Origin of the sequence: Microscilla marina ATCC 23134 (genome assembly GCF_000169175.1) — a bacterium.
Classification (GTDB): domain Bacteria; phylum Bacteroidota; class Bacteroidia; order Cytophagales; family Microscillaceae; genus Microscilla; species Microscilla marina.
Genome location: NZ_AAWS01000001.1, coordinates 230,687 through 288,357, shown reverse-complemented (window position 1 = coordinate 288,357; position 57,671 = coordinate 230,687). Strand labels below are relative to the sequence as shown.

Here is a 57,671-nt window from a genome sequence, read left to right as displayed (position 1 = left end):
GAATAATTGCTCTAAAATTATACACTTTAAGAATCACATATTACTTTTGTGTAACATTAAAGTAAAAACACTTTTTATAACACATATTTTAATCACGTTTAAAACATAATATAATTTATTTATGAGAAAAGGTTTATTAATTATCGCGTTAATCTGTATGACTGCTGGAGTTGTTTTTTCACAAAATAACAACGAAGGTAATGAAAAAGGCATCAGCATTGGATTGCGTGGTGGTATAACATTGACTGGAGGTAACACTACCTTTCCTGCTAACACTTCACAAGGCCGCCCTGTAGAGTTTAAAAATGACCAAGATGGCATGGGCTTAGGATATGTATTTGGGGGTACTGCTCGTATTAACTTTGGAGGCTTATTCTTACAAAGTGAACTTAACTACGGTCAGTTTAAACTAAAACAAAAAAATGCTCAAACTTTTTCAGCAGGTGGTGCTTCTGTTACAAATAACATCAACAGCGTATCTACAATGGACGCTTTTAACATTCCCATCTTACTTGGTACAAAGTTAGGTCCTTTGAGAGCTTATGTAGGTCCTTCTTTCATATTTGTAACCAGAGCTGAACAAAAAACTACTGGTACAGTTAATTCACAATTAGGTGGTGTTGATCTACCTTCTATTAGTAGTGAAGGTACACAAGATTTATTATCTTCTGATGCTGGAGACTTTGAGGTAAGACCCTTCATCATTGCAGTTGAAGCTGGTATTGGTATGACCCTACCAATGGGCTTAGAAGCTGACTTGCGTTATTCTGTTCCTGCCATTACTGGTGTTTACAAAAACAACGACGTAAAAGGTTTCTTAGGAATCCTTTCTTTGAGTGTAGGTTTCCGTTTGGCAAAACTCGGAATGTAGTCACAAGTGTATAGTCTTTTTTAAAAAAGACAACCAAAAAATATGTAAATAAAAAAGCAAAAGACCTGGTCTTTTGCTTTTTTTGCTTTAGTAAATGGCTTAGATCTACTCATACTCAACCACCTCGCCATCTGCCCAAAAACTCTCATCATCGCCGCAACTAATAGTGCTGGTTTCTTCAAACAAATCGTTTGATATGATCTCAAAACCCAAACGCCCAGTATAATTTTTTTTACACTGCGTATTATACTCAGGCTGGTAAAGATGAATCATCAGACATTTGGCATCAGCCACAATTTGCTTACTAATCCGCTCATAGGTCATGCCGTTGATATACCCTATAAATATCCCGGTAGTTTCAGTATTCAGATCGAAATCTCGCATATTGCGCTCAATACCATCCTGAATCTCTTGTTCATAAACACTCCCTATATACACAAGCTCATCTTCTTCGTCGAGAAGGGCATAAAAGTAGGCGTCTTCTTCATAGTCCATGTCGTCGTAATTGGTTTCTAACCAATTAATTACAATGCGTTCCATAATTATAATTTTTAGATGATTATCTCCCAATGATCGTGAATTTATTTCATATTTTATACAGGAAAAATAGAAATATTGTTGGGTAAATCAGATTTTGGGTAATAGTCTCGCAAAAGACGTTTTTCACTAAAAGTATTGGGTTAGTTCTGGGTAACATCACACCTATAGCCTTGAAGCAAACAAGCGCTCTAATTTATGAGTAAATAACCACCTTGTACCCTATCGCTTCATAAATCACTCTGAATTTGTTTAAACTTAACCAAGGGCATAGCCAAGCGCTTGTTTTAAGGATAAGATTTATGTGTTCTTTCTGGTGCAACAATGTTGGATAGGATGTCGCAAAATTTACTTAAACTTACTGTGAAATATACCAAACAAATGCACCTAGAAAATTTATTTATAAAAAATATTCATTATGCAGAGTACAAAGTTAACTCTTCATGCTTGTTATACGCATTCTGTTAATTTCATTTAATGAATTAACCCTGCTAATAATTATAGTAAATCTTAACCCATATTTATGCAAACTCAATCTAACAACAAAGAAAGAAATGCGGAAAATAGTCAGGACAGGTCTGTCGTACAAGCCAAGGCGCAACAAGACCTTGCTGCTCAAACCAAACAAGGACAACTCTCTGCTATACAAACAAAACATCAACCCGTACAACGCTCACAAGGTTATAAACCTCACCGGGCACACCAACAACCTATACAACGCAAAACTCGAAGTAAGGCAGAATCTATCTCTCAATCTATGGGGGAGCAATACGGAGCAGACACTTCAAAACTTCAATTTAATCATAACTCTTCGTTTCCAAAATCGGTAGGTGCCGAAGCCACCATACAGGGCAATAAGATAGATTTTGCCCCTGGCAAAGATACCGAAACGAACATTAAGCATGAAGTAGGACACGCCATAGACAATGCCAAAAACGGCACCCCAAAAGGCGATAGGGTTGTCAATGGGCAGGTAGTAGATACTACCCGCGAAGCTACTGCCGACAAAATGATGAACACTCCGCTGCAAAGGAAAGCAAGTGATGCTACATCAGGTTTGTCGCAACACAATGGTACTACCAACCAGATATTACAGCTCAAAACTGCTGATGGCTTATTTACAGGGTCAAACATCCCTCATAAAAAAATAAACGCTGACATACGTTTAGTGAAAGGTATCTTTAAAGGCTATGGCTACATGGTGCCATTACAAAGAGTAGCTAAAGATAAAGCCGAAGCAATAAAAGCTGCCGCACAGTTTGTAGGCACTACCAAGGTAAATGCGGGTGGTAGCTCTAATTTTATGTCTATGAAAAACGTGTGGAGGCTGGCAGGCGACAGTAAAAAAGGAATAGACAGAAATGGGGTAACTGAAAACAATGTAGGTGGAGGAGATCGCAATATTGTTAAAAAACAGTTTGAGCCTTATACGGTTTCGTTGCAAAGCAAATACCGCAGTATACAAGGAGTGCAAAGTTTGGTCATACGCTATAATTTTGCCCAAGAAAGCTATGGATATGTCACCGCGATTATAGATGAGGGGGTGTATAGCGAAATGGTGCCAGGAGGCATTACACGAGGCGGTGACCGCAGCCTCGACTATGGTGCTATGCGCAACTCCAGAGGACACAATGAAGATTCTCTTAGCAGAAATAATAGGGCTGATTATGGAAACAAAGGCATGGATGATGCGCATATTTACAATGCTTTTGACCAAAACCATGAGAAAACTGGTGGGCGAAACTTGATGGATATCATCAAGCAACACCCTAGCGATCAAGGTAAACATTCGTCTAAAGAAAAGCTGACCGAACACCGCGAACATTTTGATAGTATAGCCAAGCTTGCTGGTGAAGGTCCTCGTTTTCAGTGTGTGCGAAACAACGTAAAAAAACTTAGCAGTAACACCCGGTTTATCACTCCTCACGATGGCGGTTTTATTACCATTACCTTTGAAGATCTTGCAGCTCATTGGCGTGAACTAAAAAATGCTTACAATATTCCAGACAAGGATGTTATTGTGATGATGAAAATGTACTATGACAAGTACAAAAGCACAAGCCTTGATTTAGTCCCCAAAAAACAGAAGAAGTATAAAAGAAGCATCACATTTAGTCCAAACCAGGGAGGACACGACATCCTGCTAAGACCATAAGTTTACTCTTTTTAGAGGACAATTTAGACAACACAAAACTCTCTGCTTCCTTTATATGCTATCGGTAGTAGGGAGTTTTTATTTTATATCACCCCACCAGCCAAATAGTCGGTTTAGCTTATAAACCTATACTACGTCATTTTTTTTAACTTCTGCTGTAATAAACACTTGCCTTGAGACACTAAACAGTTAAACAACCGAAAGTTTATAGTGAGCAGCGACTTTTATACCTCCTCTATTTTACCTTTTGCCCCTATCATTATCAAAATATGCAGGGCATATACCAATACGCAAGAAGATTTTGAAGACTACTATCAGGAAGTATGTCTTCAGATTTGGCGAAGCCGTGACAACTTCCGGCAAGACGCCAAATGGTCTACTTGGATATACAGACTATCGCTGAATGTATGCTTGACTTTGCTTAAAAAGAAAAAGAACAGCCACCAGCAATTTGCTTCAGACTACTTGCCCACAGAGTTTACTGAGGAAAACCGTGCTTTTGAGCATGAGTCGCTTAACCAACTATATGATGCCATCAGGCAGCTTTCAGAGGTTGACCGGGCAGTGATTTTACTTTACCTGGAAGAAAAATCGTACAAAGAAATTGCTGAAATTATAGGCTCCAATGCCAACAGCATTGGGGTGCGCATTAAACGGATCAAAGAACGATTAAAAAAAATATTAGATGGCAAAATCAATTGAATCAATCTGGAAAGAGGGTTTTCTGGACGATCAGGCATTGGTCGCTCCAAGGGTGAATGACTTGTACAATAAAAAATCGCAACACATAGTAACTAAGTTTCGCCGGGCATTTAAACTCAACCTTTTGTTCATTATGGGCTCGTCGGTAGTAGCCTTTGTAGGCTATGCCATATCGGGAGCTTTTTATGTCGGGTTATCGGCTTTTTTGCTGCTAAACTGGTTAGTAATTACAAGTTATCGAGAGGCCAAAAAGCTCCAGCAAATTGATCAGGGCACAAGCAGTTACGAATACCTCAAAACGTTTGACCAGCAGCTTAAGCAGGTCATCGCGTCTTATACCCGAATGTATCGTTTTATTTACCCTGTATTTTTTCTGTTAATGGTTGCCGGAACCTGGTTTTCCAGTTTTAGTGCAAGAGAACTGGAGAGGCTTACTGCCAAATTTCCTGCCCTATTTTATAGCATCAATGGTGTGCCTATATACCCACTCACCTTCGTTATAATTGTTACATTGGTACTTACTTATTTTGGCAAGCGAATTTATATGTTTGATGTAAAACTAATGTATGGGCGGGTTTTGTGTAAGTTGGAAAAGCTCCTTCAAGATATGGAAGAGTTGAGACAATAGTATTATTTTTTGTAACAAAAAAAGCAGTTTTTTAGCAGTAAGCAAAAATATTTTTCTTTTTTGCTCACTGCTATTCATTTGTTAGTTATAGTGTTTGCACAAATTTCAAGGCTTTGTCTATTTCAGTATACATTACCTTATCATCTTCTACAAATGGCACTTCTGCTCTAAAATCATCCATCAATTTTTCCAATTTTTTGGAGGTACGCATTGGACGACGAAACTCTATTGCCTGGGCAGCAGTCATAAGCTCTATGGCAAGTACTCGTTCTACATTTTGTACTACCTTTAGGGCTTTGGTAGCCGCGTTAGCCCCCATACTTACGTGGTCTTCTTGCCCGTTTGACGACACAATAGAGTCGATAGAAGCTGGCGTACACAGCTGCTTATTTTGACTTACAATAGAAGCGGCAGTATATTGAGGAATCATAAAACCAGAGTTAAGTCCTTGGCTGGCAATCAGAAAGGCAGGCAAATCGCGTTTGCCTGAAATAAGCGTATAAGTACGGCGTTCCGAAATATTGGCAAGCTCAGCCACAGCAATGCTCAAAAAATCAAGTGCCAAGGCAAGCGGCTGTCCATGAAAGTTACCTCCTGATAAAATTTTATCTTCGTCAGGGAAAATATTTGGGTTATCAGTCACCGAATTGATTTCACGCAAAATCACCTCACGACAATAATTAAGTGCATCATAAGTAGCGCCGTGTACTTGAGGCACACACCTAAACGAGTAAGGGTCTTGGATATAAGGCTTTTTCTGCTGAGCAATTTCGCTGCCTTCTAACAACTCTCTGATATTTTTGGCTACCTGTATTTGCCCAGGGTGAGGACGTGCCTGATGAATAAGGTCATTGTAAGGAGAAAGCAAACAATCGTACCCATCAAACGACAAGGCTGTAATTACTTCAGAAGCTTTCAGTAATTGGTCTATACGCAGCAAACAAATCGTACCAAACGCACTCATAAACTGAGTACCATTCAGCAGAGCCAGCCCCTCTTTTGACTGCAGTTCTATGGGCTCCCAACCAAAATGAGCCAATATTTGGGCAGCAGGTTGTACTTTGCCCTCAAAGTATGCCTCACCCAAACCCAACAAAGGCAAGGCTATATGCGCCAAAGGAGCCAAGTCGCCAGAAGCCCCCAAAGAGCCCAGCTGATAAACTACTGGAATAACATCGTGGTTATAGAAATCAATCAAGCGTTGTATGGTTTCCAGCGCTATGCCAGAGTGCCCATAAGACAAAGACTGTACTTTGAGTAAAAGCATCGTTTTTACTACATCCTGAGGAACCTCATCGCCTGTACCACAAGCGTGCGATTTCACGAGGTTTGCCTGCAACTGAGCAAGGTCTTTTTTGTCTATTTCCTGGTCACACAAAGAACCAAATCCTGTGTTGATGCCATAAATAGGGGTATCTTCCTTGGCAAGCTTATTATCTAAGTAGCTTCTACATTGCACAACTCGTTCACGGGCGTTGTCAGAAAGGGCAATTTGTTGATTCAAAACCTGTTTTACCTGGTCTAGCGAAAGCCATTCGCTGGAAATATAATGCGTGCTTTTATCCATTTAAATCGTGTGTTATGTGTATTTTCCGATAGTTTATATATCAATTCCTGTCCGTCTCACATGTCAATTGAGTAATTTATGCAATGGGTAGGGTGCTCACAATGAAGTTGTTACATTGCTTTAAACAGTAATGTAGCTCCATTATAGCGACTCAAAAATAGTGAAAAATGAAGTAAAAAAACGGCTCGTTTAAATTTAGTTTTCCAACAAAACAAAGGACATATCAAAGCAAAAAAACTGATGTTGGATCAGTTTTTTTGCTTCATCAAGCCCAGCTATGCTCAATGAGGCTTCGGTGGTCATCCCTTATATTGCTTATTTCTTAGGCAAACCGGGTATAAACGCAGGTGTTTTTCTAATGTATTCGGCATATTGAGGTTTGGTTTTTTTAAGTTTGGTTTCCAACAAAGCTACTCCTGATACTTTGAGTAAAAACAAGGTCATGATCAATGGGCAAAAAATAAAATATAGCCCTTGCCATTGGCTTAAGCCAAACATAAAGAAGCCCCACCACACCATCGCATCACCAAAATAGTTGGGGTGTCGGGTATAGTGCCACAAACCTTTGTCCATAACTTTGCCGTAGTTGGCAGGATTTTGCTTAAATCTGCGCAATTGTGCATCGCCTACTGCCTCAAAAAACAAGCCTATGCTCCAAAACAAAATCCCAAGATAATCGAGCAATAATAAACTTCCAGAAACGGACAGTGCAGGTAAGTATACTGCCGAAATCATCCAGAGAAGGAAGCCTTGCAACACAAATACCCGGAAGTACGAAATCCACCAAAAATGTTTCCCGTTCTGTTTACGCATAGCCACATAACGATAATCTTCGCCTTTGCCCAAGTTACGAATGGCCAGGTATATAGTAAGCCGCAAACCCCAGACAGTAACCATCATAAGCAATACCCAGTTGCGCGTACTTAAGAGCTCAAAACCAACTTGGGAACCGTATAGCCAGGCAATGATAAAAAAACCTAACCCCCAAAATACATCAATGATAGAAGCATCTTTAATTGTGAGACTCACCAACCACAAAACTGTTAAGCTCAATAGAATAACTCCCAAGCCAACGGCATAAGTAGTAGCAGCAGCATGTGTAAATAAAAAGGTAGAAATAGCTGTTACCAGTGTTAAGAGGATTACATAAAATATTTTTTTTCGTTTCATGATATAATGCGTGGTTGTAGTATATTAAGTAGCAGCAAGTATTGGATACCAATGCATATTGGTGCAATAAGCTATAAGTAGAGCTGACGCATAGTAAACCAATTATACTTGCTTGTTAGATATAGTACTTAGTTAATTCAAGTTGTTAGTTACCCACTGTAAGCTATAAGTAAATACAAAAGAATGGGCAAGGTTTGGTGTCCCAAAACAGCTTGCTTGCCACTTGTTATATTGCTATATATGAGCAGGTAATTGGGCAAATTAACGCAAATCATGTGGTAAACTCAAGAAGAGATAAGTGATAAACTAAACGAAGGGTGGCTCGCCGTTAGGCCAAAAGCATTGTAAATAAGGTCAAGTAACAGCATCCCACAAAACATCAAACCCTGCCTGGATAATGGCTTCATCTAATGTAAGCATGTTTTTGTAATGATAATCTACCAATTTATCAATGATGCCATCTAAAGCAGCAATAAGTACCATATCGGGAGTTTCGGCTTTTATAATCATTTGCTCTTTGCCAAACTCCATCAACTGCCGGGCAGCAGTCTCAAGGGCTCTTTTTGTTTCAGGAGTTGCTTTGTCAAAGTAAGGAGAGACAATAAACATTTTAAAAAAAATATCTTCTTTATGATGCTTAAGCTTATAATCAATGGCTTGCTCAAACAGGTTCCAGAGCAACTTACGAAAAGGCTGGACGGGCTCAAAGAGCAGGTGAAGCTCTTCAGTCATTTGTTGTGCTATGTAGGTAAAGGTAGATACAATGAGGGTTTCTTTGTTTTTGTAGTAAGTATACAAAGTAGAGGGTACTACCTCGGCACGTTTTGCTACCGAAGCCATTTTTACTCCTGCAATGCCTTGTTCAGATACAATATCTATAGTTACTTGTCTTATTCGTGCCTGTTTTTCCTGATCTTTTAGTTTCATTATTTTTACATTTATGAAGGGAAGGATAACCCAAATAAACAAAATATAATAACGTTTGTTATCACCACAAGTTCATTTTACATAGCACAGCACAAGCCACCAAGTCCTACTTTAGCATTTAATATGGGGGAGTTCGCTCGATCTCAAGAAGCCTACCCCTCCCCTTCGTCTATTCTTTGTCTATCTTTGCCTTCAGCACACCTATATTTGGCTCATCATAATTGATCCAGTAACGTTTTTTAAACATCTTGGTAGTACGCTTTTCAACCCAATCTTTTTTAGGCATTTTAAATTTACGCCCATACAGTATATTATCAATCATCTGATAAATAGGATACATTTGATACCCTAACCCTCGATTGGTCAAAATTACAATAAAACTTTTGTCTTTGGTATCGTGTTGCAGGTAGCTTCTAAACCCTCGATAAAGCCCATGGTGAAAAACTACATGCGGTTTTTTTCTATATATCTTAAAACCATAACCATAGCCGTACTTTCTTTTGTTAGTAACAGCTGCCATTGTAAATGCTTTTCTTTGGGTAAGGTCACTCACTAAAGTTCTTTTATGCAATGCTTCATCCCATTTGGCAAGATCTTCTACTGTAGTACACACACTTTTTTCGCCCACTATGCCATCATAAGGATGATAGTCAAGCAATTGCCAACCATATTTTTGGTCAATATAATACCCATAAGCTCTTTGTTTCTTTTTGCTCACAATCACCTCTTGGGTTTGCAAAATACTTTTTACAATACGAGTATCTGCGTTTTTCTGAATAGTATCTCTTTTTACTACTAAAGTATCGTAGGTTTTGGTATTGTACACATTGGTATGGTTACGTTTGGGGTGATAAATATAGGTGTGGTTCATTTTCAAAGGCTTGAAAATGTTTTCATACAAAAACTTGTCAAAAGGCACTTTGCTTACCTTTTCTACAATGCTTGCCAGCAAAATATACCCTGTATTGCAGTAGCTGGCTTTTTTGCCAGGTTTAAATTTCACCTTGGGACGTACTGCACTCAAATAAGCTATGATATCATCATTACTAATGAGTTTGGTACTACCAAACATTCGGGTCACCCCCCTTAATTCTCCAAAAGAGTCGGGTAGACCTGAGTTATGATGCAATAAGTTCTCTATAGTCACGCTTTTGTAGGGCAATGCTGGAATGTAATGGTGCACCAAATCAGAAAAATCAAGTAAACCCCTTTCCTTTAAAATCATAATAGCCATGGCTGTAAACTGCTTGGATACTGAGGCAACCCGCATGGATGTAGTCAGTTTTAAGGTATCTCTTTTATCTAAATTGCTCCAACCCAGGGCTTTCTTATAAATTACCTTGCCCTTATCCTTGACCAACACCGCACCATTAAACTGATTATTGGCATAAAGCAAGTTCATGACTGAGTCTATCACTTCTGCCTTAGAGTTTTGCTGGGCTTGCGCCAAGTGAGTAAATAATAGACTCAATATAACAACGCAAGTTTTTTTGAGCGAAGCTAAAAATTGGGGTGTAGGGTAAGCATATTTTTTCATAAATATAATGGGGGTTGAAAATAGCGTATAACAAAACAAAAATGTTACTGCATACACAACGGTTAATCATCAAGAACAAATACAACGAAACATCTCTAATATAACGAAAAACACCCTATAAGCCAAAGAACAATTGGTGTTTTAACGAAAGATTAGCAAAGTTATCAAGCAGTTGCATCAGTCCGTTTAGGATTCAATGCTACAAGTCAATTTTTAGTAAAAAATAACTTATCAAAAGCTAAATTAGTATTTTTATACTAATTTATTTTGTTGCTTCCCCATAGTATTATAATTTGCGTGAATATAGCTTTTACAAGAGATTGTTTTGTAATTAACCTATAGCTCATAAAAAACAATCACCTCAAATAACACAATCAGAAAAACACAAAATGAAGTTTCAAGACAAAGTAGTAATCATTACTGGAGCAGGGTCAGGCATTGGTCGGGCTACTTCTCTGCTCTACGCTCAAGGTGGGGCGCAAGTCATCGTATCAGATATTGCCCCTAAAGGAGGAGAAGAAACGGTGAGACTTATCACCGAAGCAGGAGGAAAAGCAAGCTTTATAACGGCCAATGTTGCCAAACTCGACGAAGTAGAAAATCTAATCAATGAAACTGTTGCTCAATTTGGCAAAATAGACATTGCCGTTAATAACGCTGGAATTGGAGATTTCAACCAAAAAAAAACCGCTGAGCACCCAGTAGATAGTTGGGACAAGGTAATTGCGGTAAACCAAACTGGGGTGTTTTATTGCATGAAAATGGAGCTTCAACAAATGATGAAACAAGGCAGTGGCAATATAGTCAATGTATCGTCAGTAGCAGGTTTGCGTGGTTTACCCAATAACCTGGCATATGTGGCAAGCAAACACGCTGTAGTAGGCATGACCAAAACTGCAGCCATGGAATATGCTAAACACAATATCAGGGTAAATGCAGTGTGCCCGGTATTTACACTTACTAATTTATTTCAGCCTCAGTTTTTTGGCGATAAAGCAGAAAAACTCAAGGCAAATATTCCGATGAAACGCTACGGCAAAGTAGAAGAGATAGCCGAAGCAATCACTTGGCTGAGTGCCAGAAACTCAAGCTTTGTAACAGGGCATATAATGCCAGTAGACGGTGGCACAACTGCCTGATAGTTGCTATCACCTTAGCTATTTTAAGCATTATTCAATACATTTAATCAATAGATGTAACGAGGGTTATACCTATTTGTAGCTTATCACTCATTGCATCGACATCTAAGACTTGTTACTTTTAACCACGTTTTTTGTAAGTTACTGAAAATCAACATTATACATAAGTATAGTTACCTGTGAACCGAATCTACAGCAGTTTGCTGTGATGAGCTCAACGCAGTTAAACAGGGGTCTAGCTTGCGACATATCGCTTAAAGCTTGCCCCTGTCGGGGCTTCTATCTACCGATTTTATAAACCGATAAAAATCAGTACTCTATAAAATCGGTAATAGGCTTGCAAACCAGCCTCAAGCTATTGGCTAATAGCACCGATATGCATCGGCACCTAAGGACTTGAGGCTGTAGAAGCTACTTACTTACTACCAAAAACATCAATCATGAGCCAAAACAATCTATTCAAAGATCAATTATCGCTCCCGGTAATTGCTGCCCCTATGTTTTTAATTTCAGGTACCCAATTAGTCACTGCCTGCTGCAAAAACGGCATCATAGGCACTTTTCCTGCCTTAAACCAACGCAGTACTGAGGGTTTTGACCAATGGCTAACCGAGATAGAAAATGAATTGGAGCAAGCCAAACAAGATGGGCAAACAGTCGCTCCTTATGGGGTAAACCTTATTGTACACCATACCAACCCTCGCCTTAAGGCAGATTTAGAAGTTTGTGTCAAGCACAAAGTACCTATTATCATTACCTCGTTGGGGGCAGTAGCAGAGGTGGTCGAAGCGGTACACAGTTATGGTGGTTTGGTATTTCATGACATTACCAACCGACGCCACGCTGAAAAGGCTATAGAAGCTGGAGTAGATGGGCTTATTTTAGTGAGCGCGGGGGCGGGTGGACACGCAGGTACTGTAAACCCTATGGCATTGGTGGCTGAAATTAAAAGCTTTTTTGACAAAACTATCATTCTGTCGGGGTGCATAAGCAACGGGCGCGATATAGCCACTGCCCTGCAAATGGGTGCCGACTTTGCCTACATGGGTACGCGGTTTATCAATGTGAGCGAAAGCAAAGCAGACAAAGCTTATCAAGATATGATTATCCAGAGCAACACTGCCGATATTGTATATACTGCAGCTATTTCAGGGGTGCCAGCCAATTTCTTACGCCTAAGCCTTGAGGCGATGGGCATTACCAAAGAAATGTGGCATCATCAGAAAAAAATCAACTTTGGAGAGGAACTGGATGCTGCACAGGCCGAAGCCAAGGCTTGGAAAACAATTTGGTCAGCGGGGCAAGGTGTGGCGTCTGTTCAAGATGTGGTACCAGTAAAAACATTGGTACAAAGGCTCAAAAAAGAAATGAGAGAAGCGATCATGGAGCAACAACAATGGTTATAATTACGAATGGTTCAATTACAAATTAGAATTTAGGAGTGCACGAAGTCCCGTAGTTGCTTGATAATAAGCATTTTATAAGGTTAAAACGAGTGCAAATAAGGTTCTAGCAACTAGGTGCAAGGTACTAGGCACACCTTGTTCCATAGGTAGTTATCAAGTTTGTAAAGTTTTTATTTTCAGTTGTTTACAAACTTGATAGTTAGAAACCCTGTTCCTGACATACAGATAGTTAACTACTTGTTAAGTACATAAATGTAGGGGTAAATCTTTGTGGTAGACCTTTCAAAGAGCAAACATAAATACATAAAACGCCTTTTAAAGGAATAAATGCCCTTGTCAGGGCTACTGACCATGGCCCCCAACTAAGCTTGCAAATATGATAAACATTGCAAAGGTTATTACGCAGAATGAAACTGAAAAAATGACGATAAAAAAGAACTTATGAATTTTGACTATACCGAAAAAATGAAATCCCTTCAGGAAAAGCTCACTCACTTTATGAAGGAACACGTCTATCCAATAGAAAATGATTATTTCCACTGGACACACTCTCCCGAAAACTTTTGGAAAGTGTGGCCAGGGTTAGAAGACTTAAAAGCCAAAGCCCATGAAAAGGGTCTTTGGAATTTGTTTTTACCTGCCAACTATGGCGAAGTAAGCCCTGGGCTGTCTAATTTAGAGTATGCTCCACTTGCCGAGATTATGGGTAAGGTGATTTGGTCATCTGAAATTTTCAACTGTAGTGCCCCTGATACAGGCAACATGGAAGTATTGGCAAAGTATGGCAATCATGAACAACAGGAACGTTGGCTCAAGCCACTGCTGGCGGGTAAAATACGCTCAGCCTTTTTGATGACTGAGCCAGAAGTGGCTTCTTCAGACGCTACTAATATTCAATGTTCTATCAAAGCCGAAGGAGATGAGTACGTCATCAATGGGCGTAAATGGTGGTCTTCGGGCGCAATGGACCCTCGTTGTGAGATTTTTATTGTGATGGGTAAAACCGACCCAGAAGCAGCCCGCCACAGTCAGCAAAGTATGATTTTAGTACCTAAAAATACACCTGGCGTTACTGTAGTACGCCCATTGTCTGTATTTGGCGAGTATGATTCACCCGCTGGACACGCTGAGGTATTGCTCGAAAACGTAAGGGTGCCTAAAAGTCATTTGATTTTGGGCGAAGGACGCGGCTTTGAAATAGCCCAGGGGCGTTTGGGTCCAGGGCGTATTCATCACTGTATGCGCTTGATTGGTATGGCACAGCGTGCACTAGAGCTCATGAGCCAACGTGTGGCAACACGCGAAGCATTTGGTCGTCCGATTGCCGCGTTTAGCAGCATCCGGCAAGATGTTTCAAAATCTTTATGCGAAATACAGCAAGCCCGTTTACTTACGCTTCAGGCTGCCGACATGATGGACAAGGCAGGTACTAAAGGGGCTAAAGAGTTGATTTCTATGATTAAGATTGTAGCGCCTCGTATGACACAGACTGTGGTAGACCGAGCCATGCAATCGTTTGGAGGCATGGGTTTGAGCGCAGATACTCCTCTTGCCGGATTTTTTGGTGCAGCCAGGGTCATTCGCCTTGCCGATGGTCCCGATGAGGTACACATGCACCAACTGGGTAAAAATACCATTATGAAATATGCCACCGAAGCAACAAAATAAGCTATATTGTTGTAAATTACTGGCAGGTTTTCCTAAAAAACGCAAAACCTTGTGAGGTTTTGCGTTTTTTGTTTTTCAAATGCATTCACAACAATGAAGAATATATTGTTTATATGTGGGATGTTTTTGTGCATGACTTGCAAAAAAAAACATCAAAACGTAAGAGTTATTCCTGTCAAAGAAAGTTGGATAAAAGGTGAGCTATATAAAAACACGTTACCTACAGGTGCCAAAACAACTCCTGTGCTCAAAAAAACAGTGCTCATTACTTTGTCAGGTTTTGAGGGTGGTCATTTGCCTAAAGCATCGTTGCTGGCGCTGGCAGGCAAAGGTTACGACGTGTTTTCTCTTGCCTATGTCGCGCCTCCTTCTGTGCTTCCTGATAAAATATCTAAAATACCTATAGAGTACCTGGCCAAAGCAGTAAACTGGCTTAAAACAAATACCGCTTACAAAGACCATTCGATAGTATTGTTGGGAGTTTCTAAAGGGGCAGAACTAGCTTTATTGTATGGCAGTTATTATCAAAACATTGATGGCATTATTGCCTATTCGCCTTCTTGTTTGTTGTTACCAGGCATTACCTCTTCCAGTGACCCCCAACCTACCCAGGCACCATGGAGCTACCAATACAAACCCCTGCCATTTGCTCCAGTAAAAAAGCTAGATAAAAGTGCTAAAATTGTCACTTATCAAAAATATATTGAGCCATTACTGAAAAATGTAGAGGTACTAAAAAACGCCATGATTAAGGTAGAAAACATTCGTTGCCCATTGCTATTGCTCACTGGCACGGATGACAAAATGTGGGGATCGGAAAAAATGGCGCGCTTAATTTTATATAAATTAGAGGCCAACTTTAAACCCAAGCAAGCCAAAAGTGTAGCATACGAGCAAGCAGGGCATCTTTTTTTTTGGTTTGGAGACTCCCCACCTTCCACCCACTCAAACAGTTGGCGTAAATCTATTTTAAACACACAGTACCAATTTTTATTGGGGGGCACTTCTGACGGAAACCAACAAGCGATGCAAAAATCTCAACAAGAAGTGCTGAACTTTTTGCATACGCTTGACAGTAGACCAATTAAAACTCTAAGTCAATAACAGTTACATTATCTAAATATCTTGATGGCTGGTGGGTCATCATTACTTTTTGTTCGGCAGTCATGCCTATAGTTTCACCATCTTTCAATTCAGGGCTATGCGCCAGCAAATAGTGAGAAATATTATACAAAAAACCGTAAATATTGGTCAGGGTTTGCGCTGAGTAACTAACTTCTAACTCCATTTTGCCAAACTCGCTCAAACCATAAGTATATCCCGATATTTTGCCTTCGTCTTCGGCGTACAAACCAAAGTAAACCCACAACGAAATAGGTAAAGCATTGGTCTTTATTAGTTCACTTTCTTCCAAGTACCGTTCAGTTGACATCACCAGGTTTTGAGTGCCCATATATACCCCTAAAGCAGGCGAAAGTTTAAGCAACGATGCATTTACTTTGGTAAGCAAGTTGTACTTGGTCACACTATCTTCATCTGACATTACACTGACAACAATGTGTGCCTGATGTGGCTTGAGAGTTTCAGCAGCTTCAGACCAGTAATAGGCTAGTTTACACACTTGCTCCAGGTCTACCCAAGGCACAGGTTTATCTATAAACATTAAAGCTACTATTTGATTACCTACTTGTAATACTGTAGCATTATTTTCACTGCTATTCAAGTCTGACAAGTCTAACGAGATGCCCCAATCTTCTTCAAATACTTCAATAAACTTTTCTGGTTTGGGAAAAATGGCACTTTCCAAGGCTATCATCCCCAATACTGTTTTTGATTCTTGTGATTCCTCCATTACGATAAATATTCTCTGCTTTGCTTAATTTTACAATGAAGATAACTGCTTACCCATCCAATACTGAAAGGCTACAGTAGACTTTTGATTTTTCTTTTCTTTATTCCACTTTCTCACCTCTTTGGTAATTACTTTTTGATGAATAAAATAGCAATATGGAGTGATATGACGAGAACGCCCCAAGCGATAAAATAAAGGTGCGTACATATCGCCCCATACCGATGGATAAGGTGTTTTTCTGTTGACACTCCCTAAAGTTTTAAAGAAGAACTTGGTTTTATTCACAAACTCATCCATATTACTTTCGTTCCGCTTACGGCTAAGGTCTACTTGTGCCAAGCGGTGCTTGGTCATTAAAAAAGGATCAGAAGAAGGGATTGATCCTCCTTCGTTGTTCATAATTATTTTTAACAAGCCTTTTAACTCTACCAGGGCTTTTACCGAACGCGGAGAACCGGGCTCTAACAATAAAAAGAAATAATAAGACATTGCCGCTTTTATTCTACTGCCTTTTATTTCGTTAAGGGCTGCCAATAATAAGTGGCTACTCGCATGCATTGGTTTGATAAAGGCTGATTTTTGGGCATACTTTAAAGCCTTGTCATAGTTTTTAAGCGTATAATGATTAATGCCCAGGTTATATTGAATAAGGTAATGATGCGTATATTTTTGGGCAGCTTTTTCAAAAACTTCGTTGGCTTCAGGCAACTTACCCATATCTGTCAGGCAACTTCCTGTAAGCAGGTACGCAGCTAAAAGGTATCTCTTATTTTTTTCAATTACCTTTTGGCTGAACTTAAGGGCTTTTTCATACTCTTTGTTAGAGTAGTAACTGTTGGCAAGTTCATAGGTGGCAATCGTGTGCTGACTATCAATTTTTAAAGCTTGTTGAAATATAGCAATTGCTTCGTTGAAGTTTCCTTTGCTGTTCTCTACCCTCCCCTGCTTTAGCAGGTCATTTATCTTGTCTGTTTGAGCATAAGCACTGGAACATATAAGCACAACCCAAAGGCTAAAAAATATAGATTTATTCAAAGTCATTTGTTTGTAATGAGTTGGTCATCTCACCCGTAATCAAGGTAAAATGAGTTTTTATATATAAAAAAGATGATCAATTAAATTCTAAAGTATTTATGCACTGGAAGATATAACAAACTACCTCCCTACTCTAAAGCGGTATAGGTCAGGTTTGTACTTACGCGAGCGGGTAAGTTCGTATTCATAAATGAGCTGCCCAAAGTTTACCATAAATGGCATTCCTGTTTCTTTGTACTGATATTTACTATCATTAAGCACTTGATTGTTGTTTACATAGATTACCACTGAAAGCATAAACTCTATATTATTCTTAAAATCCACAACATACGCATTGTCTACTAAAAAACCATAGGAAAGTCCCACCTTATTGAAGATACGTATATGAGCAGGTATTTTTGATTTATAGTCCTTTTTTTTAAACAAATCGCCGTACATCAAAAACTTCATAAAACCATCTGTATGCTCAGGCTTGTTGTATACAGGGTAAGTACTTTCACGTGGGAGCATTGCCATACATTTATACAAAAACTGATAATCAGCCTCGGTCAAATCAAACCGTTGTTGAGGGCTCACTGATGCAGGAAACATGACCGCTTTTAACATTTGGTGCATGGTTTCAAGTGAAAAATAGTTTTTTGTCGAAAAGTTAAAGGGCTTATTCACTTTTTCACCTTCTTTGTTGATGTGAGCAATTCCTTTAAACGGCTGTTTTACTTTCGGTAGATATTCTATGTCGTTATAAGCTTCTTTTTGCTCATAAATCACTTTTCCTTTTTTATAAAACTTAAAAGGGTTTGTGTAGCGATTCGATACTTCGTCAAAGTCTGAGTTAGCCAGTCGGTGTTGTACCATTATATCATAATAACCTTTTTGCCAAAGAGATTCATTGATGTACTTTTGCCCCAAAAACTCATACAAACGATTAAACGCTTTATTATCACTTACGACAAACGCTCTTTTAATCATTTGGGCAAGAAAAGGTTTGCCATGAACAGTAGTGGTATCTTTTTTCAAAGGTGTTTGGGGTGCACGTACAGAATCAACCTCAAATACTGTATATTTGTTTAAGCCTTTTATTTTTAACTTATTTAGCTTTTCTAATGTAAGGCAAGCCACTGGAAGCTTGACCAGGCTTGCCGGATAAAAATAGCGATTTTTATCTACGTTATATTGGTAGGTTTTAAAGCTGGGGGTGTTGTTTGTATCACGGTTTATCTGGGTATACATTACCTGTAATTCATACACTTTGGAATTTTGCAATACTTGCCTAAAAGCATCTGACTGGCTTTTCATCAAGCTATCAATCAGGTTACTCTTCACACTCTTGTTGCTTTGTGCACTACAGCCTACACAGCATAATAACACAATACCCTGCACAAATAGGATCAATATCTTCATTTGGTTAGTTGTATTCTAAGTTTTATCAAATACAAAAGTAATGGTTTATATTTTTGCAGCAAGGCATCTACCTACAGATAATCGTACAAATATTTTTTTAATAAAACATCGGTTACATTTTATAGCATTCTCTCATGTATAGGTAAAATACCCATCTACATAGTAATTATTATTAAAATATCAATACGTATTATCAAATTATTCCTATCAAACAACTGTTAAATGGAATATAATTTGTTTAACTCCGTTTTGTTTTAACTAAAAGTAATTGCTTTCCGTAAAGCAGTACTAATTCAACATCACATAGAAAATAATGGGATCAACCTATATTACATTTTTATAACTCCTGACTTCAGATATTAGAAATACGTTCCTGACAAAGTATATTATTTTACATAAAACTAACACAGCTTATTAATTAATATATTGTATGAATTTCTGCACATCTATCAAAGTAAAAAATAACTTTACTGCACTTAATGCAGCCACTTGTGTAAAAAAACACCACACAAAAACGTTTTTTTGGCAATATTACATGCGGCAAAAAACACGGAAAAACACTTGTTATTCCTTTCAAAACTGGGGATTAAGTGCTATTACTTACATACCCAAGCCTTTTCGTTTTTCCCATAAAGGGGCTTCCCTACATTATACACATTTAAATTGTTTAGATTTGCAAACATAAGAGGTCAACCCTTTCCTTATGCTTGCATTAAAAAACAATGAGAATATTTGTTTTTTAGTTGCCTTCCCCAGCAGCCAAACAAACCTTGTTTTGTAACAACTAACAAATGCTTATATAAATAACTATTGCTTCTATGAATTTCCAACGCTTTATTAAAGTCCTTAAAGTCTTTGCCATTACCTTCCTTTTTATTCCTCAAATCAAGGCACAAGTAGTTGCCACGTGGAACCCAGGAGCAGGTGCAATGGCTGGAGGTTTTTATACAGACCTCAAAGAAAAAAACTGGTACAACCCTGCTAACTGGAGCTGGACGGTAAGTGGTGGCGCAGCCGACCCTACCCACGCCAGTGTACCCGACAATGGTATACCAGATATTAACACAGAGGTAGTGATACCTGGCGGTACAGCTGTTTGCTGGATCCCCCCAAACAATGCCAATTACTGTATAGATGCTATAACTAATGCCAACGCCCCTGCTGTGGGTAACGCCCCCTGTAGCGGCAATTTTGTACAAGCTACTGACCCATTGGCTGCTTCTATCACTATTAACGGAGGTGCCCTGTACAATGAAGCAGGCTCAGGTGTTGGCTCGCCTTCATCGCTTCAGGTGGCTGGCAATGTCACTATCAACAATGGAGGGGGTACAGAGGGGGTACTCATGTTGGAAACACCCGTTACCAAAATTGATGGTGACCTGGATATCACCAATAATGGGCATTTTGTTATAGTAAACGGACAAGTACAGGTAGAACTTCAGAAAAATATTAACATAGACGGAACCATTACCAAATTACAGACTAGTTCTACCGGAATCTTCACTATCAACTTTGTGGGTGCTTCTGACTCTTATATTACAGGAAACAACAATAGCAATGTAAGTAGTGCATCTGCTGCTCTTGCCCCCTACCTTAATTTTAATCGTTTTACTTCTGGTGCATTCGACAATATCTTGGTAAATAAATCAGTATCGAAAGGCAACGATTTTTTTGTAAGAAATACTGATGGTGGAATGCCTATATTATCTGGAGTAGTAGATGGGAGCGGTAATTTAATTTTAGCAAGTACTGGAAACTTTACTATTAACAAAGGAACTGTAGAAGTAAAGAATGCCACTACTTCCCACCAAACTTTTAATGGTTCAGACGGGTGGTCTTGGCGAATCAATGATCCAGACATTAACATTCGTGGCAAACTATTTATTGCCAATGCAGATGTAGGAACTGTTAGTTACAAAGGGGCAAGTTTAGACTTGTGGCACGGAGGTTTAGCCAACAAAGAAGATCTTACAATGCACCTGGGAGGTAGCCTTGAAGACTTGAATGTATATTACCCATCGGAAACAAATGATGGAGAAAGCAGAGGAGGCTTGTATATTGGTTCAATATCACCATCGGCCTACACCAACCAATCTCGTCCTATCATTGTATTTAACGGACAAATTAGTCAAGATATCAGAGGACTCAACGGAAATGGAACAAGCGACCAATTACAAAACTTTGCCAATAACGCTTCGGAAGGGGTAGGACTGGCGATGCCAAACGTAATTTATAACCCCGCCAATGCTACCAGTCGCCTTACCATTAATGTAAGTAATAACCTGCGAATTCTAGGACACTTACTCATAACCCAAGGAACATTTAGCCTTAATAGCCGCAAGTTGTTATTCGGAGACAAAGTAAGCGTTGCTCAAAGTAACACCAATATTACTTCTTATAACTACGGAGATGAAATTAATGTATATGGCAAATTCGAACTAAGCCCAAATTCTATTTTGAAAATGAGTACTGGAGGTACATCTTATGGTACTATTTTAAGGGTAAGAAAAGGCGGAAGCATTGAATCTTTAGGAACTGCCAATCAAAATGTAAACATTACCCGTGATGGTACTCCTGGTAAATACTACCGTATTGCAGCTTATTCTGGCTCTACAGTACGTATTGTATACACTTTATTTGAGTTAATCACTGGTAGTAATACAGGGTATGCCCTCCCTGGTACTGGCGTAGGTACCGACAACAACACAGGGGGCACCCATAGTAATGGAGGCTTCAAATGTTATACTGGTTCAGTGCTTGCCACTGACATAGACCACGACAATGATGCTACTACCAACCCTGTAACTTCTTTTAGTTATTGCACGATGAACACTGGCGGTTTTTACCTTAGTTTTATCACCATCAACACAGGGCAAACTATACAAATAGAAAAAATATCATTTGGTGATACTGGTGGACAATCTATATGTACTAATGCTGGTTGTACACCTAACTTCAGAAATGTCGTCGCGAACGGTAGTGGTGCTTACACCATTACTATGTACAAAACCAGTGGTTCAACTGGTGGTACACTTACAGGTGAACTTCATGACGGAGGGGCTGGCGATGGCAATATCATCTGGACAGGCCCTACTCCTATTTATTGGTTAGGTCCACAAGGAACTCCTATGGCAAGCAGCCATGACAAAGTAAATAAAAATAATACCTCCATATTTAGAAAGTGGTCAGATTCAAACGCTGACGGAAACCCTGACAACCTTGGATGGTCGCTTAGCCCCACCTCTTATGTGGCAATTGACCCTGACCCTAGTAAAATTCCAGGTAGTGCAGGTTTTACCAATTTTGATGTGTATGTACCTAGTACGTGCAGCAGAAACTTATTAATAGATGATGATTATACCTTAGACGGAGGCTATTTTTTCTTAGAGTATTTTGCATCTACCAATTTTTATGATGGCTCAGTATGGCACGGAAGAAAATACCGCCGCTCGGCTTACCTTGAAGATGGAAAAACACTGACACTTGGAGGTGACTTCATCAATGGGGGGGCATCATCTTACAAAGACCTTGGTGGTGTATTTTACGCAGGAACCAATAGTAACTTAAATGTTGCAGGTAGCTTTTTTACTAACTTCGGACGCTCTAACCAGGGCGAAGTAGCTTCTTCTATATTTGAGGCACTTACCGGGTCTACTGTTTTATTAAATGGTACTGAAAACCAAGAACTTCGTTTAAGAACCAACGCTTTGTATAACCTTACTATTGACAAAGCAAGTGGTACAGTGGTTACCCAAGGGCTTTCTGGTGCTACCTATTATAGTCAAATCGTTCAAAATAAGTTTTTGATGTTGAACGGTGGCTTTGTGATTCGCTCTACCTGTCCTTTAGTTATTCAAGGAGACTATGAGCAGCAAGGTGGGTCGGTAGACTTTGACTTAAGCCCTATCACTGTACAAGGAAATTTTAAAGTAACTGGTGGTAGCTTGATACCTACTTCGAGTACCACTTATTTTATACCTAATACTACAGCAGAGCGGGTTATCCAACTCGATGCCACCAATATCAAGTTTAACAAAGTAGTGTTTACCAGAAATGCTTACCTGCCTACCGCAGGGCATAACAACTCCAATAACTTTACTACCTCCCAAACTTCCCAACCTTCAAGCCCAGTGACTACCGTTACTCCAGGCATTGTAAGGTATTCCATAGTAAGTGCTATCACTACCGATCCAGCTAATTTTGAGGTGTTAAATGATGTCATCATTGAAAACAATCGTCATATCACGCTTGATGAAGATTTGAAAACTACTACCGGAAATATTACTATCAAAGACAAGGGAGAGTTAAGCACTTCTGCGGGTACACAGCTCCAAATTAGAAATGCTCAGACTCTACTGGTAGAAGATGGGGGCACCTTGAATGTAATAGGTTCGGTATCAAAGTACGCCAAGGTAAGTAGAAAAGGAACAGGGAATGATGCTTATAGTTTCAAAGTAAATGGAACCCTCAAAGCACGTTATTACCTGATCGAATTTACTGACGCAGACGGAGTAAACTTAAGCTCTACAGCAAAAACACTCAGCCCTGGGGTTATTATTATAGGTGGTGGTGGTGAAAACTACAGCGCCAAAACTGGGGTGAGCGTAGTAGGTGGTGGTGGAATTGGTGCCACAGCTAAAGCCGAAGTAACCGCAAGTATTACCAAAGTAAATGTGAGTAATCAAGGGGGAGGCTATACAGCAGCCCCAAATGTAACCATTGCCCCTCCAGGTAGTGGAACCCAGGCTACTGCTACAGCTATCATCAAAGGGCCAGTAACAGGTATGTATATGAACAACGGTGGGGAGTATAGTATACTGCCCAACCTGATAAACTTTACTGGTGGTGGCGGAAGCGGAGCTTCAGGGATAATAAAAGCTGGTATTAAAAATATTAACCTCACTAATGCCGGAGCCAAATACTCTTCTGCACCTACAATTGCCATTACTGGCGGAGGAGGAAGTGGTGCCATTGCCTCTACCAAACTGGATGCTGAAGTAGTAGGCTATGCTGTTACTGACGGTGGAAGCGGTTATGTAACGGTGCCCTCTATTGCAAGCATTGACATTGACCATTCTGCCACCAACAATAGTGCAAACGCTACCATTACCGGGGTAAGTTGCACAGTTACAGGAGCCAAAGATTTTGTAGGAGGTAGTGGTTATGATAACACCACCACCGTAACCATAGTAGGTGGTATATTCACTGTTCAGGCTACTGCTGTCCCAGTTATTTCAGGTGGGCAGTTGGTAGGTATTTCTATTACCAACCCAGGTTCTGGGTACACTTCTGCCCCAACCGGTATTACTATCAGTGGACCAGGTACTGGTGCCAGCTGTACCCCAACCCTTAGTATTGAATCACTCACCTTAGGTGCAGGAGGTGCAGGGTATGAAACAGCCCCAGCCATTAACTTTCCGGCCCCTCCAACAGCAACAGATGCCCCTACCAGCGTTGCCAATGCGGTTGCCAACCTCTCTGGTGCTATCAAAGTAATTACAGTAGACAACCCTGGGCAAGGGTATACTTCTACCCCTAACATCAGCATTCAGTCTCCCGGAGCTACTGCCTCGGCTAATGTATCTTCAGGACAAGTAACCTCGGTAAATGTAAATCAAGGGGGTGCCTATTATACCAGTGCTCCTACAGTAACCTTCGATTCAGGTACTGCAAGCGCTTATGCTGTAGTTGAAAATGGAGTAGTTACCCAAATAGTGGTAACCAATGGCGGAACTGGCTATGCCATTCCACCCAAGGTGACTTTAAGCTTGCCAACCGGGGCAGTTCAGGCAACAGCATCGCTTACAATGGCTATTAATGAAGTTGTACTAAACTCTGGCGGATTAAACTATGATACCCCTCCCACCGTGGCCCTTTCGGGGGGTACGGCAGTTGGTGGAGATAATGCCAGTTTAGAAGCTACGATGAGTGTACAAAGTATTTCTATTACCAACCCAGGTTCTGGCTATACCAATACCAGCTTACCAAACATCACTATTCAGACACCTGAGCCTGGCATAGGCATTGGGGTGGCCAATGGTGCCATAGCAGCCAAAGCTACGGCTGAAACAGTAGGTGAAATTACAGCCATCAATGTTATAACCAATGGAGCTGATTATACAAGTACTCCTTATATAATTATTACTGATACAACTGGTACTGGACGAGGTGCTGCGGCTACTCCAATCTTAGCCCATACTACGGTATCCAACATTCCAGTGATAGATGGTGGGTACTACACCTCTGTACCTACAGTAACAATTAATGGTGGGATTGACGGAGGTGGTACAAACGCCACTGCCACGGCAGTAATGGTTAGACCAACTTTTGATGAAATAGCCAAAGCAAGTATTAATGCCAAAGGTAGTACATGTAGTGATGGTACACACGAAATAGATGTGCCTGGTGGTACTACTACTGCCAAGGTTTTGGTAACAGTGGTAGGCGGGGTAGTTGCAGGGGTAAACATCAAAGCATTTGGTACTGGCTATAGTGGAGATGTAGACATTAGTAGCTTAGTAAACGCTGCGCCCTGTAACTGTAGTGGAGCAAGTGTAACGGCACTAAAAGGCTCACGGATTGGTCAAATTAATGTAGTAACTCCTGGGAGTTTATATACTGGTACTCCAACAGTTACTATTACTCCTACGGGTGGAAACCCTAACCAGGGAGATGGTGCAGCCATTGCTTACCTCACTGGCGCTCAAATTAGCTCCATTGTATTGACGCCCAAAAACGTATACCCTGCGGCTACTTTTAGCGATGGTATATTTACCAATGGGTACAACAGAGACAATGCAGGTGGCTCAGTAAATGGGGTCTTTATTACTTTTCCAGAAAACTACAGTGTGCACCGTAATAACGTAAATGCTTATAGTACAGAAGAGTCTTTGCCTGCAAGTGTAACCCACGATTACCAGGCAAACCCGGTAGTAGACACTATTTACAATGTGATTTTCCCACAAAATCCTACACGCATCACAAACCCATTTAACTCTAATAATATTAGAAGAACAGGAACCAGTTCAAATATTGAGAACCACATCGTGTTTAAAGATGCCTTGGGTACATTCTCAGGGGAAGATTATGACGCTGAAGAAAGTCCTAATAATACAGGAGATGGTTTGGTAATTTGGGTAGAGCCAAACATTGTTCGTTGGGATGGAGGACCTTCAAGCTCTGGAACCTCCTGGAAAAACCCTAACAACTGGCGACCCAACGGAGTACCAACTCCAGATAAACACGTAATTATTGATTACCAATTGATGGCATTGCAATACAGCAATCCAGCAGGACCAGGAGCAGTGATTGCCCCTACCAACTATTTGGTAGAAATGAACCTTGATCCTGTGGCTCACCCTATCACCTGTAGAAGCTTGACCATTGAAACTTTAATCCCGGGGCTTAATCCGGCTAGTTCTCGTGCTCCCATTTTATTGGAACTTGCACGACCAATGACCATACTTGAGAGTTTTTCAGCAAGCGCTAAAACTACCATTGCAGTAAAAAACCCAAACGCTACGATGTCTATTGGGGGCAGTTGGAGTAATGAAGGTAAATTTATTCATGGAGGAGGTACTGTTGAGTTTAATCAACCACTTACCCGTACGATCAACGCTACTTCTGGTATTACAGAGACTTACTCTGAACCATCAACTCATAGTACTACTGCTACAGTAGGAGAAGCAGATGAAGATGCCAACGCATTTTACAATTTGGTAATTTCAGATGGTACTACCGAACTCAACTCTTACATAAGGGTTGAGAACGACTTAACAATTAAAAATGCTGCCACCAGGCTCAACCCTTCTAACGATAACAACACTATAGAGCTATGGGGCAAGTGGCAAAATGAAGGGACTTTTGAGCCTAAAACGGGTAAGGTAATATTTGCCAGTAACCTTGAGCAAACAGTGTCTAAAGGCTTTAGAACTATAGCCACTGCTACTACTGTCATTACTGGTGATAAAGTGACAAGTATAACAAGAGTAGACGACGGTGAAAAATACGCCATAGCACCCCAAGTCATTTTAGAAGGCGGTGGCGGATATGGAGCCAAAGCTACTGCAAGCATTGATACAGATGGTAAAATAAACGGATTAACAGTAACTGACCAAGGTAACAACTATGCCTCGGCACCCACTGTAGTATTCGTTCCCATTGATAAAGAAAGCTTCTACAACGTAGACGTATACAAATCTGCCAATCACGTAACTTTATTGACAAGAACTGAGATTACTAACAGCCTCGATTTTAAAGCCAACAATATTGTCTCTGATACCCTTAGAGAATGTATCGTGGCAGGAAATGTTACTACTCAGGCTTTGTTGACAGGGAATGGGTACGTAGATGGACCAATGGGTCGTCTTTATAACACTAACAACTATTACGATTACTATATAGGAAAAGAAACAAGTTACCCAGGTCCAGTTAGACTTGACCTTACCTTAGATGGTATCGCATCAAGCAATGATGCAGGTAAAGCCCTATATATTATAGAGAGGTTTAACGCACTTCCAGTGGATGGTAGAATCATTCCAGCGTCGGCAGATGTAAACGTATTGCTTGATGCCCACTACAGGGTATACCAGGCACCTTATCCTTTTATCAATTCTTCGTACGCTAAAGATAAAGACAATAACGACTTGAACTTTGCTGCTGGAAAAATCGGGTTACCATTGACCTTGGATGTGGAAAGTATTACTACCCAAGCATTAACAGGAACCACGATAGGCTTAGGTACTATAGCCACTGTCAACCTTGACAACTACCGTATATTACAAGATCCAGGAGACGCTACATCGCCTCTAGAGAGCACCAAAAAAGGTTTAGATTCAGAGATGCCTTATCACACTACAACTCCATCAGCTCCTGCCTGGGTAAACCTGGGTGGTGAAAACACAGTCAACGCCGATATTGGAGAAACAACCATTATTAATAATGTAACCAGTTTTTCTCAACTGGGTAGCGGTACATTTGCTATGGGTATCAAATACTCGGCTTTACCAGTTGATTATATTACCCTAAAAGCCACCCCACAAGGTAAAAAGGTATTGTTGAAATGGACAAGCTTTAGTGAGGCTGATCTAAGTCATTATGAAATTGAAAAAAGTGTGGATGGACAGTCATTTGTAAAAATAGGTGACCAAGTAGCATTGGGTAAGCAAGGCTTGACACAAAGCTATAATGCAATAGATACCCAACCAGTCAATGGCTTTAACTATTACCGTATCAAGGTATACGATAAAGATGGTAAATTTCAACACTCAAAAATGGTAAGTGCTGAGGTTTCATTTACTGCGGGATTCACCATATTTCCGAACCCTAACAACGGAGATTATGTAAAAATAAGTTCAGAGGTAAGTCTGCCAGACGAGGAAATTCAACTGACAATTACTGATATTTCGGGTAAAACAGTATATACTCAAACCATTGGTACAGGCTCAAGAAGTAATGCAAATACAATTGAGCTAAACTCACTAAACCTGAGCAGTGGTTTACATTTTATCAATCTAAGTAGCACAAGTTTATCTACCCGTTTAAAACTGATCATTAGCAAATAATACTACTCACTGTATTTTTGCTTAGTAAAACTACCTGACATTCTTTGTTGGGTAGTTTTTATGCTTTAGCCCCTACTCAAACAAATCCGTATGTCAAAAACACTGTTAATCCTTGATCTTGATGAAACACTTATCTACACTTCCAAGACACCCCTCATCAACATTGAGCCAGCATTTACGCTGTCGGCATACCATTATGTATACAAGCGTCCTTATCTGGAAGAGTTTCTTTATGCTTGTCAGCAATATTTTGAGCTGGCAGTGTGGTCGTCTGCCCAACGCAACTACGTCAACCCGGTGGTCAAGAGAGTTTTCCCTCAAAGCATCCCTTTAAGTTTTGTATGGAGTAGAAAAAGATGCACTTTTGGCAACTTGCCTTTGCATTATTCACTGGACAATCATCAGGCATTGGGTAGCAGCCAAAAACCTAGCTGCTGGTTTAAAAAACTAGAAAAAGTACGAAAGCGAGGGTACTCGCTACGCAAAATATTGATCGTAGATAACTCTCCCGAAAAAGTATTTTTTAATAGCGCCAATGCCATTTATATCAATGACTTTCAAGGCGATGTAAACGACGTTGAATTGATGCTTTTGAAAAAATATTTATATACCTTGCATCACGTAGAAAATGTGCAGATGATAGAAAAGAAGGACTGGAGAAATAGTATTTCTACATAAGTGTAAATCAAATAAACATGTCGAACCTATTAGAGAATCTAAAAAAATTGAATTTAAGTTTACCCAAACCATCTACTCCGGGGGGAGCTTACCAATCAGTAAATATTCGTGGCAAAATAGCCTACCTCGCTATTCAGTTTCCAATTGAAAATGAAGCATTTAAGTTTCAAGGACGGCTAGGGGCAGAAATATCTACCGAAGAAGGGCTTAGGGCTATGGAGCTTTGCACACTCAATGTGTTGGCACAAATAAATGCTAAAGTTGGATTGGATAATATAGAGGGGCTCAACCATATAGATGCTTACTTTCAAGCTGCACCTGAATGGGATGATTCGCCAAAAATAGTTGATGGTGCCTCAAAACTATTTTTGGCTGTTTTAGGTAAAAAAGGGCTACATTCACGGGCTATTTTTGGAGTAGAGCGACTTCCCCGAAACTTTTGTGTAGGTTTGACATGTTCTTTCACTTTAAAGTAAGAAATAGCCATAAGTAATTAGCTACAAGTAAAGGTAACTCACTCATAGTATAATAGTTACACCTACTCATTAGATATATTTAATTCTACCTTGGTACTTACTAAGTCTAAAACTATACTAAAATTTGCGCTTAATCAAAGTACAATAACAAGACTAAATATGAGCCATCAAAATACCCAAACACCCAACCGACTGGCAAAAGCTACCAGCCCCTATTTATTACAACACGCCTACAACCCTGTAGACTGGTACCCCTGGGGAGAGGAAGCGCTCCAGAAAGCCAAAGACGAAGACAAACCCATCATTGTAAGTATTGGCTACTCGGCTTGTCACTGGTGCCATGTAATGGAGCGAGAGTCGTTTGAAGATGACGAAGTAGCGGCTATTATGAACCGTTATTTTATTTGTATAAAAGTAGATAGAGAAGAACGTCCTGATGTAGATGCCATTTACATGGATGCTGTTCAGGCTATGGGGCAACGAGGAGGATGGCCGCTCAATGCATTGCTCACGCCTGAGGCTAAGCCTTTTTATGCCCTTACCTACCTACCCAAAGAATCGTGGGTGCAACTGCTGCAAAATGTGGCAGAAGTATACCAAACCAAACGTGATGAGCTAGAACAATCGGCAGAAGCCTACCGGGAAGCCATTGCAACCAGCGAAGCAAAAAAATATGACCTGAAGCCAAACGATATTCGTTATGCACGCGAAGATCTCGATAAAATGTTTCAAAGTGTTTATAATGATGTAGATCATACCCGTGGAGGCACCAACCGTGCCCCTAAATTTCCTATGCCTTCTATTTGGCAGTTTTTATTGCACTATTATCAAATCACCAAAAAAGAAGAGGCCTTAAGGACAGTTGAGGTTACGCTAAATGAGATGGCAAAAGGGGGCATTTATGATCAAATTGGCGGAGGGTTTGCCCGTTACTCAGTAGACGCTGACTGGTTTGCTCCTCATTTTGAAAAAATGCTTTACGATAACGGTCAGTTACTGAGCCTGTACGCTGATGCTTATAATGTTACTCAAAACCCGCTTTACCAACAGGTAGTGATGCAAACAGTTGATTTTGTGGCGAGGGAACTCACCAGTGAAGAAGGTGGTTTTTTCTCAGCACTTGATGCTGACAGTGAAGGAGTAGAAGGTAAATTTTATGTATGGGAAAAAACAGCATTTGATGAAGTAATTGGGGTTGAAGATGCTGCTATAGCAGCCGACTATTATCAGGTAACTAGTCAAGCTAATTGGGAAGAAGGCAACATACTGCATAGAAGTATAGGAGACCTGGCTTTTGCCGAAAAGCACCAAATAGACGTAGAAAGCCTCAAACAAAAAGTAACACAGTGGAACGAGCGATTATTGACAGCCCGTAGTAAAAGAATACGCCCAGGGCTGGATGACAAGATATTAACCTCGTGGAATGGACTAATGCTCAAAGGATTGGTAGATGCTTACCGGGTATTTGACTCTCCTAAACTATTGAATCTGGCATTGGCAAACGCCCAGTTTATTGCCGAAAAACTAACCACAGAAAACTACCAGCTTTACCATAGTTACAAAAATGGAAAAGCCTCTATTAACGCTTATTTAGAAGACTACGCTGCTGTAGTAGATGCTTATATAGCCCTTTACCAGGCAACATTTGACGAACAGTGGCTTACAAAGGCAAAATCTCTGACTGATTATGCCCTGGCAAATTTTTATGATAAAGAAGAGGGGTTGTTCTTTTTTACTGATGTCAACGCTGAAAAACTCATTGCCCGCAAAAAAGAACTATTTGATAATGTGATTCCTGCATCTAACTCTATGATGGCCAAAAATCTATATTGGCTGGGACTTTACTATGAGCAAAGTGATTATCAACAAAAGGCGTCACAAATGTTGGGGCAAATGCAGAAAATAATAGTAGAAAACCCCGAAAGTGCCGCGAACTGGGCTACCTTGTATACTTATTTTGCCCAACCTACAGCCGAAGTCGCAATTGTAGGCGAACAAGCTCAAGAGTATCGCGCGTCTCTTGACAAATATTATTATCCTAACAAAATACTGGCTGGCACACTGCAACCTCAAGACTCACTCGGACTTTTACAAAACCGAGGCACTATAAATGGGCAAACGACTGTGTACGTTTGCTATAACAAAACCTGCCAACTGCCTGTAAACTCAGTAGAAAGTGCCTGGAAGCAAATGTCTCAGGCTTAACCTTTCTTATTGCTAAACACTTACTCCCTGCTTAGCCCCAAAAACAGGGAGTTTTTTTTCTTACCTCTTCTCTACCTACCTTACAGTAAAGAAATTTGAAAAAAATCTAATAAAAACATCCGTTTGCCTCAGGTAATGCTGGTATTATAATTTTGTATATCAAACCTATTCAGATGATAAAATTAATATCAGATTCAATAATGAGAAATCTTACGCTATTGTTTATGGCAATATTTGTATTTGTAATCAATACAAATGCACAACAAAAAGTAAAAGCTCCCAAAGTAAGGCTGGGCAAAATAGACAAGAAATGGCTGGAAATGAAAGTCTACCCTAAAGACAGTAATGCTACAGCAGTAATTCTGTATGATAAGGGAGAAACCAGTATCGATACCGATGACCTGTCGGTAATACACACTAGACATGTAAGAGTAAAAATAATCAATAAAGCAGGTTATAAATGGTCAAATGTTCAAATACCTTACTACATAAGTGGTATTAGAGGAGAGTCTGTGCGCTATATTCGTGGATATACTTACAACTTAGTAAATGACAAGATTGTCAAACAAAAGTTTGACCCTAAAACTGTTTTAACTCAAAAGTTAAGCAAGTACTGGAAACAAAAAACAATGGCTTTTTCTAAGGTAAAAGAAGGTTCTGTAATAGAGTATACCTACACCATAAAATCAAAAGACTTCAGAAACCTAAAAAGCTGGTATTTTCAAAAGAGTATTCCTGTTGCCTGGAGTGAGTATAAAGTGGAAGTACCTAATTTCGTCAAGTACAACGTTGCTAGCCGAGGGTATTTAATCAATTATAGTATTCGACGAATCACCGAAACAAAGGCTTCTGGCATGAACAGTCAAATACCTGTTAAAACCACCCACTACCACTGGGCAGTAAAAGACCTGCCTGCTATTAAGAAAGAGAGTTATATTACTATTTTAAAAGACTACACTCCAGGCATTGAGTTTCGTTTAAACCAAGTCAACATTCCTAATGGTGCCTCCACAAATTATTATACCAATTGGGCTACTGCCAACAATCAATTATTGACTCACGAGAACTTTGGAGCCCACCTTAAGTTCAACACTTTTCTGGATGAGGTAGCAAACAGTATCCGCAGCAAATACTCAGACACTACACAAAGGGTTGTGGCGGCTTACCAGCATATACAGTCTTATATGACCTGGAACAAGAAAAAAAGAATATTTGTTTATGAACCTTTAGATGTTGTTTACCGCAAAAAAACTGGTAATGCTACTGCCATTAATTTCTTACTAGTTTCGTTGCTCCGAAAACTAGGCATCAAGACAGATCCAGTAGTACTAAGTACGCGCTCACATGGAAAAATAAAGCCTAGTAGTTCTCCCATGATCAATCGTTTAAACTATATGATTGCTCAAATAAAACTTAATTCCAATACAACTATATTGGCTGATGCTACTGACCCTTTGTTAGATTTAGGCACGTTGCCTTACCGTTGCTTGAATGGTTTGGGCAGATCAGTCAATAACCAAGGAGGCAGCTGGATATTTTTGGGCAACACCCCAAGCAGTACCCAAGTAGGTGTAGAGGTTACACTTGCCGAAGATGGCACCTCTAAAGCGGTAGCTTCAGTCACTCAAAAAGGGTTTAATGCTTATGATGAGCGTAAAAAGTTACACCAACAAAAGCCTCAAAAATATGCTGAAAAATTCTGGAAAGGTTCAGAGTATGCTGTAACTTCTCATAAATTTCAAAATAGCACAAACATTTACAAGCCACTTACGGCAAAGTACACCTTGGATTTGAAAGAAGATGCCAATATCAAAAAGGCAGGCAATATGTTTTACATTACACCTATAGTGGCCCCTGACCTTCACGAAAATCCCTTCAAGCCAAAAACAAGGCAACTACCAATTGATTTTGGCTATACCTTCAAGCAAAACTATCTTTTTACCCTAAAAATACCTAAAGGTTATGAAGTGGAGTCTATGCCTAAACAAAAGGTGGTGTCTTTGCCCAAAAGAGCAGGAAGACTGATTTATATTGCTCAAAAACAAAAAGATAAGGTACAAGTGATTATAAGGTTTGCTATCAACAAACCAGTTTTTTTAGCCTCTGAGTACCTGGGGCTCCGTGAACTATATAACCAGATGATAGACAAAGTACAGGAACAAATTGTATTGAAAAAAATATAAGCCCAAACATTTAAATGAAACAATTGAAAAGTGTTTTTTTGGCTTGTATGCTAGGGCTTGCTGTTCACCAAAGCAGCATAGCCCAGCTTACCCGAGCTGATCAGCCTCGATATGCTGCTGCCAAAATCTCTCCTAACCTATTGAAAGGAGCCAGCATAGTAGTAAGAAAAGATTCAAGCCACCTGCATATACAAAGCATTGGCGAGGGTGTTTTTACAACATCGTATGTATATACCATCTTGAATGAGACAGGAGACGATTTTGCCAACTTCACCGTATTTTATGACAAACTTAGCCGCATTGATTACATGCGAGCAGCGGTGTATGATGCCAATGGAAAGTTTGTACGTAGGCTTAAACAGCGTGACATTCAAGACTATAGCTCAGCCGATGGATTTTCTTTGTATACCGACAACCGCATAAAATACGCCAAGTTGAGGCACAATACTTACCCTTATACAATCAAGTGTGAGTATGCCAAAACTTATAATGGCTTGCTGTTTTTTCCGGGTTGGCACCCACAAACCAGCCAAAAAATATCCGTAGAAAAGTCGTCTTTTACCGTTTTTTCACTGCTCAAGCGCCCCTTTCGTTACAAGGCAATCAACCTTGAGAAAGCCACCAAAACACCTGAAAAAAACGGGTTACAAACCTGGCGCATTGCTCAATTGCCTGCTACCCAGCCAATCCCTTATAAAAAACAAACTTCTTTTCCTCGACTTTTGCTGGCACCCAACTCTTTTGAGATAGAGGGCTATAAGGGCAATATGCAAAGCTGGAATAGTTTTGGGCAATGGATAAACCAGCTCAACGCCAACCGAGACGAAGTGAGCCCCGAAACAACACAGAAACTGAAGGCGATGACTGCAAAACTGAGCAGTATTGAAGATAAGATCAAAGTTGTGTACAACTACCTCCAACAAAATACTCGTTATGTGAGCATTCAATTAGGCATTGGTGGTTGGCAACCTTTCAAAGCACTGACAGTAGACCAAAAGGGTTACGGAGATTGTAAAGCGTTGAGCAACTACACGTATGCTTTGCTTAAGCAGTTAGGTATTGCTTCATTTTATACCTTGGTAAAGGCTGGAAAAAATGAAAGATCCATCCAAACAGATTTCCCGTCGCCACAGTTCAACCACGTGATTTTATGTGTGCCTACGGCTAAAGATACTATCTGGCTTGAGTGTACCAGTCAAAGTGGATCTTTTGGTTATATGGGTAGTTTTACCGGAGATAGAGAGGCATTACTGGTTACCCCTCAAGGGGGAAAAATAGTCCGTACCCCTGTGTATGACCAAAGCGTAAACACCCTGCACCGTCAAGCCCAGGTAACCATTGCTCCTGATGGTAATGCTACGGCAAAAATACAAACAAAGTACCAGGCCATTCAAAGTGAAGCCATTGCATGGCTAACTACCCAAGCACCTGAAATACAAAAAAAGTGGCTGTATGAGCATCTCCAACTCACTGGTTTTGAAATAGGTCAGTATCAATTGGCACTCAAGAAAGGTAGCTTGCCAGTAGGTACCGAAACTTTGCAATTAAAGATAAGAAAGCTGGCATCTAAAAGTGGTAAGCGTTTATTTCTAAAGCCTAACCTGATGAATCGTTACCGGACAGTCCCCCCAACAATGAAAGACCGTTCAAGCGATATTTATATTTCGTCAGTGTATGCTTTTACCGATGTAGACAGTATTAATTATCAAGTGCCTGAAAAGTATCACGCAGAATACAAACCTGCCCCAATAAAGTTCAGCAATGAGTTTGGATCTTATGAAATGAAAGTGTTCATGGACGGCAGAAAAATCACCTATACTCGTAAAATGGTAGTCAATGCTGGTACATTCCCTAAAGAAAAGTACCCGGAAATGGTAAAGTTTTATAAGCAAGTAACCAAAGCCGACAAGGAGATGGTGGTGTTGGTAAGTGGCACATAGGAACGCCACTTACCACTTGAAGCTCTGCTTATATTTGTGTATATTGAGGCTTTAACAAACCAAAATAACAATATGATGAACACTAAGAACCACTTGGGAAAGTTTAGCAAGGTATACCGCCACGGCGATGTTATTATTTTTAGGCTTGACCAGGCTAACCTGGAAGCGTTTACTATGACACCTGTCAACAAATTGGTATTGGCGTATGGCGAAGTAACGGGGCACGCCCACCGTTTGGCTGGTGAGGTAAACATTGCAGCAAATGCTCCGGAGGCAGGCATAGAACCTGTACTGTTTGAAGTAATCAATAAAGCGGTACTCACTCACGAAGAACATGACACTATTGTACTTAATAAGGGGGTATACCTTAAAGTAAATCAGGTAGAGTATGACCCATTCAAAGATTTGGTAGTAGCTATTCGAGATTAGGCTTTAAAGCGCCCAACTTGAAAATCCATCACTGTATTTTGTCTAAACCTACTACAGTACGCTGAACCGAAACTAAAGCAAATAGTAGTTTCGGTTTTATGGCTTTACTTCACAGGTTTCAGGGTAAACACTACTCTACCCTACTATTTTTCACCCTGATTTATGTCTCTACAACCGAGTTTACGAGCTCTGCGCAGCTAAATCAAACCATCCACAAGCCTAAAAAACGACTTATTTTAGAGTTTCGATCGCCCCCGAATGGCGGGATTTATCAATTGGTGAAAACACACAACCGAGGCGAGGACGGTACTTTTTTAAAAAAAGCTGGGTAGAGCAGGTAAACACCAGCATTTTTAACTACTCCTTTTCAACATTCCTTAACAACCACAAACTTAAGGCTGAGTACAGCTGGTACACCCTTCACATACTACTGTTTTTTGTTCTACAACACAATCAGTGTTGCGAAAAGATCAATAAATATGTGAAGAAATTCTTGTATTTGCTCTTCAAACAATTGCCTTACACTTTCTACTCATTTGGTGGCTATAAACCTTGTAAAATTGCCTGAACATAGTTAAAACAATCACTAATCGCTTGACAAAATACAGGTTTTCAGTAATTTTATAAAAAACACCTCATTTATAAATAGAGATTTATCGGAACTATATTAATTTTGCAGCCTGTGAAATCAAGGATTGGGCAGTTAACCATATTTTGGCAAAGGTTAAACAAGTGCTGAGCCTTCGTCCTGATAAATTCCACAGACAAACAACATCTTTTTGCACAAAAAAATCCGTTTATTATAATAAACGTATACTAATATGTCTACCAAAATTAATTTGATTTATGAATAACGGGGAATTCAGCTACAACCAAGCCGTATTTGGGCTCATGTTGATGGGTGCCAAAGCTGATGGCGTGTTACAGTCAGAAGAAAAACGTTTGCTTGTAGACCTGACCAGTGAAGAGCATCATTTGACCGCTGAGGAATACAAATTTGTAATTACACAAGCCAAAGAACTATCTGATGAGGCTTTTGTAGAGAAAGTGTATGCTACACTTAATAATTTTGACTATAAAGATAGGGTAAAAGCTTTGTACTGGTTACTTAAACTATTAAAATCGGACGATAGCTCAGACGACGATGATCAGGAAGGTAACTCTAACGAGCAAGAGATATACAATAAAGCAATTGTTTCGCTGGGTATTTCAGAAGAAGACGTAGAGCGCTATGAAAGAGAAAAAGATGGGGTAGCTTAAGGCTTACTTAATACTATTGCTTCTTTTAGTCAAACCAGCTTCTCAAGAGGCTAAATACCGATTAACGAATACTGGTCAAGGTCATTTGTTCAACGATTGATAGTACCTCTCAAATCTCTATTCGTTAATCGTCGTTTTATATTATTTTGTCGCAGCCATTAACTCCTGATAGCGATGTTGGCTTACCCGACTAATAATAAGGGTACCAAAAACTTTTTTCTCGTTTTTGTAATAACCATATACTCGGATAGTGGCCACGCCACGATCATCAAAAAAGTGATTGTTAGTATCTTGAGGCAAGGTAATGATCAGTAGCTCTCTTTGTTTATCTTTGGTTCTAAAGTTAGGCGTATTTTGGGTAACATAGCCACTTAGATAGATTGATGGCAAGGCATCAGTTTTCACTGCAAAGCAAAAGGTTTCACCAGCTTTGGCAGCAATAGGTTTAGACAAATCCAAACCATTTCTATATTTTTTCTTTGTACCTCTGGCGCTCCCCCACTCTGGCGAGCGTTCGGGCTTTATCATCTCTTTGCGCATGGCATTGACTACATCTTGTATGTGCAAAAAACCTCTGTTTTGGTATTTATATAACTTTGCCTTGTTTGGGTGGGTGTGTTGGTCAAACGACAACAAGAAATAATTTGTTGATGAGCGGTCATTGTTGGTTTGGGCATAGCCAACATAATTGATTGTGCTTATTGCTATAAGTATAAACAATACTCCTGATTTTTTCATAAGTGTATTTAAAGTAGTTCGTATGCGTTCGTTTACTTTAAACGTAGATACCAATACAAAAAGTTACAAACCAGTGGCACGCGAAGCAACTCCTCTTTTCTCAATCAACGCTGCCCGTATACGTTGAGCTCTAAAAAATGTAAGTGGATCGATACAAGCCTTGTTTCTGAAGCGGGCTTCTGCTACCAATGGGCGCACATCAACTCTAAAAGCTGCTTGCAATATTTCTTGTGCCTGCACCACCTCATTTTCTTCCTGCATATATTCAAGCATTTTTTGGTCAATTAACAAAGCATGGGCATACTCTATTAATATCCCTTCGGTTGCCTGCATTAAGTCTTCTATTGGGTCTTTGGTATTATGGCTGGCGTCAATCATCCAGGCAATGTCCGACGCATTGGTGGGAGCATCACTCCACATAGCATTGACAAGTTCCTGAAAAATTAAAAATAAACGGTAAGGCTTTAAAGCTCCAGTGGTGAGGTCATCGTCGCCATAAGAAGACCCGTTGAAATGAAAACCACCCAAACGCCCTATGCCCGCCAATCTTGCAATAATTTGCTCAATGTTGGTATTGGGTAAATGATGCCCCAGATCAACCAATACCTGCGCCTGATCACCCAATTGTTGCGCCAATAGCAGGGCTGTCCCCCAATCAGGAATCACCATTGAATAAAAATTAGGTTCGTAGGGCTTATACTCTATCAACATTTGCCAATGGGTAGGCAAGTATCGATATATTTCTTGTAAACTTTCGGCAGTGCGTTCATAGGCTTTTCTAAAATTATTTTGCCCTGGAAAGTTGGCTCCATCGCCTAACCAAGTAGTCAAAGCTTTAGAACCCAACTGCTGCCCTATATTTATCACTTCGCAATTATGCTCAATGGCTTGCCGCCTTACCTCAGCCTTGGTATGACTCAGTGAACCATATTTATATGAGTAGACTTGTTGGGGATGATCTTGAAAAGTATTAGAGTTGATAGCATCAAACTTGATTCCTCGGCTGTGGGCAAACTGTCGAACTGCGCTATAATCTAACGAAGTGTCCCAGGGAATATGCAAAGAAATAGCATTGTTACTCCCTGTAAGTTGGTGCAAAAGACTTGTGTCTGCTATTTTTTCTTCAATACTACGTGGCTCTCCCCCTATAGGAAAGCGTCCAAAACGTGTGCCACCCGTACCCAAAGCCCAGCTGGGCACGCTCACTTGAAAAGCCTGCAGTTTTTGAATAACAGGCTCTATGTCGATCTGCTTTTTTGCTAATATTTCTTGCAAATGGTATAGCTGGTGTTGATGATCTGCCAGTAGACTTTGGTTGGTTTGTGCAATTAATTCAGGGGTCGTCATCATTTCTGAAGGCTGTTTAGTTTTAGGTGTAAACATATCAAACCAAGAGTTGGTGCTTTATAACTTATCGAAAAACCCTGTATAATACTACATTTATTTTATTAAAAAAAGCGGACACTCAAAGCTATTTAAAAGGTACTATAGCAAAACAGAGCACTGCCTTCAGACAGTACTCTGTTTTATTACAAGCCTTGCTTGAGCATTCCTATGACGAAGAGTTTGCTTAAAAAAAGGTGTCTGTAGAGACATAATTTAAACAAATACTAATCTTCAGCTTCAAAAGAATACATGTTAATCTTTAGCCCAGTACTTACCATATAGTCCTCGGCTTCTTCTGCAATGCTATCGTCATCATCGGGGTAATACCAGTTTATTTCTACTTCGGCTCCACTATCTTCATAATCTTTGAGGGTGCGCAGTACATTGAGAATACCACGCGAAGAGCTTGTGTTAAAATAAGTCAAGCGAAAGTTAAATTTAATGGCTTTTTTTACTTCAGCCCGGTACTGTTCTATCCATTTGATAATGGTGTTGTAAAACTCGTCGGTGTCTTCTAGGTAAGACTCCCCCGAAATTTCACAAGTTCCGGTACTTACTTCCATTTTGACATTTGGGATATAAAAAACCCCGCTTTCTCCCTTGATTTCTAAATCTTCCATATCACTAACAAAAATCTTTGAACAACAACTAAAAATCTGAAATTTACATAAGTTAAAATAAGTTTATACTTTGGTGCTTTTCGTAAATGCCTGAAAGTACCCGCACATAAGAAGTTAACATTGCAAGACTTAACAAAGCTGTAGGTACAATAGCTACAGATTTTTGGATAAAAACCGTAGTTTTCATTAAGCATTTGACCAAAATTAACTGTGTTGAGCTTGGACTTCGCTCTTCAGCTCTTTGCAAATACAGTCCCCTCTTTTGTTTTAGGATTGTTCAAGCAAAGTAGCTATAAACTTAATTAACAGTGTAACAAGTAATCATACCAAAATAACTTGGGTTTATTGAACTCTATCTCTGGCAGTTGTAGTGTTTTAGATAGCTTTGCAGCTATCACCATACAAAGACTTTACCGTCTCATAAGTTCGTTCAATACCTCTAATTGCCAGCTATATCAGTAAAGCGTTTTACTTTTATTGATATCTATCCTGTTTTGAATGATCAACGGGCAATTGTTGCAAAACATGTGCAATCAAATCATTTGGCAGACATTAAGGTTTTAGGAACCAACAGATCCTTCCTTTAATATTTTTTAAACCCTAATTCTGGTTTTTTCATTTGAGGATCTAAGTACTGATTGATCAGTAATGCTGCACCTGTAGCTGCACCTTCAGGCATATTGGGTACCAAAACCTCTACTGATGGATAAACTTTACTTAATGTGTGAAGAAAAATCTCATCATCGGTAAACTCTCCGTCTACAATCAGGTATTTGGGCAATCCTTTTCTGGCAGCAATGGCAATGGCCGGTTCAAAAAACGATATCAGGTCACGCATTAGTTGGTGATAGGCATCTTCGAAACTTTCAAATATGGACAAATCCCATTCTTTTTCGCCTCCTGTGTCCGACTTATGGGCTCCACTGGCATCAAAAGAATGAGGCACCAGGCTTCGAGCGTCTCCTTTAGAGGTAGCCTGAGCTTTGTTAAATAGACTTTCGTCAAATTTTACATTTTTATGATAATCAAGGGGCTTGCCAAAGTGTTTTGCCATGCGATTAAATTGGTAGCCATGTTCGTTTCCAATGAAAAAACGTGATGCTTTTACCCTACGTCCTTGTACGGTTAAGTACTGTAAACAATCTTGTGATACATCTTCGGGGCGCAAAGGAGAGTGATCAAATGGATTGAGTGTAATACACCAGGTATCGGTCATACCTAGCAATAAAAACTTTTCGTCGAACAAGTGTAAATAAGTTCTCAAAGCTGACGAGCTATCGTGTAAGCCAGTCCCTACTGGTATTTGTTTGCCTTGTCCTTCCCAGTGCCCTACAACAGGACTAGTGCTAAATTCAGGAATGATTTTATCAATGCCTTCATCTTTTACCCACTGGTGATAATCACGACGACGGAAGTTCCAAATACCAGTATGGCAACCAATACTGGTATACTCGGTAGTGGCTTCTTTGGTAAAAAGATATGCCATGTATTGGGGCAAGTGTAGACTATATTTAATACGGTTGTATACCTCAGGTTTTTTGTACTTCAACCAATAAATTTGCAAGCCTGAATTAAGCATACCTAAAGGAGGAGAGCAGGTTTCAAGTGCAAATTTCACTTTTTCGCCATATTTGCCATAAAATTGTGCTTCGAGATCTTCATCAAACGGCTTCAAATATGAATAAAGGGGAGTAAGTGTATTGCCACTTTCATCTATGTGCATGAAGGTTGCCCCATACGTCGAAAAGTTGAGCGCTTTTACATCATACTGATCACTGCTTACAAGCTTGTTCCAGGTTTCGGTAGCCCACTGGTTCAGCAACTGTATATCGTCTCCTTCAAAACCATCATCATCTTTGGTTTTTGCCAGCTTCTCAGAAGCTATATCAACCACTTCAAAGTTCTCATCAAAGAGAATTAATTTCTTTTGGATAATACCTACATCCAATACTGCGGTCACAGTTTTTTTCATATCTATGGAATTTTGCAATACACAAATTTTCAATTGTCAATATAGAGATAATCCCTTAAGCTTAAAAAATTATCTGGCAAAACCTTTTTTTACCAAAGTTAATTTTTTTCGCCCATAATTTAAAGTTGCTTTTAGTTATGTCTTGCGCTGATAGCATTCCCAAAATGCCCTCTTTTTTGGGGTAAAATAGCTACTCTCCTATTTTAATAATTTGATAGAGTTCCTCAAAATTTCTTTGAGATCATCAGAGTAACCAAACCGCTGTTGATTTACTTCAATACTTTGCTCTATGTCTCCTTTAGGGTGTTGTTGTGAAGCTATAGCCCAGTCACAAAACATTTCGAGTATGTCTATGAGGTTCATTTCTTGAATGCCTCCTTCAAAATGTTCGGGATGGTGACGGTTACAAGCATAATGATGCTCTAGTGCTTCGTTCATTTCGTCTTGAATGGCTAGATATTCGGGCGATCCATAATCAGCATCTTTGAGTTTTTGAGTATATTTCATTGAATACTCTATTTCAGGCGAAGAGAGTTTGGATTGGTCATGGGTGTTTGACCTCTTTAATATTTCGACTACCATCTTATTCAACAAATCTCTTACAAGCAAAATATGCTTGCGGATTTCATTTTCGGTAGTTGACAAATCGGTATTTTTGTCAGTATCCATGTCTTGATGCTTCATTGAGACTGGTATTGTATGTAAAACTATTAAGTTTGGACAGATTTGTTATTTTATATGAATAAATGTAAAAAGTATGCGGGACTTTTACAAATAGAATGAATATACAATTGGGAAGGAAAACACAAAATCTTACACTAACTTTTAGTTGTATTGAACAATAAATACCCTACGTTTTTTGGAAAATCAGGGGTAGTATTCAAATGTTTTGGCTTGTAATATTTGATGATATATGTCTATATAATTACTTGTCTGTTGTTCAATAGAAAACTTTTCTAATGCTTTTTTTCTGGCATTTTGCGCCAACTCACTACGTAACAAGGCGTTGTGTAGTATCTCATTGATTTTTCACCAAGCATTTGATAGTTTTTTTCTGATGCCAATAACCCTGTTTTGTAAGGTACTACCATATCAGGAATCCCTCCAATGTCAAAAGCCACTACTGGTACTCCACAAGCCATGGCCTCTAGCATAGTATTGGGCAGGTTATCTTCTAGCGAGGGTACAATGCAAGCATCTGCACAAGCATATATTTCAGCTAACTTGTGTTCTTCCTGCACATAATCAAACTTAAGGTGAGGAAAATCAAGAGAAGTATCGTGGTGGTTGCCTACCAATACTGCCAAACTTGTGCTTGGGTCAACACACTTCAAGGCTTTGCTTAAAAGTTCAAACCCCTTACGTTTATTGGTAATATTCTCAGCAAGAAATATCAATACATTTTTGTCTGATGGTATGCCAAGTTTTTTGCGTACCAACTGCTTGTCCATTGGTTGGTATACGTTCAAATCAATGCCATTGGGAATATGTATGTGCTGAAACCGATCGAAAAAACTTCGATTTTGGGCTATATCAAGCATCCAACTTGAGGGGCTCACTACTTGCAATTTTTGTATAGGTTTGAGCGCTTTGTATTTCGTGTTCTTTATTTTAGTATCTAGCAGTTTATACTCCATTTCATTATGATGGTAATCGCCCTCATAATGAAACCCTCCAGAAAATGGGTTTAAGTCGTGTAATGTCCAGACAATGGGCTTTTGGCAATGCTTGAAAAAAGAGGTATAATCGATAAAACCTGCCACCCAGTGTAGGTGGATAATATCAGCTTGTTTGTATAGGGGGTGATTTAATATGTTATACACCGAATCAGGAAACGAGAACACTTCATAATTATGACTTTTACCTCGCAAGGCTTTTTTTTGGTGGTGTTGGTGTAGCCTGTATTTAAGCGAAAACTGTAATTGTTTGAAAAAAGACTGGGTATTGAATGAGTATTTATGGACATGAGGCCGTGTTTGGTATTTGTACAACACCAACAAGTTGTTGTCAATATTAGCTTTCAATAGACCATTCATCAAACGTATAACTGCCTTGCCTGCGCCTCCTGTATCTGCGGTATTAATGTGTAGTACCCTCATATTGAACCAATGCTCAAAATCATGTGCTTATTTGTTGGCTACGTAATTTTGATAATATTATAATGTAAGATGTTTTTCTAAAAATAGATAGATGTGCTTGAAAGTGAAAATATTCCCCTTACCCTACCCTCCAATAATTTTGCTAAATATTTCACAAGCTGGTAGTTTTTCAACAAAAAATATAAAGCTAGTAAATATTCACACTTTTATAAAGCAAACATTTTTTACTTTATCCATCTCTTTAGTCTGCTTTTCACTTTTTGTATGAACGATATAGATTGCCATTGTTGATTATTAAAAGTAGCTATTTTTTTTCTTGCTTCATCCGACTCTGTTAATTCGACTTTCACGACTTCAACGCTAGTGGCCATAGGCTGGGTAAGATAAAGCTTTGAATAGGTACAGTGCTCACCGCTTCCGTCAAAACCTATGTTGCGTGTCAACGATTTTTTAGGATAGAGGCACAAACCATCTTCTAAAAAAACGCTTGCCTGCCACCTAATTGCCCAAGTATTCATTCGCCCCTCAATATTGGCTTCCAAATGTTCTATAAAATTATAAGAATCGTCAATATTAAATGCTGAAACTTTATCCAAAGAATTTATTTCATTTAATAAATACTGAGGGTCAAGGTTCAGCTTAGCCCAAGCATGTGCCCAGGTACCCCATCCCCAACAAGCTGTTTTTTTGAAGAAAAAAGTATCCGGATTTTTTTTGTTCAATATCACTGGGGGCAAATGCCCTGAGACCTGCATAACCACTGGGTTGCTGGCGTATAGGTTGAGTGCTTGGTTCATATATGTAAGAAACCCCGGCGAAGTAACTATGTCATCCTCTAAAACGATCACCTTGCCATGTTGCTGTACTACATTGGTTACCCCATCTACAATGTTTTTTACTAGTCCAAAGTTTTGCTTGCGTTCGATAAGGCGTATTTCTCTGCACCATTGTTGTGTCCAGATAATCTTCTTCACTTCAGCAATGGCCTTTAATTCATCTTCGGTTGCATCTTCTTTGGGTGCATCGGCAAATATATACAACAACGACTGTTTGCTCAGGTGGTTGTGCTGCAAACTAACCAGTGTTTGCAGGGTATGCAGGGGGCGTTTGTATACAAAGAGTATGATCGGGGCAAGGTTCACAGTAAGTTTATTGTAAGAGGTACCTCAATTATTCAAATGAACTTGTTTTGATGAAAAATATTGAATCTTTTGTTTAATGGAGTTTGTTAAATTTTTAATATTTTCAGGGTCATTAAAAATCTTTTCATTTGAAGGGTTTCCTCGGCTATTATGAGCAATAAACTTTGCCAAATACTCAATTGTATTTTTATCATCTGGCATATTTAGTATGTTACTATCCAGTACTTCTTTCACTTCCTTAAAGTTTGCTACTTTATGAATATCTGGGTGTCTATCATAAAACACATTTCCTAATACAATTACAGGGATATTATTAATGAGTGCTTCCCAACCTACCGAACCACAAATTGTAATTACAGCTTTAGTTTGTTTAAGTATAGAGTGAGAGTCTAATTCGGCTGGTAAAAATGCTATGTTACTATTTTTTTTTCGCAATGTTTGATATTCTTCTTGTAGCAAGTACCCAGGTTGATAAGGGTGTTCTTTTACCAACAAAACAGTATCCAACGGCAACTGTTTAGCTATTTGTTGAATTGTATTGAGTTGTTCGGCAACATCAGGATTAAAATACAACAAGGTAGCCTCTGGCTCGAAATGAAAAGGGAAGAAGATTTTTTTATATGCTTTTAAATTATCTAGATCATCATAGTCTCCTGATTTAGGATAATGTTTTTTTACAAAATCATAGTAGTAAAAATGAGTCCCCAATTGATTGTAGTAAAATACACTGTCTCGTTTTTTTTCTTCTCTGGAAAAACTCTTCACTAACTTTAGCCGCTTCTTGATTTCATACTTAATTTGTGAAAAAAAATGGCGAGTATTTGATTTTTTCAGTCTTTTGGGCGGATTAGATATAAAAGAGGGTTTGTGCCCTTTTTGTTTCGTTTTAGATATAATCTCTTTTGCCAACGAAAGGTTCGCCTCGGTTATTGGGGTTTGTTCAAGTACTACTTCTGGATAACTTGAACTATAGGGGTCAGGTTTCCATATAAACTGCTTGGGAACAACAGATACCAAAAAATTCAAGTCTAAAACATTGTAAGCCTTAAGCATTAAACTAAATACTTCTTCCTGTTCTATGGCAATGGTTTCGTGTACGCCTGCAAAATAGATACGTTCGCTTAGAATACGGTTCCAAAAACTAATAGATTTGCCCAAAATCTCCTGCCTCTCTTCTAAAGTAAGCCATCCCATAAAACGATCTGCCTGAAAAGAAGACTGAAGAAAGTTATGGGGGATAGTAGCCATATCCAATTGATCGAATTCTTCTTCAAAACAGCCTACAACTATGCCTCCCAGCTCTTCTACTTCTTGTTTTTCTTTGAGATTAACTGTTACATGAAAACTATTGTATACACTTGATGTAAGTCTAGGCAATAATTGTGTGTAGGTAGTTCGCGAAAAAAATAGAATGTTAGGACCTTTAGTCATTTTTTGGAGAAATTAATTCTGGGTTAATATCTTAGAATAAACTTCAGGAAATTCTGTAAACATATTTTTCTGAGAGCTTTCTAAAGTGTGTGGAAGAGCAACTTTTGGGTATTCCACACCAAAATAGTTATTACAAAATTCTAATTGGAAAATGAGTCGTTCACCTTTGAGCAAAGGTTTACCTTTGTGTAGCCCACGAGTATCTACCGCCATAATAGTTCCTTTTTTACCTAGAAGTTCTAATATATGTTCTTGAGAGTAATGTTGTTTTATTTCCTCATCTGTTAACCTTCTATCTTTACAAATGGCTGTTGGTAATTTATGATGCGAGCTTTTTACATAACAAAACGGTCCTGTATCAGAGTCTACATCTGTGAGATAAAAAAAGAACTTAAGGAATTTAAAGCGGTCTAAATCAAAATGATACATTTGTGCAGCTTCTGCGGTTCCTTTTTCATCAAATGGAGCACTCCACCACATGGCTATCAAATCTAGTATGGGTTTACTTTTAAGGTATGATTGTGCAATAGCTAACAAAGTAGGATCGAAAATAAGTTTTTGAAGCATGGGCTGATTAATCAATTGTTGCATACTAAAAACATACTTGGGTGCTATTATATGATCACGGTTATAGATTACAGACTCATCTGAGAACTTGACTCTGGTTACTTCGTCCCGCTCTTCAGGAATTTGTAAATACTTAACGGGAGTATTTTCAGCAAATTTGAGTAAACTTTCCACACTAGTATCATCCAGCTTGGTATCGAATATATAATATCCATCTTTTTTTATTTTTAGAGCTATATTTTTTATTTCTTGATTTGACAAATGCCCCAGCACTCCTGACTGATCTTTTTTTAGTTGTGAATATTTCCCAACAAAAATAGCATTAAAAAAGCTGAACCAGTTGTTGAAACGTCCATTGGTTAGCACAAATAGTCTGCGCATGGCATGAAATCCAGTAGATGGAGTAATACCTTTAAGTTTATAATAGACAAATGCTTTTAAAAAGTGCCAAAAAGATTTTAATATAGATATCATATTATAACAAAATTAAATTCTCAATAAAAGTTAACGCCTTTATTCTACTAGGGTTATTAAGGTTTAAAACTGGTTTAGATACGTGCTTTAAAAGATCAATTTACTAATGGTTTAGTATATTTCACAACTTACAACCCCATACTTCGATACTGAACTGTTGACCTTTGGCATTAACTCAAATGTAAATAAATGATATTTTTGAAGAACATCTGGAAATTTTGAGAGGTTTTGAATGGATTTTTCATAAACTTCTGTTGGCACTGGAATAATGTATTCAGTTTTATCAGAAGTAATATGGAGTTGAATTAACAGGACATCATTTAATTTAACAGCAAGCAGTTGTGGTTGAAAATTCTCAGAAAAAAACATATTGAGTTTTAATTCAGAAAACACTTGTTTTTTGAGGGTAATAAGGGCTTTTTCGAAAGCAAATAAACCATTTTGTTTGAGCGATTCTTTTCGGTCAGTTTTTTGTTGAGCAAAGCCTCGATAAAAATACGGCCAATGCAACTCATTGATGGCATAAATGGCCGTAGGTGGGTTAAAATTAATTCGTTTTTTAAGCTCTGTGTTCGGGCTTCCAGACTGTATAGAATAAGGAGGTATATTTCTGGTAACCAATGTATAAGCTCCTACAACAGCGCCTCTACCTATGTAGACTCCTCTCTTTACATATGAGCCTAACCCAATCCAGCAATCCTCTTCTACGTGTATAGGCTTTACATGGGCTAAAGTACCTTCCTCTGTGCTCAATACCTCCTTGTCTTGGTTTTTGATCAAATCAAAAGGGTTTTTGGAGAAATAGTGATTGCCAGAAGACATAAAAACGTTGGGAGCAAGCAAACAATTACGTTCTATGGTCACACCTCCCAATAATTTACAATTATCTTGAAGTGAAGTATGATCCTTGATTATTAAGTGGTTATGCTCCCATATTGTGAGCTCTACATGACGACTAATAATGACTCCTTTACCTAGTGTAATGCTCTGATCTCTGTGAATATTTCCTGTGAACCCGACCTGCAGAATACGACTATAATCACCTATTTTACCCCCAACAGGAGGAGTAAAATTTTCGTAGTTATTGATCACAACATTTTTACCTATCTGAAAATCCCCTTTGAATAGTAATTTTTGCCTAATACTATATTGCAGATAAGTGTCTTTGATATACTGAAGGGCTGACTTTCCCAGATAAAGCAAAAAATATAAGTATTTTAATATTTTCATAAGAAAACTAAAGTATTAAAAGTGTATGCGGCAAATTGAGGCACATTTATACACATGGTTTAATTAGAATGCTTGTTTTTGAGCAACAATGTTTTCATTATTTTTTTTAAAGGTGCAGGTATTTTTGCCTTTAACCTTTCCATTTTTGAAGAAGGAGGAGCTTTATACCATTCAAAATAGAGGTTGTCGTCAGCCCTGTGATCTATAATAGTAAATTCTGGATGGGTAAGAGGAAAATCTAATTGTTCAAGATGTATATTTTCTTGGTATTTTGAGTTCACTTCGAAAGTATGCGTAGCATCTTGGTCGAATCCAATATTTTTGACCATGTTTTTATTAGGCATGATAGCCATTCCAGACTGGGTAAGAAAGGCAAACTGCCATTGATAATCCCAAACCCCCTTGACTATGTTTTGATAACCTGTTTCAAATTTTTTGATTTTAAACTCTGCGACCTCGGGAGTATGAAATACATCATACATCTTATTTTCATCTCTAAATTTAGGGAATAGCTTCATTTCATAGTCGAAATGCTTCCAAGCACGCCGCCAGGTTGCCCAGCCCCAGCAAGGATTTATTCGAGAAAAATAATAAGATGCATCGCCAAATTTTTTCCCCATGTGGTGATTGGTACCAGCAATGTGCATCATACGAGTATCATGTTTATACCTGTTAAGCAATTCTTCGCAAAAATGAAAAAAAGAAGCATCTGGCAAACAATCATCTTCCAGAATAATACCTTGCTCTACATGCTCAAAAAACCATGTAATAGCGGTAACTGGTCCTAAACCACAACCTAAGTTTTTATCCTGAAATAAAGTTTGCACATCGCATTCCCAATCTATTTCATTGATAATATTTCGGGTTTCTTCACATTTTCTTGCTTCAGCATCTACATTTGGACGAGCACCGTCAGCAGCTATAAACAATTGCTTGGGTTTAACTTCTCTAATTTTTTCCAGTACTTGACGGGTAGTATCTAACCGTTTAAATATAATAAGTAGAACAGGGGTGTTGAGCATTTTCGTTTTTCCAAAAAAATTAAAAAATTTTGAATACCTTCATAGAACAGTTCTAACCACCATAAATGCCTCTGCCATATCATTGCCCCAGTATTTTGCCCTATAAGTAAGCGATTCAGGGAAACGGGGATGCGGGTAAGCTCGTTTTTCAAACACATAAGATTCCATTCCAGCTATTTTAGCCTGAAGATTTTGTTCAGATACTTTTACAAAAATATTGGGTGAAAACTGAATAGGGTGGTTAAAGGCTTGCCACCCAGTATGAGGTCAAGCAAAGCTACTGAGTCGCAACAGTTGTCAGGAAAAGCATAAATACCCACAAACTCATAGCCAATACATTTTTGGGCATTGTGGATATCCTGACGGTGTGTTTTCAATTCTTTTTCCCATTTTGATATATCCCGTTCATTAACCCGTGAGGTAATACCTTTACCCAAAATAACCGCTCTTGCTATGCAGTTTTGCTCACTTATCAAACGATGCATAGTAGCCCTCCCCCTCAAGGGTTCATCGTTGGGGGGGGCTACTACTATTAACAAACGTTTATTTTTAAAATCAAACATGTTAGAAATTTAAAAATTTAGTAGCTACAATTGCATCATCAGGAGTGAGGCAAGGCACACCATGGAGAATAGGGTATGCCAACAAGCTAGATTTGGAAAAATAGGCATTTTCATCGAACGACAAGCTTGTTCGTGTAACAGGACATGCCAATGGATGAGTTATTGCGTTTTTTTCTGTTGATTTTTCGATAATCATCAATCCAGTAGGGTTTAAAGGGTTCGCGCAATAGTCAAATAGTCTATACTCCAGCACTTTATAGCCTAATGATAGGGCTGTTGAATGCAAACTAGTTACATAACCGTTGTTTTTCATCCTTTGACGGGCTTCTTTATTTGCCAACTCATAAGCAGGCTCTAATAATATGACATATTTTTTTGCCACCCTGTAGAGCTCTTCCAGCGCCTCTTTTTCTCTGCCTCCATTGGGTTCTATAGAGTGAGAGGTGTATACAATATCAATAGAATTATCGAGGTATGGCATTTGAAATAAATCGCCAGTAGATAAAAATACAGATTGCTTTAGTTCTTTTGTATTTACATACTGGTAAGCATATTTTATACGTGACCAGGAGAGGTCAAAACCGTATGATTTAATATGTGAATCTTCCATTTTAGCAAGTACATTAGCAAGTGTGGTAGCTTCGCCTACACCTACCTCAAGTATAGAAGAGGGAGCAAAATCGGCAAGAGTTTGAGCAATATGTTTGGTATAATTACTGTTAAAATCTGGGTGATTATTTGTGTATTGTATGTAAGTACCTGCTTGAAAATCATAGCTTATCAATATAGCTTCGGTACTGTTTTTATTGTTTTGCCCTCGCAAAAAAGACATAATATTTTCTCCTTTGTTGTACAAAGACTTTATAAATGCTAGTTGTTTGTCTTTCATCTATTTCTTTTGGATAATTCTAACATCAGATATTATACTACCATTGGCTTTAAAAGATGCTCTGTTAAACTCAAATCGAAAGTGCTCTTTTTTCATAAAGGCTTTGGGGCATCCTTCAGCATCCAGCATTCTTATATAGTCATATATTTGTTCTATTTGTGCCAATGTAGCAATATTACTATTGGCTGGTGTGCATCGTTTAAATAGATTAGGAGCACCTTTTTGGGGAACAGGCGTAGTATTTTTTTCTGCAATTTTCATAATAATTTTTTCTATAATTCCCGATACTCTTATAAAAACTTCTTCTGCTGTTCCCAGCAAACTCAGTTCTTTTTTCAGGTAAATATCACCAACATCTAACTCTTTTATGACCCTCAGTACCGAAATTTTCGTGTATTGGTTCTCCTCTTATAATCAAATTTTACAACAGGCTTTCTCCTCTTTCATAAGGCAAATCAGTCATATTGGAAAACCACACATTCGTAATTTTCACATATTTCAGATGGGATAATATAAGACCAATGTAGCATAAAAATCTTTTGTGGTCTGATTTCCTCTAGTGTTACTAAATTAAACTCTTGTTTTTGGCTGATTAAGAAGCAATTGCCCAAAGTATTCATAGAGGGTGTTGGACAAGTTACTATTCCAACGCTTTTCTGAAACAATAATGTAATTATTCATAATTCTATCAGTGGGTATAATAGCAAAACTAGAAGTTACAACAATATATCGAAACTTAGTGGTGTGCCTGCTTTTATTAATTTATGACTTGCTTTGCCCAATAGAATCTCATAATATTTAGGAGGTAAACCATCACCAGGACGAATCACCCTGATATTCTCATAAGTAAAGATATCGCCAACAATTATGTCTTTTACTGCATATACAGAACGTTTGTATTTTAGACTGTTTTTCTCAGCATTTTGCACTCCATACTGAACTTTTCCTAAAGCCAGAAAAGCCCTTTCACTCTCTATTACCAACGCCTTTAGTTCTTCAGGTTCAATAGAAAATGTTGAATCAACCCCTCCATCAGCCCGTCGTAAAGTAAAATGTTTTTCTACTACTCTTGCTCCTAAAGCAACCGAGGCAATAGCCGCCCCTATGCCCATGGTATGGTCAGAGAGTCCAACTGTGCAGTTGAACATTTTGGCAAGATGGGGTATAGTTATCAGATTAGTACTTTCGGGAGTTGCAGGATAAGTGCTAGTACATTTTAACAAAACCAAGTCTTTGCACCCATGTGTTCTTAATGTGTTCACTGCCTCTTCAATCATTCCTAAAGTGGCCACCCCAGTCGACATAATGACAGGCTTTCCTGTGGCTGCCACCTTTTTTAACAATGGAAGGTCATTGTTTTCAAAAGAAGCAATTTTGTAGGCAAGCACGTTTAGCTCTTCCAGAAAATCAACAGCAGATGCATCAAAAGGCGTACTAAAGGCAATCAAACCTTTTTCTGTAGCCCTTTCAAAAATTGGACGATGCCATTCCCAGGGAGTATAAGCTTTTTGATACAAAGTATGAAGCTCTTCACCGTGCCATAAGGACTCTTTATCTTCAATAGTAAGAGCCCCTCTGATAGTCATTGTATCAGCAGTATACGTCTGAAGTTTCAGAGCATGGGCACCTGCTTCAGCAGCAGCATCTACAATTTCAAGAGCTCTTTCGAGCGATTGATTGTGATTGCCCGACATTTCGGCAATGATAAAGGGTTTATGGTTATTGCCTATAGGAAAATTATTTATAAACACGATAGATAGGTTTTTGGTACTGATTCAAATTTACTCCTTTGATCGTTTGCATGCCAGTAAATTCAAAATTTAAATGCTCAAACACTTTTGTAGATGCCTGATTATCAGGCTTTACCAAGGCTATTATTTTGTCTGGCAAATTCGAAATATTTTCATCATAATGTCCAACAAGTGCTTTAAGGGCCATTTGCATAATGATTTCTCCAAAACCTTTGCCCCTGAACTGAGGAGCAACAGAATAGCCTATTTCCAGATGCTTATCAATTAATTCGAAACGTACTTGCCCCAAAGAAACATCTTGATATGTAAATTTATAAAGAAAAGTGTTAGTATCAGACAGTTTTGTTTGAAACCATTGTTTATGTTGCTCAAAGATAATTGGTTCAGAGTTGATCGCGTTTTTTCTGGTTTCTTTATCATTTGCCCAATCAAAATATAATTCCATATCATCGATGCTGGCTTTAGCGGTTTCAACATTTTGAGCAAGGAGAAGCTTTTCAAACACCTTAGGCAAGCGAGGTGTTTGAAAATAGTGCTTTTGCCCGGCTATCTGTTTTAAGACTACTTCGGGAAGCATGTTTTCTATCAAACATGTTAAACCTGCCTGGGTAATTTCAAGAAACCCACCTAAAGGGATTGCTAACTGATTTTCTATCAGGAAATTAAAAATACCTTGCTGATTGGCAGCATACGTACCTAGAACAAGCCCTATGCCTACACAACAAAGTTCATAAGATATGCTACTTGCTGGAGCAACTGCCAAATCGCATTGTGCCATCAGCGCTGCCATTTCTCTGGCAGACAGATTTTGATAAAAATATAGCTTTTTGTTAGTGGAAACAATCTTTTTCAGGGCTTTTTGTTCTGTGTAAGCACTTCCAGTTACCACATGAATTTCAGTCAGCCGATCAACCTCTAAACAAGCTTTTATAGTTTTTTCGGTGAGATTATGAGTATCTGCCCCTCCAAAGCAAATAAAAACCTTACTTAGATCCTCTCTCTTTCGCAATTGTTGGGCTGCCTTTAGAAAAGGTTGGCGAAGCAGTGCATATTCAGTGCCCAAGCACAGTTTGGTATAAGGCTCACAGGAATACTTGCTTGGGTGTATACCACCTGCATGATTAATCACTACATCAGCCACAAAATGCCAGGCATGTAAATCATCAATGCAAACCAATTTGCAACCGCTGGAGCGTATAATTTTTTGATACTCAGTTTTGAAATTATACCCATCAAGTACTGTTATATGGGCATTATGGAGGAGTTTTTCAGCAATATTTTTTGCCTCATTTATATAATCGTCTGTATTTTCAAAGGCAATCAATTGATGCTTTTCGGTAATTTGATTTTGTAATGCCTCAGAAGGCGTTTGCACCAAAAATATACAGTCAAAATTATCACATAGCATGTCTGCCAAAGCGAGGCTACGTACTATATGCCCCAAGCCTATTTGGCTGTTGCCATCTGCGCGAAAATAAATAATTGGTTTAGGCATCTTTCAGATGTTTGATAGTATACATAAAACCGTTTTTTGCCAACAACTCTAATGCATCAGCTTTTTCCTCCTCAAATGATTGATAGGCATTTTTTTGAAAGACATCTTGGTTGATCGCTTTTACCCAAGGATTTTCCTTGAAAAACTCCATAATTTCGTTGAACCCAAACAAATGATTATGAGAATATAGTTGCTGATAAAGTAAACACATGAGGGCGTAATCGCTGGGGGTATCTAAGGTAAGCCGATACTGGGCACAATCTTGCTCATCAGACAATACCTGCGGATAATGAAGCACGAATTGATCAGGGCGTTGCCGCACAAAATAAGTAACATGTTCCCTTTCATTTTGATCGATCCCTTGCTCATGGGCTATTTGTAAAGCGGTATTTGAAACTACTTCTACATTCATGCCAAGTGGCAACCCTTGAGTATAAGTATAATCTGCCTTATGAGTGGCATGTTCTTCGATGGCTTTTTCAATATACACTGGATCAATACAGGGATTGTCGCCTGTAAGGCGTACAATTGTATCAAGTTGGTATTGTTGGGTAATGGCAGCATAACGTGATAACACATCTTCTTCGTCTCCTCTAAAAAGTACAACACCTTGCTGAGAAGTCATTGCTGCCAACAAGTCATTTTCTGCATTGACTGAAGTAGCAACTGCGATCAAATAATCAGGGTTTACAGCTTTGGACCGGGCAATAATGTGTTCAATCACAGATAACTCTCCACTGTAAGGAAGTTTTAAAGCTATTTTCGCAGGCAAGCGGCTCGACCCCATACGCGCCTGAATAATGATTCCTACTTTATTTTTTACCATGCGGTCCACCCTCCATCTACTACTATATTTTGTCCAGTCATAAAGCTTGAAGCGTTTGAGGCTAAAAATACAAATGCACCCTGGAGTTCTTCAGGTTTGCCAATGCGTCCTAAAGGAGACTTGGATGACAAACTATTGATAAATTCTTGATTTTCTTGTACAGCAGGACTAGGAAATGCTCCAGGAGTAATCGCATTGACTAGTATGTTGTCTTTGCCCAAATAAGCTGCAAAATAACGGGTAATTTGTAATACCCCAGCTTTGGCTGCCCCATAATGGGGTGGGTTTAAAAAATCATTGTTTTGGTATACTGAAAAATCGGGGGCTACCATCCCATACATTGAAGATACATTGATGATTTTGCCTTGTCCTTGTTTCTTAAATAAGGACACTTCTCTGATGCAGCGATAAACACTATTAAGTGTACATCATGCCATAGCCCAGTCATCATCGGTCATCGTTTCAGGGTGTTGGCCTTGACTATAAAAAGCATTGTTGATGAGTACATCTATTAGGTTTTGTTTGGCTATATTTTCAAAGCTTTGACGAATGCTTTGAGTGTCAGCAATGTCTGTTTGTTCAAAAAATATTTTTTCTTCTTGTTCAAATGTTTTTTCAAACTTGTCTTCCGACCTGCCCAAAACCCAAACTTTTGCTCCATGTACCAATAAACCCTGGCAGATGGCTTGTCCTAAATAGCCATAACCACCTGTGATTAATATGTTTTTATCTTGAAGAGAAAATAGCCCCATTACTTCCAGTGAAAAGGTAAAATAATTTGTTCGTTGTCTTCTTTTAGTTGTTTCAAGTCAGAGTAAATATTGCGAGTTTTTTCCAGAAAATCAACACTCATTAGGTTATCTTTCAGGTGGGCAATTGCATCTACCCCAATCACTACTTGATCTATGTTTTGCTGTAGTTGCACAAAGTTTAATAGCAATGCTGCCAAAGGTATTTGGTGTTGTTGACTGAGTTCATGCAAAGTATTTATTTTAGACTCAATGCTTTGAAAATGAACAGGCAATGACTGACTATCTTTGAAAAACAAGCCTTGCAAAAACGCAGAACGATTGTGAACCTCTATTCTTTGTTTTTTCAAAACAGGGAACAGGTATTCAAAACGTTGATCCAACAAATTATAGGGAAGTTGTACTAAATCAAAAGAAATATGATGGTCAAATAAGTACTCAACCTGGTGAGGGTAATATACCGAAAATCCAATTTTATTAACCATCCCCTGTTTTTTTGCCTGTACCAACTCCTCTAACAAAGCAGAGTTTTGTTTAAAAGTATCAAAGTCATGGAAAAGATAACCATACAAAACGGCTACCTGTAGTTTTTCCAGCGACTGCCTTACTTCGGGCAATACCCCACCTGTGGTTACCTCAGCAGGTAATTTCGATACTATTTTAAAAGACAACTGCAGTTCTTGCAAAGCATTGCCTAGCATTGCTTCACTGTTGCCATACATTGCGGCGGTGTCTAATAGGTTGATACCATTTTGGTGAGCCTCCATAAGAATGGCTTTGATGTGCTCATAGCTTACTTGCCCTTTGGGATTGTTAATGCCATAATCCAGTCCAAACTGTACTGTACCCAGAGCCAACTTTGATTTGTTTATTGACAAAACTTCAATACTTTTTCGATAACAAAATCTTGTTCTTCATTGCTTAAGGTCGGAAACATAGGCAAACTTAAACAACGACTGTAATACTGTTCAGCTTGCGGAAAATCGCCGGCTTTCCAGCCAAACTGTGTATAATAAGGTTGCAAATGCACAGGAATATAATGCACCTGAGCAAATATTTGATGCTGCCGCAAATCATCATACAAGCCTTTTCTATCGTTCACCTGTATTACATACAAATGATAAGCATGTACTCCCTGTTGGGCAGGCATTGGCATCACACCTACTGATGTATTGGCAAATGCTTTATCATATTTCTCTGCAATCTCTCTGCGTCTAGCTATCCTCTCATCGGCCCTTTGTAACTGCGACACCCCCAAAGCTGCTTGCAGGTCAGTTAAACGATAATTATAGCCTAAGTTGTGCATTTCATAATACCACCCTCCATGGTTTTCACGAAGCAGGCCTGGACTTTTGGTAATGCCATGGGATCGAAGTTGCACCAGTTGG

The 57,671-nt window shown here is 39.0% G+C and carries 44 protein-coding genes and 1 pseudogene (1 of these 45 cut by a window edge); 16 read left to right on the top strand and 29 right to left on the bottom strand.

Going from position 1 to position 57,671, the window contains the following annotated elements:
• Window positions 1-121: 121 nt before the first annotated feature.
• A complete protein-coding gene (locus M23134_RS01095) occupies window positions 122-871 on the top strand; it encodes an outer membrane beta-barrel protein (protein WP_045112757.1) in 750 nt (249 codons plus the stop codon).
• 105 nt (window positions 872-976) lie between these two features.
• Here the strand turns inward: M23134_RS01095 and M23134_RS01090 are convergent, their stop codons facing one another.
• The gene (locus tag M23134_RS01090) at window positions 977-1,411 is read right to left on the bottom strand and encodes a hypothetical protein (RefSeq protein ID WP_002692964.1); all 435 of its coding nucleotides are present in this window, start codon (window positions 1,409-1,411) and stop codon (window positions 977-979) included.
• Window positions 1,412-1,931: 520 nt separating this feature from the next.
• Between M23134_RS01090 and M23134_RS01085 the strand changes: the two genes are divergently transcribed.
• From M23134_RS01085 to M23134_RS01075, 3 genes are all read left to right on the top strand, one after another.
• Window positions 1,932-3,563: a hypothetical protein gene (locus M23134_RS01085; protein WP_002692962.1), complete on the top strand. Its 1,632-nt coding sequence runs from the start codon at window positions 1,932-1,934 to the stop codon at window positions 3,561-3,563.
• 210 nt (window positions 3,564-3,773) lie between these two features.
• Window positions 3,774-4,265: an RNA polymerase sigma factor gene (locus tag M23134_RS01080; RefSeq protein ID WP_002692960.1), complete on the top strand. Its 492-nt coding sequence runs from the start codon at window positions 3,774-3,776 to the stop codon at window positions 4,263-4,265.
• A complete protein-coding gene (locus M23134_RS01075) occupies window positions 4,249-4,893 on the top strand; it encodes a hypothetical protein (protein ID WP_002692958.1) in 645 nt (214 codons plus the stop codon). Before M23134_RS01080 ends, M23134_RS01075 begins: the two co-directional genes overlap by 17 nt.
• 85 nt (window positions 4,894-4,978) lie before the next feature.
• Here the strand turns inward: M23134_RS01075 and hutH are convergent, their stop codons facing one another.
• The 4 genes from hutH to M23134_RS01055 all read right to left on the bottom strand — a co-directional run bounded on the left by hutH (window position 4,979) and on the right by M23134_RS01055 (window position 10,094).
• A complete protein-coding gene (gene hutH / locus M23134_RS01070) occupies window positions 4,979-6,460 on the bottom strand; it encodes a histidine ammonia-lyase (protein WP_002692956.1) in 1,482 nt (493 codons plus the stop codon).
• A 315-nt stretch (window positions 6,461-6,775) separates the two neighbouring features.
• On the bottom strand, window positions 6,776-7,630 hold the full coding sequence (locus tag M23134_RS01065; RefSeq protein WP_002692954.1) for a DUF1295 domain-containing protein: 855 nt from the start codon (window positions 7,628-7,630) through the stop codon (window positions 6,776-6,778).
• A 354-nt stretch (window positions 7,631-7,984) separates the two neighbouring features.
• Window positions 7,985-8,557 carry a TetR/AcrR family transcriptional regulator gene (locus M23134_RS01060; protein WP_002692950.1) on the bottom strand — a complete coding sequence of 191 codons (573 nt, stop codon included), beginning with the start codon at window positions 8,555-8,557 and terminating at the stop codon, window positions 7,985-7,987.
• Between the two features lie 169 nt (window positions 8,558-8,726).
• The gene (locus tag M23134_RS01055; RefSeq protein ID WP_045112756.1) at window positions 8,727-10,094 is read right to left on the bottom strand and encodes a serine hydrolase domain-containing protein; all 1,368 of its coding nucleotides are present in this window, start codon (window positions 10,092-10,094) and stop codon (window positions 8,727-8,729) included.
• A 389-nt stretch (window positions 10,095-10,483) separates the two neighbouring features.
• On the opposite strand from M23134_RS01055, the gene M23134_RS01050 reads away from it, so the two are divergent.
• The 4 genes from M23134_RS01050 (at window position 10,484) to M23134_RS01035 (ending at window position 15,411) form a co-directional block, all read left to right on the top strand.
• Window positions 10,484-11,233 carry an SDR family NAD(P)-dependent oxidoreductase gene (locus M23134_RS01050; protein ID WP_002692946.1) on the top strand — a complete coding sequence of 250 codons (750 nt, stop codon included), beginning with the start codon at window positions 10,484-10,486 and terminating at the stop codon, window positions 11,231-11,233.
• Between the two features lie 440 nt (window positions 11,234-11,673).
• Window positions 11,674-12,639: an NAD(P)H-dependent flavin oxidoreductase gene (locus tag M23134_RS01045; RefSeq protein ID WP_002692944.1), complete on the top strand. Its 966-nt coding sequence runs from the start codon at window positions 11,674-11,676 to the stop codon at window positions 12,637-12,639.
• 441 nt (window positions 12,640-13,080) lie between these two features.
• Entirely contained in the window at window positions 13,081-14,307 is a 1,227-nt protein-coding gene (locus M23134_RS01040; RefSeq protein WP_002692942.1) for an acyl-CoA dehydrogenase family protein, read from the top strand.
• A 93-nt stretch (window positions 14,308-14,400) separates the two neighbouring features.
• The gene (locus M23134_RS01035) at window positions 14,401-15,411 is read left to right on the top strand and encodes an acyl-CoA thioester hydrolase/BAAT C-terminal domain-containing protein (RefSeq protein WP_082226496.1); all 1,011 of its coding nucleotides are present in this window, start codon (window positions 14,401-14,403) and stop codon (window positions 15,409-15,411) included.
• Here the strand turns inward: M23134_RS01035 and M23134_RS01030 are convergent.
• The 3 genes from M23134_RS01030 to M23134_RS01020 form a co-directional block, all read right to left on the bottom strand.
• Window positions 15,392-16,159 carry a DUF4261 domain-containing protein gene (locus tag M23134_RS01030; RefSeq protein ID WP_002692938.1) on the bottom strand — a complete coding sequence of 256 codons (768 nt, stop codon included), beginning with the start codon at window positions 16,157-16,159 and terminating at the stop codon, window positions 15,392-15,394. The genes M23134_RS01035 and M23134_RS01030 overlap by 20 nt on opposite strands.
• A 30-nt stretch (window positions 16,160-16,189) precedes the next feature.
• The gene (locus M23134_RS37320; protein ID WP_002692936.1) at window positions 16,190-17,200 is read right to left on the bottom strand and encodes a tetratricopeptide repeat protein; all 1,011 of its coding nucleotides are present in this window, start codon (window positions 17,198-17,200) and stop codon (window positions 16,190-16,192) included.
• Window positions 17,201-17,314: 114 nt separating this feature from the next.
• The gene (locus M23134_RS01020; protein WP_002692934.1) at window positions 17,315-18,595 is read right to left on the bottom strand and encodes a serine hydrolase; all 1,281 of its coding nucleotides are present in this window, start codon (window positions 18,593-18,595) and stop codon (window positions 17,315-17,317) included.
• Window positions 18,596-19,413: 818 nt separating this feature from the next.
• Here M23134_RS01020 and M23134_RS01010 point away from each other — a divergent pair.
• The 8 genes from M23134_RS01010 to M23134_RS00970 all read left to right on the top strand — a co-directional run bounded on the left by M23134_RS01010 (window position 19,414) and on the right by M23134_RS00970 (window position 37,329).
• Window positions 19,414-28,158 carry a T9SS type A sorting domain-containing protein gene (locus tag M23134_RS01010; protein ID WP_002692933.1) on the top strand — a complete coding sequence of 2,915 codons (8,745 nt, stop codon included), beginning with the start codon at window positions 19,414-19,416 and terminating at the stop codon, window positions 28,156-28,158.
• 90 nt (window positions 28,159-28,248) lie between these two features.
• Entirely contained in the window at window positions 28,249-28,836 is a 588-nt protein-coding gene (locus tag M23134_RS01005) for an HAD family hydrolase (RefSeq protein ID WP_002692931.1), read from the top strand.
• Window positions 28,837-28,853: 17 nt separating this feature from the next.
• The gene (locus tag M23134_RS01000) at window positions 28,854-29,312 is read left to right on the top strand and encodes a RidA family protein (protein ID WP_002692929.1); all 459 of its coding nucleotides are present in this window, start codon (window positions 28,854-28,856) and stop codon (window positions 29,310-29,312) included.
• A gap of 159 nt (window positions 29,313-29,471) precedes the next feature.
• Window positions 29,472-31,517: a thioredoxin domain-containing protein gene (locus M23134_RS00995; RefSeq protein ID WP_002692927.1), complete on the top strand. Its 2,046-nt coding sequence runs from the start codon at window positions 29,472-29,474 to the stop codon at window positions 31,515-31,517.
• A 200-nt stretch (window positions 31,518-31,717) separates the two neighbouring features.
• The gene (locus M23134_RS00990) at window positions 31,718-33,700 is read left to right on the top strand and encodes a DUF3857 and transglutaminase domain-containing protein (protein WP_045112753.1); all 1,983 of its coding nucleotides are present in this window, start codon (window positions 31,718-31,720) and stop codon (window positions 33,698-33,700) included.
• A 14-nt stretch (window positions 33,701-33,714) separates the two neighbouring features.
• Window positions 33,715-35,640 (top strand): DUF3857 domain-containing protein, encoded by a 1,926-nt coding sequence (locus M23134_RS00985; RefSeq protein WP_002692924.1) that lies wholly within the window; start codon window positions 33,715-33,717, stop codon window positions 35,638-35,640.
• A 72-nt stretch (window positions 35,641-35,712) separates the two neighbouring features.
• Window positions 35,713-36,069: a hypothetical protein gene (locus tag M23134_RS00980; RefSeq protein ID WP_002692923.1), complete on the top strand. Its 357-nt coding sequence runs from the start codon at window positions 35,713-35,715 to the stop codon at window positions 36,067-36,069.
• An 846-nt stretch (window positions 36,070-36,915) separates the two neighbouring features.
• On the top strand, window positions 36,916-37,329 hold the full coding sequence (locus M23134_RS00970; RefSeq protein ID WP_002692921.1) for a TerB family tellurite resistance protein: 414 nt from the start codon (window positions 36,916-36,918) through the stop codon (window positions 37,327-37,329).
• Between the two features lie 141 nt (window positions 37,330-37,470).
• Here the strand turns inward: M23134_RS00970 and M23134_RS00965 are convergent, their stop codons facing one another.
• The 21 genes and pseudogenes from M23134_RS00965 to pseC form a co-directional block, all read right to left on the bottom strand.
• Window positions 37,471-38,067, bottom strand: a complete 597-nt coding sequence (locus tag M23134_RS00965; protein ID WP_045112751.1) for a hypothetical protein — start codon at window positions 38,065-38,067, stop codon at window positions 37,471-37,473.
• Window positions 38,068-38,130: 63 nt separating this feature from the next.
• A complete protein-coding gene (locus M23134_RS00960; protein WP_045112794.1) occupies window positions 38,131-39,417 on the bottom strand; it encodes a TIM barrel protein in 1,287 nt (428 codons plus the stop codon).
• A gap of 260 nt (window positions 39,418-39,677) precedes the next feature.
• Window positions 39,678-40,073 (bottom strand): DUF1987 domain-containing protein, encoded by a 396-nt coding sequence (locus tag M23134_RS00955; protein ID WP_002692915.1) that lies wholly within the window; start codon window positions 40,071-40,073, stop codon window positions 39,678-39,680.
• A gap of 583 nt (window positions 40,074-40,656) precedes the next feature.
• Window positions 40,657-42,045, bottom strand: a complete 1,389-nt coding sequence (locus M23134_RS00950) for an FGGY-family carbohydrate kinase (RefSeq protein ID WP_002692911.1) — start codon at window positions 42,043-42,045, stop codon at window positions 40,657-40,659.
• 198 nt (window positions 42,046-42,243) lie between these two features.
• Window positions 42,244-42,729, bottom strand: a complete 486-nt coding sequence (locus M23134_RS00945; protein ID WP_002692910.1) for a DUF5662 family protein — start codon at window positions 42,727-42,729, stop codon at window positions 42,244-42,246.
• 272 nt (window positions 42,730-43,001) lie between these two features.
• A complete protein-coding gene (locus M23134_RS00940) occupies window positions 43,002-44,144 on the bottom strand; it encodes a glycosyltransferase (RefSeq protein ID WP_002692906.1) in 1,143 nt (380 codons plus the stop codon).
• A 224-nt stretch (window positions 44,145-44,368) separates the two neighbouring features.
• Entirely contained in the window at window positions 44,369-45,286 is a 918-nt protein-coding gene (locus tag M23134_RS00935) for a glycosyltransferase (RefSeq protein WP_002692905.1), read from the bottom strand.
• 24 nt (window positions 45,287-45,310) lie between these two features.
• Complete coding sequence (locus tag M23134_RS00930) at window positions 45,311-46,717, bottom strand: capsular polysaccharide export protein, LipB/KpsS family (RefSeq protein ID WP_045112750.1); 1,407 nt, start codon at window positions 46,715-46,717, stop codon at window positions 45,311-45,313.
• Between the two features lie 12 nt (window positions 46,718-46,729).
• Window positions 46,730-47,758, bottom strand: coding sequence for a phytanoyl-CoA dioxygenase family protein (locus M23134_RS00925; protein ID WP_002692901.1), 1,029 nt, complete (start codon window positions 47,756-47,758; stop codon window positions 46,730-46,732).
• Window positions 47,759-47,869: 111 nt separating this feature from the next.
• Window positions 47,870-48,988 carry an acyltransferase gene (locus M23134_RS37315; protein ID WP_002692899.1) on the bottom strand — a complete coding sequence of 373 codons (1,119 nt, stop codon included), beginning with the start codon at window positions 48,986-48,988 and terminating at the stop codon, window positions 47,870-47,872.
• Window positions 48,989-49,047: 59 nt separating this feature from the next.
• Window positions 49,048-50,010: a hypothetical protein gene (locus tag M23134_RS00915; RefSeq protein WP_002692897.1), complete on the bottom strand. Its 963-nt coding sequence runs from the start codon at window positions 50,008-50,010 to the stop codon at window positions 49,048-49,050.
• 39 nt (window positions 50,011-50,049) lie between these two features.
• Window positions 50,050-50,178, bottom strand: a complete 129-nt coding sequence (locus M23134_RS42410; protein ID WP_002692895.1) for a hypothetical protein — start codon at window positions 50,176-50,178, stop codon at window positions 50,050-50,052.
• A 38-nt stretch (window positions 50,179-50,216) separates the two neighbouring features.
• Window positions 50,217-50,573 (bottom strand): hypothetical protein, encoded by a 357-nt coding sequence (locus M23134_RS00910; protein WP_002692893.1) that lies wholly within the window; start codon window positions 50,571-50,573, stop codon window positions 50,217-50,219.
• 1 nt (window position 50,574) lies between these two features.
• Entirely contained in the window at window positions 50,575-51,462 is an 888-nt protein-coding gene (locus tag M23134_RS00905) for a methyltransferase domain-containing protein (RefSeq protein ID WP_002692891.1), read from the bottom strand.
• The gene (locus tag M23134_RS40385) at window positions 51,463-51,723 is read right to left on the bottom strand and encodes a hypothetical protein (RefSeq protein ID WP_198144955.1); all 261 of its coding nucleotides are present in this window, start codon (window positions 51,721-51,723) and stop codon (window positions 51,463-51,465) included.
• Window positions 51,724-52,178: 455 nt separating this feature from the next.
• On the bottom strand, window positions 52,179-53,213 hold the full coding sequence (gene pseI / locus M23134_RS00895) for a pseudaminic acid synthase (RefSeq protein WP_002692887.1): 1,035 nt from the start codon (window positions 53,211-53,213) through the stop codon (window positions 52,179-52,181).
• The gene (gene pseG, locus M23134_RS37305) at window positions 53,200-54,708 is read right to left on the bottom strand and encodes a UDP-2,4-diacetamido-2,4,6-trideoxy-beta-L-altropyranose hydrolase (protein ID WP_002692885.1); all 1,509 of its coding nucleotides are present in this window, start codon (window positions 54,706-54,708) and stop codon (window positions 53,200-53,202) included. The genes pseI and pseG overlap by 14 nt, the downstream gene beginning before the upstream one ends.
• Entirely contained in the window at window positions 54,701-55,534 is an 834-nt protein-coding gene (locus M23134_RS00885; RefSeq protein ID WP_002692883.1) for a glycosyltransferase family protein, read from the bottom strand. Before M23134_RS00885 ends, pseG begins: the two co-directional genes overlap by 8 nt.
• Window positions 55,528-56,286: pseudogene (locus tag M23134_RS41965) on the bottom strand (SDR family NAD(P)-dependent oxidoreductase). Before M23134_RS41965 ends, M23134_RS00885 begins: the two are co-directional and overlap by 7 nt.
• Window positions 56,286-57,161 carry an aldo/keto reductase gene (locus M23134_RS00875; RefSeq protein WP_053337214.1) on the bottom strand — a complete coding sequence of 292 codons (876 nt, stop codon included), beginning with the start codon at window positions 57,159-57,161 and terminating at the stop codon, window positions 56,286-56,288. The pseudogene M23134_RS41965 and the gene M23134_RS00875 overlap by 1 nt, the downstream one beginning before the upstream one ends.
• Window positions 57,152-57,671: the 3' portion of a UDP-4-amino-4,6-dideoxy-N-acetyl-beta-L-altrosamine transaminase gene (pseC, locus tag M23134_RS00870; RefSeq protein WP_002692875.1), read on the bottom strand. It continues 638 nt past the right edge of the window; the window shows 520 of its 1,158 coding nt (coding positions 639-1,158); its start codon lies beyond the right edge, outside the window; its stop codon occupies window positions 57,152-57,154. The genes M23134_RS00875 and pseC overlap by 10 nt, the downstream gene beginning before the upstream one ends.

Coding starts and splice junctions, on each gene's coding strand:
- M23134_RS01095 (WP_045112757.1), top strand. CDS start 122: ATGAGAAAAGGTTTATTAATTATCGCGTTAATCTGTATGACTGCTGGA.
- M23134_RS01090 (WP_002692964.1), bottom strand. CDS start 1,411: ATGGAACGCATTGTAATTAATTGGTTAGAAACCAATTACGACGACATG.
- M23134_RS01085 (WP_002692962.1), top strand. CDS start 1,932: ATGCAAACTCAATCTAACAACAAAGAAAGAAATGCGGAAAATAGTCAG.
- M23134_RS01075 (WP_002692958.1), top strand. CDS start 4,249: ATGGCAAAATCAATTGAATCAATCTGGAAAGAGGGTTTTCTGGACGAT.
- hutH (WP_002692956.1), bottom strand. CDS start 6,460: ATGGATAAAAGCACGCATTATATTTCCAGCGAATGGCTTTCGCTAGAC.
- M23134_RS01065 (WP_002692954.1), bottom strand. CDS start 7,630: ATGAAACGAAAAAAAATATTTTATGTAATCCTCTTAACACTGGTAACA.
- M23134_RS01060 (WP_002692950.1), bottom strand. CDS start 8,557: ATGAAACTAAAAGATCAGGAAAAACAGGCACGAATAAGACAAGTAACT.
- M23134_RS01055 (WP_045112756.1), bottom strand. CDS start 10,094: ATGAAAAAATATGCTTACCCTACACCCCAATTTTTAGCTTCGCTCAAA.
- M23134_RS01050 (WP_002692946.1), top strand. CDS start 10,484: ATGAAGTTTCAAGACAAAGTAGTAATCATTACTGGAGCAGGGTCAGGC.
- M23134_RS01045 (WP_002692944.1), top strand. CDS start 11,674: ATGAGCCAAAACAATCTATTCAAAGATCAATTATCGCTCCCGGTAATT.
- M23134_RS01040 (WP_002692942.1), top strand. CDS start 13,081: ATGAATTTTGACTATACCGAAAAAATGAAATCCCTTCAGGAAAAGCTC.
- M23134_RS01035 (WP_082226496.1), top strand. CDS start 14,401: ATGAAGAATATATTGTTTATATGTGGGATGTTTTTGTGCATGACTTGC.
- M23134_RS01030 (WP_002692938.1), bottom strand. CDS start 16,159: ATGGAGGAATCACAAGAATCAAAAACAGTATTGGGGATGATAGCCTTG.
- M23134_RS37320 (WP_002692936.1), bottom strand. CDS start 17,200: ATGACTTTGAATAAATCTATATTTTTTAGCCTTTGGGTTGTGCTTATA.
- M23134_RS01020 (WP_002692934.1), bottom strand. CDS start 18,595: ATGAAGATATTGATCCTATTTGTGCAGGGTATTGTGTTATTATGCTGT.
- M23134_RS01010 (WP_002692933.1), top strand. CDS start 19,414: ATGAATTTCCAACGCTTTATTAAAGTCCTTAAAGTCTTTGCCATTACC.
- M23134_RS01005 (WP_002692931.1), top strand. CDS start 28,249: ATGTCAAAAACACTGTTAATCCTTGATCTTGATGAAACACTTATCTAC.
- M23134_RS01000 (WP_002692929.1), top strand. CDS start 28,854: ATGTCGAACCTATTAGAGAATCTAAAAAAATTGAATTTAAGTTTACCC.
- M23134_RS00995 (WP_002692927.1), top strand. CDS start 29,472: ATGAGCCATCAAAATACCCAAACACCCAACCGACTGGCAAAAGCTACC.
- M23134_RS00990 (WP_045112753.1), top strand. CDS start 31,718: ATGAGAAATCTTACGCTATTGTTTATGGCAATATTTGTATTTGTAATC.
- M23134_RS00985 (WP_002692924.1), top strand. CDS start 33,715: ATGAAACAATTGAAAAGTGTTTTTTTGGCTTGTATGCTAGGGCTTGCT.
- M23134_RS00980 (WP_002692923.1), top strand. CDS start 35,713: ATGATGAACACTAAGAACCACTTGGGAAAGTTTAGCAAGGTATACCGC.
- M23134_RS00970 (WP_002692921.1), top strand. CDS start 36,916: ATGAATAACGGGGAATTCAGCTACAACCAAGCCGTATTTGGGCTCATG.
- M23134_RS00965 (WP_045112751.1), bottom strand. CDS start 38,067: ATGAAAAAATCAGGAGTATTGTTTATACTTATAGCAATAAGCACAATC.
- M23134_RS00960 (WP_045112794.1), bottom strand. CDS start 39,417: ATGATGACGACCCCTGAATTAATTGCACAAACCAACCAAAGTCTACTG.
- M23134_RS00955 (WP_002692915.1), bottom strand. CDS start 40,073: ATGGAAGATTTAGAAATCAAGGGAGAAAGCGGGGTTTTTTATATCCCA.
- M23134_RS00950 (WP_002692911.1), bottom strand. CDS start 42,045: ATGAAAAAAACTGTGACCGCAGTATTGGATGTAGGTATTATCCAAAAG.
- M23134_RS00945 (WP_002692910.1), bottom strand. CDS start 42,729: ATGAAGCATCAAGACATGGATACTGACAAAAATACCGATTTGTCAACT.
- M23134_RS00940 (WP_002692906.1), bottom strand. CDS start 44,144: ATGAGGGTACTACACATTAATACCGCAGATACAGGAGGCGCAGGCAAG.
- M23134_RS00930 (WP_045112750.1), bottom strand. CDS start 46,717: ATGACTAAAGGTCCTAACATTCTATTTTTTTCGCGAACTACCTACACA.
- M23134_RS00925 (WP_002692901.1), bottom strand. CDS start 47,758: ATGATATCTATATTAAAATCTTTTTGGCACTTTTTAAAAGCATTTGTC.
- M23134_RS37315 (WP_002692899.1), bottom strand. CDS start 48,988: ATGAAAATATTAAAATACTTATATTTTTTGCTTTATCTGGGAAAGTCA.
- M23134_RS00915 (WP_002692897.1), bottom strand. CDS start 50,010: ATGCTCAACACCCCTGTTCTACTTATTATATTTAAACGGTTAGATACT.
- M23134_RS42410 (WP_002692895.1), bottom strand. CDS start 50,178: ATGGAATCTTATGTGTTTGAAAAACGAGCTTACCCGCATCCCCGTTTC.
- M23134_RS00910 (WP_002692893.1), bottom strand. CDS start 50,573: ATGTTTGATTTTAAAAATAAACGTTTGTTAATAGTAGTAGCCCCCCCC.
- M23134_RS00905 (WP_002692891.1), bottom strand. CDS start 51,462: ATGAAAGACAAACAACTAGCATTTATAAAGTCTTTGTACAACAAAGGA.
- M23134_RS40385 (WP_198144955.1), bottom strand. CDS start 51,723: ATGAAAATTGCAGAAAAAAATACTACGCCTGTTCCCCAAAAAGGTGCT.
- pseG (WP_002692885.1), bottom strand. CDS start 54,708: ATGCCTAAACCAATTATTTATTTTCGCGCAGATGGCAACAGCCAAATA.
- M23134_RS00885 (WP_002692883.1), bottom strand. CDS start 55,534: ATGGTAAAAAATAAAGTAGGAATCATTATTCAGGCGCGTATGGGGTCG.